The sequence below is a fragment of the Caulobacter sp. S45 genome (assembly GCF_009765965.1).
In the GTDB taxonomy this organism is placed as follows: Bacteria; Pseudomonadota; Alphaproteobacteria; order Caulobacterales; family Caulobacteraceae; genus CAHJWH01.
This window is the reverse complement of record NZ_LMUL01000014.1, coordinates 2205555-2261769: the sequence shown is the minus strand read 5'-3', so window position 1 is coordinate 2261769 and position 56215 is coordinate 2205555. Positions and strand designations below refer to the sequence as shown.

Here is a 56215-nt window from a genome sequence, read left to right as displayed (position 1 = left end):
CTGCCCAGCGTGGCGGACACCTCGCCGGTGGGCTGGTCCAGCGAACCCGCCTGATCGGCGGCGGTCTTGGGCGTGATGTTCAGGAAGCCGCCCACCTTGCCGGCGCCATAGATGGGGCTGGGCGGCCCGCGCACGATATCGATCTGAGCCGCATCGCCGATCGGCGTGGTGTAGGTGCCCCGGTCCTCGATCAGCTTGAAGCCGCGGAAATAGGTCTCCGCCAGCGTGCCGCGCAGGTTCAGCGCGCCCGCCACGCCGTAATAGCTGGCGGTGAAGGCGCCCGGCGACAGCGCCACCAGGTCGTTCACCGTCTGGGCGCCGTAGCGCTGCAGGGTGGTGTCGCTGATGGTGGTGGCGGAGCGGGGCGTTTCGCTCAGCGGCTTGTCGATCCCCAGCACCACATTGCCGGCCTTGCGGGAGAGCAGGCCCGCCTTGTCGGCGACGACCACCACCGCCTGCACGGTCGTGGCGCCCGGCGCATCCGTAGTCTGCGCCTCCGCCAATCCAGGCGCGACGAAGGCCAAGGCGACGTAGATCAGTTTAGGTGTCCCCATGGCGTCGGCTTTACAGTCACGGACGAACGGGCGACAACCTATTGCAAAGACATGCGGATGTAACATTTCACGCACCATGAACACGTCCGTCGCCCCGCAAGTCGCCAGCCGAATGAAAGGCCCCGACGCCAGCGTCTCCGCGGATGGCGATTGGTCGCCTGGACTTCAGAAGGCGCGCGTCTACGAACAGCTCCTGCTGGACATCATCCTGGGCGAGCTTCGCCCCCTCGGGGTCCTGGACGAGCGGGCCCTGGCCGCGAAATACGTTGCGGGCGTCTCCGGCGTGCGCGACGCCTTAGGCCGGCTGGCGCTGGAGGGCCTGGTGCTGCGCCGACCACGGGTGGGGACGGTCGTCGCCCCCCTGGACATCCGCGAGATCGAGAACGCCTTCCAGGTCCGCCACATGCTGGAGGCGCGCACCGCCGCCCTGGCGGCGCAAAACGCCACGGCAAGCGACCTGCTCGCCATCGAGTCCGCCTTCGTGGGGGCCGAAGCGGCGGTGGAGGCCGGCGACTTCCGCGCCCTGCTGGAAATGGATCGCCGCTTCCACAAGGCGGTGGCGGCGGCGACGCATAACCCCATGCTGGCTCGCTTCGTCGTGTCGCTGCAGAATATCGCCACCCGGTTCTGGATCTACGCCATGGAGAAACAGAGCCCGGCGGAGCAGCTCGCCGACATCGAGCTTCACCGCACCCTGGCCGCGGCGATTGGCGCGCGCGACGCCCGTACGGCGGAAATGTGCGGGGAGAAGCTGGTTGGCGACGCGCCGAGCGCCTATCCGCGCTAGATCAAGCAGTTCGCGTTCGATGCGACGCAACTCGTCGTAGAGTGGGGTGCCGGAGGATCGCGTGGAAGCCGTGTCTTGTTTCGTCGGGGTCGATCTGTTAGCTCCGCCGGGAACATCAGCGGCGGCAGGAGCGCTTCACCAGCGCTCGTCGCCAATCGGTTCGCAAGGATATTCCAAACTGAAACATTGAGGGCGTTTGCACAGCTGGGCCGCCCCAAAATCGCCTTTTGACACCTGGACAGACGGCCGGCCACGCAGCCCGGCTGGATCAGCACACTTGGATTGGAACTAGATGGACGCTGTCGAAGGCGCCGTTCGCGACATCATCGACGGGTTCCGGCTGACGCCGCTGTGGTCCCGCCTGGGCTGGGAACAGACCGTCGCCCGCTTCCGCCGCACCATCCTGGGCCCTTTCTGGCTGACCGCCAACCTGCTGGCGATCTCCTTCGCGCTCGCCTTCGTCTTCGGCGCTTTGTCGGGCGTCGACTACCGCACCAACTTCCCCACCATCATCGGCGGCATCCTCGCCTGGAACTTGATCGGCGGCGTGCTCGGCGAGGCTTCGGGCGTCTTCCTCGCCTCAGCCGGCCTTATGCAGACGATGAAGCTGCCGCTGACCTTCCACGTTCTGCTGATGATGCACCGGGCCTTCATCAACTTCCTGGCCCAGTTGATCGCCTTCTGGGTGGTCCTGGCGCTGCTGCGCCTGGGCGCCCTGCCCACCTGGCACATCCTGCTCAGCCTGCCCCTGGTGCTGGCCAACATGACCTTGATGAGCCTGATCGTCGCCATCCCCTCCACCCGCTTCCGCGACATCAACCAGACGGTGCTGTTCCTCACCCAGATATTGTTCTTCCTGACTCCGATCTTCTGGGCCCCGGCCACCGCAGCGAGGCCCCTGCGGTTGGTGGCGCAATACAGCCCCCTCGCCCACCTGCTCGAACTGGTCCGCCAGCCCCTGCTCGGCCACGCGCCTGCGCTGCTGAGCTGGGAGTGGGGCTTCGCCACCCTGTTCGCCCAGTTCGCGATCGTCATCGTCATGCTTGCGCTGTTCCGCAAGCGCGTCGTGTTCTGGCTGTAGGGAGCGATCATGAGCTGTTCGGTCCGCCTCGACGGCGTCACCCTGGACTATTACGTCTACAGCGTGCGCGCCCAGTCGCTGCGCAACGCCGTGTTCAACATGGCCGTCGGCGGCAAGCTCTATAAGGACCAGGGCGACATCACCGTCGTGCGCGCTCTGGAAAACGTCAGTTTCAACCTCGAGGAAGGCGATCGTCTGGCCCTGATCGGCCATAACGGCTCGGGCAAGACCACCCTGCTCAAGGTCATCGCCGGCATCTACCTGCCCGCCCGGGGCCGGGTGGACGTCCAAGGCGAGATGACCAGCATGATCGCGCTCGGCGCGGGTCTGGATATGGACGCCACCGGCCTGCAGAATATCCGCAAGATGGGGGCCATGCGCATGATCCCCGCCAAGGCCATCGACGCGCGCATGGGCGCGATCGTGGAGTTCTCCGGCCTGGGCGACTTCGTGCGCCTGCCGATGAAGACCTACTCCCAGGGCATGATGGCGCGGCTGATGTTCGCCTGCGCCACCGAGTTCGACGCCGACGTGCTGGTGCTCGACGAGTGGCTGGCGGCCGGCGACGCCGACTTCATAACCAAGGCGATGGAGCGGATGCAGGGCTTTGTCGACCGGGCCAAGATCGTGGTCATGGGCACCCACAACTTCGCCCTCGCCCAGCAGGTCTGCAACAAGGTGTGCGTGATGGACAGCGGGCGCATCACCTATTTCGGTCCCACCGAAGGCTGGGTCGCCGGCGGCGGCGGCCTGAAGATGGCGGAGGCCTGAGAGGCGATCATGGCCCCCAAGGACTATTCCAGGATCCACGACCCCGAGGCCGAGCGCACTCGCGCCGAGTTGTGGATCATCATCGCCATCGTCGTGGTCGTCATCCTCGGCGCCCTCGCCTGGCGCGTCGTCGCCCATAAGCCCGCCAAACCCGCCAACAGCGTCCCCGCCGCACCGAACGCCGCCCCAGCCAACGCCATGAGCGGCGTACCTGCCGCCCCAGCCGGTATACAGCCTCACCCCGCACCCCTACCCGCAACGCCGCAGTAAGGCCCGCAGATTCCGACGCCACGCCCAAACGCCATAGCCGCCCATCCAAGGTCGCCGCCATGACGGCGAGCCTCCTGCGGCGAACGTGGCAGGGGCTGCCCGAAAGATGGCGCCGATCCGCCCACCTATCCTGGGATCGTGCGCTCACGGCGATCACACCGACGCTGATGGCCGTTGTCTGGCGCCGAGGACGGCCGGCGGCCCCTCCCCTCCTGGTCGCCGGCTTATTTTCCTCGAGCACGGGACTTGGTCAGGGCGCGCGACTGTTCGCCCAGGCGCTCGCCGGCGCCTGCGAGGTCGCAACCCTGGACGTGGGGCCCACGCTCCATGCACCCGCGGACCTTGGCGATCCCCTACGCTCCGCCCACCCGCTCAGGGGCGGCGTGGTCGTGACCCACTTCAATCCGACCGAGCTCGTTCGCTTCTTGCCACGCACCCTTGGTCAGGCGCTGTGGGGACGCCGGCACATCGGCTACTGGGCATGGGAGTTGCCGACCATTCCGCAAAGCTGGCTGAAGGCGTTCGCCTATGTGGACGAGGTCTGGTGCCCCTCCAACTTCACAGCCGAGGCGGTGCGCAAGGCTGCGCCTCCCGGCATTCCGATCCATGTCGTGCCGCACCCGATCTTCATGATTCCACGCCTGGAGGCCGATCGCGCCCGGTTCGGACTACCCGTGGACGCCTGCATCACGCTCATGGGCCTGGACCTGAAGTCCACCGCCGCTCGCAAGAACCCCTGGGGCGGTCTCGAAGCGTTCCGGCGCGCCATGCCCGAACCGCGCGCGGGCGTGCGGCTGGTCTGCAAACTGTCCGGCGCGCGCCAGGAACCCGCCCTGTTCGACGCGCTCAAACAGGAGGCGGAAACGCGTAGCGATATCGTGTTGCTCTCGGAAGACCTCTCAACCGAAGACATGACGCGCCTGATCGCCAGCGCCGACATCCTATTATCCTTGCACCGTGCCGAAGGATTCGGCTTGTTGCCCGCCGAAGCCATGTGGCTCGGAAAATGCGTGGTCGCCACCGCCTGGTCCGGCAATATGGACTTCATGAATGAGGCGTCTTCGGTGCTCGTGGGCTGGCGCCCCATTCCGGTCGAAGATCCCCAGGCGCTTTATGCAGGCGGATGGTGGGCAGATCCGGACCTGGATGCGGCGGCGGCGGCGCTGCGCACCCTGATCGCCGATCCGAGCGCACGGTCGGCCCTCGGCGCCCGAGCTCGCGCCAGGGCGGAGGAAGTGTTCGACCGGCGCAAGTGGCTGTCGCACGTGTCGAGCATGCTGGGACAACCCCGTCCGCCTGACTCGGGGCGACGCAACGATGAAACAGGAGCTTGGATTTGATGGCGGCAGACGCGAGGACGCCGATGCGGATCGTTCCGGTCATCATGTCCGGCGGATCGGGGACCCGGCTCTGGCCGCTGTCCACCGACGCACGGCCCAAGCAGTTCCACCCCCTGGGCGGCGCCGCGACCATGATCCAGGCGACCGCACTCAGGTTCTCGCCGGAGTCGGGCCTGGAAATGGGCCTGAGCTTCCTGCCTCCGATCATCATCTGCAACCGCGCCCACGAAGCGCTGGCGCGAGATCATCTGAAGGCGATCGGGGTCGAGCCCCTCGCCGTGGTGCTCGAGCCGTTCGGGCGCAACACCGCCGCCGTGGCCGCCATGGCGGCGAAGCTGGTGCAGGAGCTCTGTCCTGGCGCCCTGGCGGTGCTGCTGCCCGCCGACCATGTGATCGCCGACGAACGGGCGTTTCGCGCGGCCGTGGCCTGCGGCGTGGCGGCGTCGACGCGGATCGTCACCTTCGGCATCACGCCGACCGCGCCTGAGACCGGCTACGGCTATATCCAGAGCGGAGCGCCGATCTGCGAAGGCGTGTTCGAAGTGGTCCGCTTCGCCGAAAAGCCCGCGCGGGCGATCGCCGAAGCCTACGTGGCGGAGGGCGGCTATTCATGGAATGGCGGCATCTTCCTGTTCGCGCCGGAAGTGATGCTGTCGGAACTCGAGGCCCACCGCCCGGACATCCTGACGGCGGTGACGGTCGCCCTGGACGCCGCCGAGCGCGAAGACACGACGATCCGCCTGACCGACGCGACCTTCGCCGCCGTACCCTCCGAATCGGTGGACGTGGCGGTGATGGAGCCGACCCGCCTGGCGGCGGTCGCCCCCTGCACGGCCGGCTGGGCGGACATCGGCTCCTGGAGCGAACTCTGGCGGCTGGGCGACAAGGATGCGCGCGGCAACGTCACCCCCGCCCATTCCGTGGTGCTGGACAGCGACGACTGCATGGTCTGGGCCGACATCGGGGTGCAGGTGGGCGTGGTGGGCCTTCGCGACGTGATCGTGGTGGCCGCTGGCGGCGCGGTGGTGGTGCTGCCCAAGGACCGGGCCCAGGACGTCAAGCGCGTGGTCGAGACTCTGCGGGCTCGCAAAGCCTAAACCCGCGACCCCCAAGGGCGACAACCCGCCCGCGACGCGGCGGGATCGCCACGCCTATATAGGCGCCATGAGCGAACTCCCCGCCGCGCCCCAGGCCACGTCCGCCGAGGCCGAGCGTCCCGAAGCTGCGCGTCTCGTCGGCATGGCCCTGATCCAGGACGAGGTTAAGCGCCTGCCCGACGCGCCGGGCGTCTACCGCATGATCGGCGAGGAGGCCGAGGTGCTGTACGTGGGCAAGGCGCGCTCGCTGAAGAAGCGCGTCGGCCACTACGCCCAGGGCCGGTTCCACAGCCAGCGCATCGCCCACATGGTCCACCTGACCCGGTCGATGGAGTTCATCACCACCGGCACCGAGACCCAGGCCCTGCTGCTGGAAGCCAACCTGATCAAGCGGCTGAAGCCCCGCTTCAACGTGGTGCTGCGCGACGACAAGAGCTTCGCCGAGATCCTGCTCCGCCGCGACCATGTCGCCCCCCAGGTGCGCAAGCACCGCGGCGCCCACACCATTCCCGGCGACTATTTCGGGCCCTTCGCCAGCACCTGGGCGGTGAACCGCACCGTCAACATCCTACAGAAGGCCTTCCTGCTGCGGTCCTGTTCGGACAGCGTCTACGACAGCCGCACACGCCCCTGCCTGCTGCACCAGATCAAGCGCTGCTCGGCGCCCTGCACCGGGCTGGTCTCGCAGGCCGACTACGCCGGCCTGGTGGACGAGGCGCACCAGTTCCTCACCGGCAAGAGCCGCGCGGTGATGGAGCGGCTGTCGACCGAGATGTCGGCCGCTGCGGAGGAGATGGAGTTCGAGCGCGCCGCCCGCCTGCGCGACCGCATCCGCGCCCTCTCGGCGATCTCGATGGAGCAGTCGATCAATCCCGAGACGGTGGACGAGGCCGACGTCTTCGCCCTTCACGTCGAGGGCGGCCAGGCCTGCGTCCAGGTGTTCTTCTTCCGCGCCGGCCAGAACTGGGGCAACCGCGCCTACTTCCCCCGAGTGAACACCATGATCGGGGACGAAATCCGGGAAGGCGAAGAGCCTACGGAAGCGGACGAGGCTGGGCTGATCCTCGACGCCTTCCTGGGCCAGTTCTACGAGGACAAGCCGGTCCCGCGCCTGGTCCTGCTGTCCACCGACGTGCCCAACCGCGAGCTGCTGGCCGAGGCCTTCTGCATCCAGACTGGCCACAAGGTGGAAATCGCCGTCCCCCAGCGTGGCGAGAAGCGCGAGCTGATCGCCCACGCCATGACCAACGCCAAGGAAGCCCTGGGCCGGCGGATGGCCGAAGGCTCGGCTCAGGCCAAACTACTGGCGGGCGTCTGCGAGGCGTTCGGCCTGGAAGCGCCGCCGGAACGGATCGAGGTCTACGACAACTCCCACATCATGGGGACCAATGCGGTCGGCGGCATGATCGTGGCCGGGCCGGAGGGGTTCCAGAAGAACGCCTATCGAAAGTTCAACATCCGCGGCGAGGACCTGGTCCCCGGCGACGACTTCGGCATGATGCGCGAGGTGATGCAGCGCCGTTTCGGCCGGCTGGTGAAGGAAGAGGAAGCCGGCGAGACCCCGCCGCGCCCGGACCTGGTGCTGGTCGACGGCGGCCAGGGCCAGCTCGACGCGGCCCTGACCATCCTGCAGGGCCTGGGCCTGCACGATGTTCCCGTGGTCGGCGTGGCCAAGGGACCGGACCGCGACGCGGGGCTGGAGCGCTTCTTCGTGCCGGGACGAGCGGCGCCGTTCATGTTCGAGCCCAAGAGCCCGATCCTCTACTACCTCCAGCGCCTGCGCGACGAGGCCCACCGCTTCGCCATCGGCACCCACCGGACCAAGCGCCGGATCGACATGGCCAAGAATCCGCTGGACGAGATCGAGGGCGTGGGTCCCGGCCGCAAGCGCGCCATGCTGCACGCGTTCGGTTCGGCGCGCGGCGTCTCGCGCGCGTCGGTCGCCGACCTGGAGAAGGTGGACGGGGTGAGCCGGGCGCTGGCGGAGCGCGTCTACGGCTTCTTCCACAAGAACGGCTGACGCGCCGGTCCTTCAGTGATCCAGCCTGGAGAGGCGCCGCTTCCATCCGGGCCCGACCTGCTCTAGGGCAGAAACATGCCCCTCGCTAAGACCGGCCCGACGTCCACGCGCACACCCCCGCCCAGAGCCTTGCTGATCCTAGGAGCCGTCGCCCTACTCACGGCGCTGTGGCTTGAGTTCTGGGTGCAGCGGAACGACGCTTTCTGGCTCGACGAGAGCTGGACCGGGGCCATCGTCGGGCAGCGCTCCTGGATCGACACCTTCCACCAGGTCTACTGGGACGTGAACGCACCGCTCTATTACCTGCTGATGCACCTGTGGCAGGGCGTGTTCGGGCTGTCCGACGCGGCGATGCGCGTGCCCAGCCTGATCTGCGCCGTGCTGACGCCCCTGGCCCTGACCTTCACGCCGGTCGAGAGCCTCCCGCGCGCCGAGCGGCTGACCTGGGGCGCCGTGACGGCGCTGTGGTTCCCCGCGCTGTGCTTCGCCCAGGAAGCGCGCTGCTACGCCCTGCTGCTGTTCGTCAGCGCACTCCAGACCCTCGCCTTCCTGCGCCTGATGCATCGACCGGACACGGGACGGGCCACGGTCTGGGCGGCGCTGGGCGCGACGGCGATCCTGACCCACTACGACGCCATCCTGCTGGCCGCCGCCCAGGGGATGATCTACCTCGCGGTCCACCGCCTGCGCGCCGTGAAGACTTGGCCGGCGGCCCTGGCCTTCCTGCCGGCGTTCGGCTGGCTGGTGTTCCACCTGCCCCGCATCCAGGCCTTCGCGCGGCCCGATATCGCCTGGTACTCGCCCCTGCAACCCTCCCAGCTGTGGGCGGTGGCGGGCTATATCGCCGGGCGCGAGCCGCAGCTGTGGGCGCTCGGCTTCATCGCGGCGGGATCGCTGACCCTGCGCTTCGCCTGGCCGGGGCGGGGGCGCATGGAGCGGGGGGAGACCAGCGCCTGGTTCGCGCTGCTGGCGGCGGCGATCGGAGCGTCGGTGCTGATCACGATGGGCTTTTTCCGGCCGAGCTTCGCCTTCCGCTACCTGACGCCGTTCGCGCCGGGCATCCTGCTGGGGTTCGTTCTGACGGCCCGGCTGCTGGCCGGCCAGCGCGCGGTCTACGCCTTCGCCGCCCTGATCGTCGCCTTTGGGGCGCTCAGCGGCTGGGCCCTCACCGCCCAGCATTTCCGCATGGCGCCGCGCCGCTACAACTTCGAGCGCGCCTCGGCGGCGCTCGCGCGAAGCCATCCCTCGCGCCTGGTGTTCCTGTGGGACCATCCGGTGGACCCGGTGCTGCATCCCGAACAGCTCGCGGCGTTGGGCGGCTTCTTCCTCCACCGCGCCGGCGCCCAAATCCCCGTGGATGCGGTGATCCTGAAGCCCGGTGAGGACCCCAACATCCGCTTGCTCAGCGAGGCCGCACCTCAGGGTTCGGCGATCCTGTGGCTCTATGACAGCGTGGTCCAGGGCACCGCCGCCAACCGCATCCGCCCCGCGATCACCCATCTGGACCCCAGCTGGGGGTGCCGTCAGTACGGGTCCGGGCGCTTCGGCGTGCTCGGCTGCACCCGGCTCACGCCAGGCCGGTGATCCGCGCCAGCACGCAATCGCGGTCGCGCAGCCGCACCGTCAGGCGATAGTCGTCGCGCAGCCGGTCCAGGGCGGACGGATCGCAGGTGACGATATCGGCGCCCACGCCCAGCCATACCTGCGCCGGTAGGATGGCCACCTGGAGCCCCCGGCCGGCTTCGCGCAGGGCGTAGAATTTCAGGATCGGGTTGTAGGCCTTGAAGCCCGCGGCGTTGGCGAAGCCGTCGTCCACCGCGATCACCGAACGCGCGGCGTGGGCGGCCTCGATCCGGGCGAACAGCCGCGCGTAGCCGAACTGGGGGCCGTCGAGGTCCCCGTGGCTGGTGGTCGTGGCCGTCTGCTGCAGGAAGACGGTGAAGGCCATCGCCGCCGCGAGCGCCATCCCCGTCCCGATACCCATCGCCGAGGCGAGCCTCGGTTTGAGCCGGGCGAGCAGGTCGGAGGTCCCCACCGCCGCCGCCGTGGCGAACAGCGGGATCATCGGCGTGGCGTACCAGTCGAGCTTGCTCTTGGCCGCCGACAGCACCGCCAGCAAAGCGACCGCCGACAGGATGGCGACCAGCGCCAGGGACCGCCGCCGGACATCGCGCCCCGCCAGGGGCAGGACGGCGGTCGATAGCAGGATCAGGCCGGGCTCGAAGCGTGTCGCCAGGACCTGGAGGTAGTAGTCCGACCCGCCCCGGTGCTCGTCGCTGACGGTCATGAACCGGCCGCCGACCTCGTTGGCCAGGACGGCGCGGATGTAGCCGGGATCGAATCGCTCGCGCAGCAGATAGTAGCCGAGGCATACACCGAGCGCCGCCGCCGCGATCAGCCAGGTCCGCCAGTCCCGCACCATGGCGAGCAGGGCCTTGGACCGGACCAGAGCGAAGACCACGAGGCCCGGCGCCGCCAGCAGGCCCGCCACCCCCTTGGTCATCACCGCCAGCATGGCGAACGCGCCGGTCGCCGCCAGCCACCTCACCCGGCGACGCCCATCCTCGAACGCCGCCCATCCCGACAGCACGTAGCCGGCGACGAACAGGCTCTCCAGGGCGTCGAAATCGCCGGTGCGCGCGGCGTGCGCCCCGACATAGGCGAGCGAAGACAGCATCAGGGCGCCGCCGACGAAGGCGGCGATCCGATCCTTGAGGCCGAAACGCAGTGCGGTCCAAACCAGGCCCAAGGTCCCGAAGGCCGCAATCCAGGACGGCAGGCGGATCGCCATCAGCGGCGGCAGGCCGAGCTTCAGCCCCGCGGCCATCAGCCAGATCAGCAGGGGCGGCTTGGTGTTCCAGTGGTCGGGGACGCCGCCGAAGGTGGGGGTCAGCCAGTGGCCGTTAAGCGCGATCTCCAGCGCGTTGTTGGCGTTGCGGCTTTCGTCCCAAAGCTGGAGCGGCGTGGCGTCGTAACGCCAGACCAGGGCCGCGAAGGCGAACAGCGCCAGGGTGAGAAGCGAAAGCGCGTCCCACAGGGTCGGACGTGTCGGCCAGCCGGTGCGAGGCGGGGAAGCAGGCGGGACGACGCTCATGGCGTGTCCCTGGGCATGTTTCTCGCCATGTCTCTGCGTACAGCTCCGAGAGGGCTCGCCGAGACATGCTGCGACGGCCAAGCTGTTCCCTGGCGAGCGATCCGCCCGCGGTCAAGGCGACCCGGCGTCTTCCATGCGTGCGGAGGGGGTTCAGCCCTCGTCGGGGACGCGGAAACTGACTTCCTTGCGGCCGAAATCCACCGACACCCGGTCGAAATGGCGCAGCACGTCCATGCCCAGCAGCATGGCCGGCTGGTCGTTCAGGTCGAACTCCTTGAAGGTGTGGAGGTCGGCGAAGGCGATGGGCAGGTTGTGCAGGGTCACGCCGCCGATCTTCACGTTCGACAGGCTGGCGAACTGGGCGGGGGTGGTGCGGCCGGACACGCTGACCACGTCGACCGGCAACTTGCTGTCGCCCCGCCGCTGCCCGCGCACAAAATCGCGCAGGGCGAAGTTGCCGATAGTGTTCTGGGCGCCGGAGTCCAGGATCACGAAGATCGGCACCCGGCCGATAGAGGAGTCCACCAGCACGAGCTGACCCAACCGCCTGTGGGCATGGACGACGATGACGTCGGAGGCGAAATGCTCGCGCTTGGACGCCTCGACCGTCATGCGCTTGGCGTGGAAGTCCATCACCATGCGCTGGTCCCTCAGACTGTCGATGCCCAGCATGCCCACGGCGCCGAGGTTCGCCGCCGTCAGCATCGGCGCATCCACGTCCAGGATCTCTCGCACGCCCACGGCGAGCCGGGGGATGATGGCGGTGGGCGTGAGGTCGACGCCGGCGGTGCCGTTGACCACCACCGGCTCGCCCGGCTTGAGGTCGAGGGTGGCGGCAAGCTCGGCCGAGATCACGGTGCGATCCGCGCCGGTGTCGATGACGAAGGGAAAGGGTCCCTGCCCGTTGACCATCACCGGCACCGTCATACGGTCGGCGGCGTCGCGCGCGGCGGCCAGGGAGTCGGTCTGCGATGTCGGGATGCGCGTTATCGGCCCGGTCAGCACCGGCGGAGTCGCGTGACTTGAACTGGTCGAGGTCACGCATAGCGCAGCGAGGGCCACACCTAACAAGCCAGAACGCGTCACCTTCGCCTCCCTTATATTTTTAAGGGAAGTATACATCCGATGACGAATTTTCCCTAACGCGGACGGCTGGAATGCTTCCCCAGAGGAGACATCGGAGCCATCACGCGCATTACGGGAAAACGACCGTGCGGCTGCCGTTCAGCAGGATGCGGCGCTCGGCGTGCCATTTGATCGCCCTGGCCAAAACCTGCGCCTCGATATCGCGTCCCACCGCCACGAAATCGGCGATGCTCAGGCTGTGCTGCACGCGCTCCACCGCCTGTTCGATGATCGGTCCCTCGTCCAGGTCGCTGGTGACATAATGGGCCGTGGCCCCGATCAGCTTCACGCCCAGGGCATGGGCGCGGTGATAGGGCTTGGCCCCCTTGAAGCTGGGCAGGAAGGAATGGTGGATGTTGATCGTCCGCTCGCTCCACCGCGCGCACAGCTCCGGCGAGAGCACCTGCATGTAGCGGGCGAGCACGATCAGCTCGGCGCCGGACGCCTCCACCGCCTCGATCAGCCGCGCCTCCTGCGCCGCCTTGCCGGCGTCCAGCGGCAGGTGGTGGAAGGGGACGCCCGACGCCTCGGCCAGGTCGCGGAAGTCCTCGTGGTTGGAGACCACCGCGCGGATATCTATGGGCAGGGCGCCGATGCGGGCGCGAAACAGCAGGTCGTTCAGGCAGTGCCCGAGCCGCGACACCATGATCACCGTCGGCGTGGGCGCGGCCTGGTCGTAGAAGCGGACGTCCATGCCATAGCGGGCCGCCACCGGCGCGAACGCCAGCCGTAGCGCGTCCAGGGTCAAGGCGTTGGGCGCCTCCACCACCGAGCGCATGAAGAACCGCCCCACCACACCGTCGCCGAACTGGCCGCTCTCCAGAATGTTGCAGTCCTGGGCCGCCAGGCAGCCGGCCACGTCGGCGACGATGCCGATCCGGTCGGCGCAGGTCAGGGTGACGATATAGGTCCGGCGCACGGAGCAACCTCGCGGAGGCTTGGGAAACCTCTAGCGATCGTAGCGGCTAATCACCAAGGAACCGTTGGTGCCGCCGAAGCCGAAGCTGTTGGACATGACGGTCTGGAGCTGGGCTCCGTCCTGTCTCGCGCGCAGGATCGGCAGGCCGGCGAAGGCCTCGTCCAGATTGTCGATGTGGGCGCTCTCGGCGATGAAGCCGTGCTGCATCATCAGCAGGCAGTAGATCGCCTCCTGCGCGCCCGCTGCGCCCAGGCTGTGGCCAGTCAGCGACTTGGTGGAGGAGATGGCGGGAAGCTTGTCGCCGAACACCTCCCGGATGGCCTGGGTTTCCTTGGCGTCGCCGATCGGGGTGCCGGTGCCGTGCGGGTTGAGGTAGTCGATGGGCGCCTTCACGTCCTGCAACGCCAGACGCATGCAGCGCACCGCGCCCTCGCCGGACGGGGCGACCATGTCGTGGGCGTCGGCGTTGGCCGCGTAGCCGACGATCTCGCCATAGATCTTGGCGCCGCGGGCCAGGGCGCGTTCGAGATCCTCCACCACCACGATCCCAGCCCCTCCGGCGATGACGAAGCCGTCGCGGTCGCGGTCATAGGCGCGCGAGGCCACTGCTGGGCGGTCGTTGAAGTCCGACGACATCGCGCCCATGGCGTCGAACATCACCGACAGGGTCCAGTCCAGCTCCTCGCAGCCGCCGGCGAACACTAGGTCCTGCTTGCCGAGCTGGATCTGTTCGTAGGCTGCGCCGATGCAGTGGGTGGAGGTCGCGCAGGCCGAGGAGATCGAATAGTTGATCCCCCGCGTCTTGAACCAGGTGGACAGCACCGCCGACGGGCCCGAGCACATGGCCTTGGGCACGGCGAAGGGGCCGACCCGCTTGGGGCCCTTGGCGCGGGTGGTCTCGGCGGCCTGGACGATGGCGCGGGTGGAGGGGCCGCCGGCACCGACGATCAGGCCGGTGCGCTCATGGGCGATCTCGGCCGGCTGCAGACCGGAGTCGGCGATGGCCTGTTCCATGGCCAGGTGGGCGTAGGCGAGGCCGGGGCTGAGGAACCGGGCGGCGCGGCGATCCACCAACGCCTCCCAGTCGATCGGCTTGCCGTCGATATGGGGTGGCGCGTGAACCTGACAGCGGAAGCCCAGCTCGGCGTATTCCGGCGCGGCGACGACGCCGGAACGCGCCTCGCGCAACGAGGTCGTCACCTCATCGGCCGTACCGCCGATAGAGGACACGATGCCGATGCCGGTTATCACGACGCGGCGCATAGTCTCTCCGCCCCCCTACCTCGGTGTGGACCTGGTCAGACCAGGTCCTTGGCGTCGAACAGGCCGACGCGCAAATCCTGGGCGCTGTAGATCGGCTTGCCGTCCGCTTCCATGACGCCGTCCGCCACGCCCATCACCAGCTTGCGGATGATCACCCGCTTGAAGTCGATCTTGTAGACCACTTTCTTGACAGCTGGCGTCACCTGGCCGGTGAATTTAACCTCGCCCACGCCGAGCGCCCGTCCGCGCCCCGGCGCGCCGGACCAGCCGAGGAAGAAGCCCACCAGTTGCCACATGGCGTCCAGGCCCAGACAGCCCGGCATCACCGGATCGCCATAGAAGTGGCAGAGGAAAAACCACTGCTCGGGGCTGATGTCGAGTTCGGCTCGGATGAAGCCCTTGCCGTGCGTACCGCCGTCCTTGCTGATCTCGGTGATGCGATCGACCATCAGCATGGGCGGGGCGGGAAGCTGCGCGTTTCCCGGACCGAACATCTCGCCACGGGCGCAGGACAGCAGGTCCTCGGTATCGAAACTGGTCTTGGCGGCGGCCGTCATTCGGGGGTCTTATATCCTTAAGCGAGAGCCGCCGGTGGCGGAACCGGCGGGTCGAGCCGCCCCGGTTACACGACCAAGGCCGCCGCCTCAACCGCGGCCGTGAGATTGGCCAGGCGAAGATCGATGCGACGCGGGAAACAACGAAGCGGCTTCAGTGGCACTGGGGCGGATCGGCGGCGCCCCAGACGGCTCCGGCCGGAGCCCAACCCTTGGCGTGGCCGACCGAGACCTCGCACCAGCCGTCCTTGCAGCCCTTCAGGTCGGCCAGCGCGTGGCCGACCAGGGTGGCGCTGACGGCGGCGGTGTCGCTGGGATGGGCGCGCAGTTGGAGGTCCTCGGCCCGGGTCCTCAGCACCGTGCGCTGGGCCTCGGTGGTACGTCGGTGGATCCAGGACATGGCGCCGCTATAGTCGCACACGCGGCGCCACTCCTGCGTCTCCGCCACCACCTGCAGCGGCAGGCCCTTCACCTGGTAGATCCAGAGCAGCTTGTATTCGTCGCCGGGACCGCCGCGCGCGTTCACCTTGCCGAACTTCAGCGAGATGTAGCGCGGCACCGGCAGGCCGGAGGGCGTCTGGCGCCCGGCCTGAGGCGCCGGCTGCCCGGAATGACGCGAACAGCCCCCCAAGCACAAGGCGGCGACGACCGCAAAGCTCAGCGCCCATTGGCCCCCACCGGCCGCTTTGCTACAGACCGTGGTCCCGAGCGTGCTCACGCGCTCTATTCATGCCCCCTCATGGCCAATCGCAAGCTCAAAGTCGTCGTCACACGCAAACTCCCCGAAGCGGTGGAGACGCGTATGCGCGAACTGTTCGATGTCGAGCTGAACCCTCATGACCTGCCGCTGGACGCCGATGCCCTGGCGGCGGCGCTGGCGCGGGCCGACGTACTGGCGCCCACCGTCACCGACCGCATCGACGCCCAAGCGCTCGCCCATGCCGGGCCGAACCTGAAGCTGATCGCCAATTTCGGGGCGGGCTTCGACCATATCGACGTCGCCGCGGCCAACCTGCGCGGGATCACGGTGACCAACACGCCGGGCGTGCTGACCGAAGACACCGCCGACATGGCCATGGCGCTGATCCTGGCCAACCTGCGCCGGATGGTGGAGGGCGTGCGGGCGCTGGAACGCGGCCAGTTCGTCGGCTGGACCCCCACCTGGATGCTGGGCCGCCGGGTGCGCGGCAAGTCGCTCGGCATCGTCGGCATGGGCCGGATCGGCCAGGCGCTGGCGCGGCGGGCGAAGGCGTTCGGCCTGTCGATCCACTACCACAACCGCAAACCCGTCCCGGCCCGCATCGCCCAGGAACTCGACGCCACCTACTGGGAAAGCCTGGATCAGATGCTCGCCCGCATGGACGTGATCTCGGTCAACTGCCCCCATACGCCCGGCACCTATCACCTGTTGTCGGCCCGGCGGCTCAAGCTGATGCCGGCCCACGCCATCCTGATCAACACCGCCCGCGGCGAGATCGTCGACGAGACGGCGCTGGCCAACATGTTGGCGGAGGGCGCGTTGGCGGGGGCTGGACTAGATGTGTTCGAGCACGAACCGGCGGTCAATCCGCGCCTGCTGAAACTGCCCAATGTCGTGTTGCTACCACATATGGGCTCGGCCACGGCGGAGGCCCGTGCGGAGACCGGCGACAAGGTGATCATCAACATCAAGGCGTTCGAGGATGGGCATAAGCCGCCCGACCGGGTGCTGCCCTCCATGCTTTGAGGGCGCGCCTGGGTTCGCCGACCGCTTAGGCCGAGGCGCCCAGAAGCCGCATGGATACGCGCACGACCTCCGTCCGCGCGCCGCCCCTGGCCGCCCCCACGGTCGCGGAGGCTTCATCCTCGGCGACGACCTGGAAGACATGCAGCGCGTCGGGGGCCTTGCACAGCCACACCCCCTGCTCAGCGTCGAGGCGGGCCCGGCTGGACGCCTGCGCCAGAATGGCGGCGCGCTGTTCGGCCGCTTCGTGCGAAACAGCCTTGGCCACCGTTTTGACGATGTCCGGTTCGCCGGTCGGATCAGCGCCAGCGAGCCATGTCCGTCGGACCACGAAATACATTACCGCACGTCGTCCCCACTCTACTTGGTCGAGTGTAAGCGGCTTCGACTGGAAAATGTTCAACGCGATTCAACTTGATAGATCGCGAACGCGACAAATGCGCCCAGGTGTGTCGAGGGCGACACACTGGGGACGGGGACCGCCGGCGGCCATACGCAAAAACCTGAGCGCCCGGGGCGCTCAGGTTCGAGCTTAGACAATCGTATTTGGGGACAGACCCTGTCGCCACCGCGCAAGAGCGGCGGCCGGCAGCGATCAGGCCTCCGAGGGGGCCTCGACCTTGGTCTGGGTCACCTTGCGTTCGGCGATACGAGCCGACTTCCCGCGGCGATCGCGCAGATAATAGAGCTTGGCGCGGCGCACGGCGCCCCGGCGCTTCACTTCGATGCTTTCGATGTTGGGCGACATGACGGGGAACACCCGCTCGACGCCTTCGCCGAAGCTGATCTTGCGGACGGTGAAGTTCTCTTGGACGCCCTGGCCGGCGCGGGCGATGCACACGCCTTCGAAAGCCTGGATCCGCTCCCGCTCGCCTTCCTTGATGCGCACGTTGACGCGCAGGGTGTCGCCGGCCTGGAAGTCCACCGACGCGCGGCGCTCGCCCAGACGAGCGGCTTCTTCGGCTTCGAGTTGTTGAATGACGTTCATCGGTCTCAATCCTTCGCTGACTATGACTGGGCTTCAGCCGCCCTTTGCCTGTTGATTGGCGAGATAGGCCGACCAGAGATCTGGCCGTCTTTCCCGCGTCGCCTGTTCCCGCTCCGCCTGCCGCCACTTGGCGATCGCCGCGTGGTTGCCGGAAAGCAGGATCTCGGGGATGTCGATCCCCTCGAACGTCCGCGGTCGGGTGAACTGCGGATGTTCGAGGAGACCGTCCTCGAAACTCTCTTCACTGAGCGATGCGGCCTGCCCAAGAACGCCGGGCACCAACCGTACGCACGCCTCGATCGCCACCATCGCCGCCGCCTCGCCACCGGCGAGGACCGCATCGCCGACGGCGACCTCTTCGAACCCCCGGGCGTCGAGCACCCGCTGATCCACCCCCTCGAACCGGCCGCAGAGCACCACCACGCCCGGCCCCGCCGCCCACTCGCGCACGCGCGCCTGGGTTAGGGGAAATCCGCGCGCGCTCATGTACAAAAACGGCCGTCCCGCGCCCTCGATGGAATCGAGGGCAGCTGCGATGACGTCCGCTTTCAGCACCTGGCCCGCGCCGCCACCCGCAGGGGTGTCGTCGAGGAACCCGCGCTTATCCTTGGAAAAGGCGCGAATGTCCACTGTCTCCAGCGCCCACAGGCCCGATTCCCGCCAGGCCGTGCCGATCAGGCTGACCCCCAGCGGGCCGGGAAAGGCGTCCGGGAACATGGTCAGCACGGTGGCTGCAAAGGGCGGGGCGGCCGGAAGCACGGCCATGGGATCGGCGGGAGGATCGGAAGGCATGTGTCAGCAATGGCTCATGTGCACGCGATCGCCAACAGGACCGCGCCTTTCCGCGTTGATCGCCGAAGCGCGCGGGTTCATACGGCGCCTATGACCGTACATGTCGCCGCCCCTGTGTCGCTGTCCTCAGACGCGCCCGAGTGGAGCCTGACAGACCTTTACAAAGACCCGAGCGACCCCGCGATCGAAACCGATCTGAAGGCCGCGCGCGTCGCCGTCGACGAGTTGGTGAAGCTGAAGGGCGCCTTCGTGGCCGCCCGCGCCAACGCCGAACGGCTGGGCCTGCTGATCAATCAGGCCATGACCCTGACCGAGCGGTTCACCAACCTGCTGTCCGCCTCCGCCGCCTACGCCAGCCTGTCCGCCTCGACCGCGCGCGACGATCCCGCCTGGGCCAAGTTCGAGGGCGACCTGCGCGCGCGCCAGGCCGCCATCGCCGCCGACACCGTGTTCCTGACCCTGGAGCTGAACCAGCTCGAGGACTGGGAGATCGAGGGCGCGCTGAAGGCCAACCCCGTCGCCGCCAAGTGGCGGCCCTGGATTCGCCGGGTGCGGCTGGTGCGCGAGCACGAGCTGACCCCCGACCTGGAGCGCCTGCTGGTGGACCGCGGCCCGGCGGTCGCCAACTGGAGTCGGCTATACGACGAGACCCTGGCCCGGCTGACGGTGACGGTCGCCGGCGAGGGCCTGACCCTGGCCGAGGCGCTGAACCGGCTGTCCGATCCCTCGCCGGCCCAGCGCAAGTTGGCGGCCGAGGGCTTGGCCACGGCGCTGGAGGCGACCGCGCCGGTGCAGGGGCTGTGCCTCAACACCCTGGCGTTCGAAAAGCAGGTCGAGGACCGCTGGCGCAAGTTCACCTTCCCCGCCCAACCCCGCCACATCGCCAACGAGGTCGACGCCGACGCCGTGGACGCCCTGGAGGCGGCGGTGGTGGATGCCTATCCGCGCGTCTCCCACCGCTACTACGCACTGAAGGCCAAGGCCCTGGGCAAGGACGTGCTGGACTACTGGGACCGCAATGCGCCGCTCGGCGAAGGTCCGCAGCGCCGCTACGCCTGGGTGGAGGCGCGCACCGTGGTGCTGGACGCCTTCCGCGCCCTCACCCCCGCCTTCGCCGAACGGGCGCAACGGTTCTTCGATAATCCCTGGATCGACGCCCGGCCGCGTCCCGGCAAGGCGTCGGGGGCCTATTCGCATCCCGTGTCGTCCGACAAGCACCCCTACGTGCTCATGAACTTCATGGGCGAGCGGCGCGACGTGCTGACCCTGGCCCACGAACTCGGCCATGCGGTGCATCAGACCCTGGCCGCGCCGCTGGGCACGCTGCTGTCCGACACCCCGCTGACCATGGCCGAGACCGCGTCGATCTTCGGCGAGGGCCTGGTGTTCGAGCGGCTGCTAGCCGAAGCGACCGGCGAGGAGCGGCGCGTCCTGCTGGCCGGGCGGATCGAGGATGGACTGAACACCGTGTTCCGCCAGATCGCCTTCCACCGCTTCGAGACCCGCTTCCACGCCGAACGCGTGCAGGGCGAGTTGTCGGTCGAGCAGATCGGCGCCCTATGGCTGGAGGTGATGGGCGAAAGCCTGGGACCGGCCGTCCGGCTGAACGCGGGCTACGAGCACTACTGGACCTATGTCAGCCACTTCGTGCACGCGCCGTTCTACGTCTACGCCTACGCCTTCGGGGACCTGCTGGTCTCGGCGCTGATGGAGCGGCGCCGCGCCGACCCGGAAGGCTTCGCACCGCTTTATGAGGGGCTGCTCGCCGCTGGTGGGACCAAGACCTATGTCGAGGCCCTGGCGCCGTTCAAGATGGACCCCCGCCAGAAGTCCTTCTGGGCCGAGGGTTGCGCACGGCTGGAGCGTCTGGTCGACGAGTTCGAAGCCCTGACCTGAACGAAGCTCGGGCCTGGGTTTAAACACCCGGATCGCGCCCCGGCGCATTCACCCGACATGATGAACGGAAACGGCCGGCCCCGTCGCCGGGGCCGGCCGTGATTCATCCTGAACCGGTTCAGCGGTACTGCTGAATCCGGGTAGTTCGCAGGCCGGCCAGACCATGACGGTCTATCGCCTCCTGCCAGGTGACGAACTCTTCGCTGGTCAGCGTGTAGCGTTCGCACGCCTGCTCCAACGATAGCAGTCCACCTCGGACGGCGGCCACCACCTCCGCCTTACGGCGGATGACCCAGCGTTGCGTATTGGCCGGCGGAAGATCCTCCAGCGTCAGACGCGTGCCAGTCGGGCCGATAACGTAACGCTCGCCCTGCTTGTCCAGCTTCTGCGCTTGCAGCATCACTTGCGCCCTCTTGCTCACTTACAACAAGGACCATAGCCCATGTGGCATAACGCGCGCTTAATGGCGGTAGTAAACAAGAGCATAATTTTGGTGTCTCTTTCTGGCACACATTAGTTAATGCAGGGTGTGTGCGAGCCTATTCGTTAACGCGGCCAATCACTGTTGTATGTTTATCAGAGCCTGTAGCATTTGATCTGCAGTAGTCAGGATCTTTGCTGACGCGGAGTAGGCCTGCTGGGTCGTGATCAGCCCCGCGAACTGTTGGCTAAGGTCGACGGTCGAGGCTTCCAGGGTGCTCGGATCGAGGCTGCCCGCGCCGCCGGTGCCCGGTTCCTTCAGGTTGAAGTTCCCGCTGGCGGTCGAGACTTGATAGGAATCGCCCGACACCGCCGTCAGCCCATCGGGGTTGGGGAAGGTGGCGACCGCCACCTGGGCGATGTTGCGGGTGACGCCGTTGTCGTAGGTGGCGGTGACGAAACCGGAGTCGTCGATGGTGACGCCGGTAAGGTTTCCGAACTGGGTGCCGTTGGTCTCCACCGACTGGGTGATCGAGGCGCTGGCGAACTGGCTGATACCGCCAGGGGCCGTATCCACGTCGAGATTTACTTTCTGCGCTCCGATGCCGAGGCTCGTGGCCCACGACACCTGTCCAGCCGCCGGCGGGGTGGCGGAAGCGCCGATGTTGATCGTGGGCGAGGTCGTGCCCCCGAACACCGACGAGTTGGCCATGTTGATGCTGCCGTCGGCGTTGAAGCTGATGGTGCCCGTCGAAATCTGACCGTTATTCAGGCCCGTCCCGTCCTGCACGTCGCTCGCCGGCACAGCCACCAGTTCGGCAGACCATGTGTTGGAGGAGGTCTTCAGCACGTCGAGCTGCAGCGTGTGCTGGCCGCCCTGGCTGTCGGAGATGGGGATCTGCATGGTGAAGTCCGGCTTCACCCCTGTTCCCGTCGTAGGGTCATAGGACGCCATGTTGTTGGTGGCGGCGTTGTAGGCCCCGGCGCCCGGCGGAGTCTGGGCGGCGGCGGCGGCGGCGGCGGAAATGGGCTGGGAGGCGTCCAGGTTGGCGTTCAGGTTCACCTGGGTCGTGGGCGCGGCGATGCCGCCCTCGTTGCCGACATTGATGGTCTGCAGCGAAGCCAGGTTGGACGGATCAACCGTGACGCTGCCGTCCGGGTTCACCGGCCAGCCCTGCAGGAACTGGCCCGCCGCGTTTTCCAGATCACCGTTGGCGTCCACGGTGAAGGAACCAGCGCGGGTGAAGTTGCGCGCGTCGCTGATGGTCGGGTCGGAAGTGGCGGTGGTGACGAAGAAGCCCTGGCCGACGATGCTGAGGTCGGTGTTGGAGGTGGTCTGTTCGGCCGTCCCCTGCTGGGTCACCAGCTGCTGGCTGGTCGCCAACACGCCGCCGGCGTCGGCGTCGCCGACAACGCCGGAATTGTTGACGATATCGGAGAAGTTGGTGTCCACCGTCTTGTAGCCGACGGTGTTGGCGTTCGCGATGTTGTTGGCGATCGAGGCCAGGGCGGAGGAGTTGGCGACGAGGCCGGACACACCGGCGAGCAAAGCGCTGTTGATGCTCATGGTTCGGTCCTTGCTGGAGACGCTCCGAGGAGCGGGGTTTGGGCGCGCCGGATCATGATCCGCTCGCGTTGGTCACGTTGGTGATGGAGGAGACCGGGACGGCGGTGGCGCCGATGGTGACCATGGTCGTGCCGGCGGCGCTCTGGATGGAGCTGGCGACGCCCGAGACCGAGATGGTCGGGGTGATGGTCCCGCCCGAGCCGTCGGCCGCCGCGATACTCAGCGTGTAGGCGCCGTCGGGCTGCTGGACGCCGCTGCTGTTCTGGCCGTTCCAGTTGAACGTGCTGTTCCCGGAAGCGAAACTCGGCGCAGTCCCGGTGAAGACGACATTGCCGGCGGAGTTGCTCACCGTGACCGTGGCTGTAGCCGCGGTGGAGGGCAGGTTGTAGCTCCAGCTCGCTTGGCCGTTGGTCAGGTTGGTGACCGAGCTGGTGGCGGTGACGTCCTTGCCGATCAGGTTCACCGCGCTGGACACCCCGCTGGACGGAGACGCCGTCACGAGCTGCTGCAAGAGCTGGTTGGACAGCAGTTGTTGCTGCACCCCGGTCATCTGCACCAGTTCGGTGGTGAAGGTGTTGGGGTCCATCGGTGCGGACGGGTCCTGGTTCTGAAGCTGGGTGGTCAGCAGGGTGAGGAACGTCTGGTACGACGTGTCGAGATTGCTGACGCCCGAGGCCAGGTCGGCGGCGTTGCCGGTGCCAGAGCCGCCGGTGCTTCCAACCTGGGTTTGCGGCGCGCTTTGGTTGCTGACAAAGTTTGAGACGCTGGACATCGAGGTCTCCTCAGATCCGAATATCGAGACGCGAATCGGCGCCGGTGCGGCCCCACGCGCCGGAAGGCGCGGAGGTCTGGAGATCATCGCTGGAGACGAAAGCGCCCTGCGCCAGGCGTAGGGGGACCGCGGCCTGACGGTTCGATGCGGAGGAATCGCCGAAGCTCTGGCCGCCGCCCCCCGCCGTGAAGCCGCCGCTGTTCGGCGTGGCCGAGGCGCCGCCCGAGGATGTCGCCGACGCCTGCGCCGTGGGCGTGTGGTGGACGGTGAAGCTGAAGCCGCCGGCCGCCACCGAGAAGCCCGCCTGCTCGAGGCTCTTCTGCAGTTCGTCGGAATGCGCGCTGAGCGCGCTCGCCGCATCCTGATGCTCGAAGGCCAGCGAAGCGGTGAGCTGGCGGTTGGCGCCGATCTGCACGGTCACCGTGACCTGACCGAGGCCTCCCGGATTGAGCTGGAGCTGGAATTGGCTGCCACCCGCCGAAACCTGGGTCGCGATCTGGCCGCCGAGATCGGCGGCGGTGGCGCTGGATGGGACGGACGACCCCGCAGACCCCGCATCCAGGACCGGCGCCGTTCCAAGCAGCGCGAACCCCAGACCTTGCAGGTCGTCGGCGCCGCTCGAAGCCGAAGCGGAGAACGCCTGTGGGCTGTCGTCGCCCGCGTCGGCGTCCGACCCGTCGTCCGAGGCGGCGTCATGGCCGGATCCGTTCGGATTATGCGCCGCCGCGACCACGGCTGGATCGGCCGGGTCCGCAGACGAGCCGGAACCAGCGGGGTCGCCCTTGGCGGCGCCGGAAGCCGACCATGAGGAGGCGGATGGCGCGGCCTTGGGGCTGGCGGCGGAGCGCGCGGCTGAGGCCTGGGCCGCCTGGGCCACAGTCCAACCGCTGGTCGCTGGCCCGACGGCGGCCCCGGCAGCGGCCGACGCGCCGGCGGTATCGGACCCGGACTGCGAACCGTCCTGCGCCCGAGCGGATAGGCTGGCTGGCGTGACGCCGCCGCCTGCGGCCTGCAGCAGAACCGCCGCGTTGGACGACGGCGAGGGCGTGGGCGCGGGATTCGGCGGCGTGGAGGCGGCTTGCGCGTTCGACGTGGTCGCAAGCGGTGTGGCTGGAGCCGGATTGGCGGAAGCGGTCGCGTCCGTGACGACCTGCGTCGCCGTCAGAGCCGCCGCCTCGTCCGACGCGTTTTGGGGCGGCGCGTTTTGAGGCGACACGTTTTGGGGCGACGCGGCGTTGGACGGCGTCGCATCGGCGGAGGCGGTTTCAGGCGACGTGGACGGCGACGCTGTCGCTGTCGCTGTCGCTGTCGCTGTCGCTGTCGCTGTCGCTGTCGCTGTCGCCGTTTTCGCTCCGGTTCCATCCTGCGCCAAGGTGAAACCCGAAGCCGCGACGACCGCGGAGGTGACGGATGCGGATGCAGCCGGGGCCGCCGCCGAAGACGCGAGGGGTGTCGGGGGAAGAACGGGCGTCGGCGTGGGCGTCGTCGCGGCGGCGGCCGTAACGGCAGTCGAGGCCTGATCCTTGCGCGAGCGATCGCCGCCCTGCACGTGAGTCGAGTCGGATCGTCCGACGCTGTCGGCGACCGCCTGCGCCTGGGTTTTGGGCGGAGCCGTCTCACCCCGTTCCTGGTCCTGGACCAGGGCGTGGAAATCGTCCGCCGCCGACCCGGACGACGACGACGACGACGCGGCGGCCGACCGGAACCCGGACGCGGAGGTGGCGGAATGGCGCTGGAGCGCGATGTCGGCGGCGAGGCTCATCGCAGATCACGGAGCAACCGCCGCGCCAGTCTGGGTTAACCTTAAATTCCAGTCCTGTAAGGGTTTGACGCGGTTCGCGTTAAGCTTCGCCCGGGCGGGGCGGCGGTTTCTGCCGCCCGAACCGGCGCAGGCGTCAAATCCTGCCGAGCGGTCGTCGGACTCAGGCGTCGCCGATCATGTCCCAGGCCAGGGGCTCGCCGCGCTTCAAAGGGCGCATGGCGGAGCGACCCAGCACCTCGGCCAGCCGCTCGGGCTCCAGCCCGAACCCGGGCCGGATCGAGCGCACGTCGGCGGCGGTCAGGCGCGTGCCCAGAGCCACGTCGCGCACGATATAAAGCGAACGCCGGAAGGTGCGGTTGACCCCCTCTTCCGGACCCCGCGCATAGGCCGCCTCGCCCAGGGCCTCCCAGGCGTGCCGGCAGTCCGAGGTCAGGCGCGTGAGCTCGTCGGGCTCCAGCGAGAAGCTGGAGTCGGGACCGCCGTCGGCGCGGGCCAGAGTCACGTGCTTTTCGATCACCGCCGCGCCCAGCGTCACCGCCGCCACCGAGGCCGCCGTCCCTGGGGTGTGATCTGACAGCCCCGCCACGCAGCCGTAGTCGGCGGCGAGGCGCGGGATCATGCGCAGGTTAGCGTCGGAGAACCGGGCCGGATAGGCGCTGACGCAGTGGAGCAGCGCCACATCGCCGGTCCCGTGGGCGCGGGCGGTGGCGATGGCGGCGGCGATCTCGGCGGGCGTGGTCATGCCGGTGGAGACGATCAGCGGCTTGCCGGCCCTGGCCGTGCGGGCGATCAGGGGCAGGTCGATCGCTTCGAACGAGGCGATCTTGTAGGCCGGCGCGTCCAGGCCTTCGAGCAGCTCGACCGCCGTCTCGTCGAACACCGAGGAGAAGACGATCAAGCCCCGCGCGCGGGCATGGGCGAACAGGGGCCCATGCCAGGCATAGGGCGTATGGGCCTCGGTATAGAGATCATAGAGCGTACGCCCTTCCCACAGGCCGGATTCCAGGCGAAAGCCAGGGCCGTCATGGTCCAGGGTGATGGTGTCGGGGGTATAGGTCTGCAGCTTCACCGCATCGGCGCCCGCCTGTGCGGCGGCGTCGATCAGGCGAAACGCCCGGTCTATATCGCCGTTATGATTGCCCGAGAGTTCCGCGATAATGAACGGCGGACAGCCGGGGCCCACGGGGCGGCCGGCGATGGCGAAGCCTGGCGGCGACTTGGGATCGGTTGTGGTCTGGGAAGGCGTCACGCGGGACCTGACGGAAAACGGCGTTAAGCATAGCTTGACGCGCCATCGTTAAGGCTTTGTCGCCATTTACGGCGAGAGGTGCGGTCATGATCGAACTCCGCGACTTTCGGGACGAAGACGTCCACGACCTGTTCCGCTGGCGGCGCGAGCCGGAGGTGGACCGCTGGATGTACGAACTGCCGCCCGGCCAGTTCGACGAACACCAGAAATGGTTCGATGAACACCGCGCCGACCCGAAGCGGCGCGGCTGGATGATCACCCTGAACGGCGCGCCCTGCGGTTTCCTGCACCTGTACGGCATCTCGCGCACCCAGCGGCGAGCGCAGTGGGGCTGGTTCATCGGCGAGGCGGAGGCGCGCGGTCGCGGCGCCGGACGGGCGGCCCAGGCGCTCGGCCTGGACCGCGCCTTCTCGGAATTCGACCTGCACAAGGTCTGGTCGGAGGTGCCCGCCGGCCACGAGACCGCGCTGAAGGCCCAAGCGACGGCGGGTTTCCGCCGCGAGGGTTATCTGCGCCGCCACGCGTTCAAGAACGGCGAGTTCCGCGACGTGGTGCTGCTGGCCATTCTCTCGGAGGAATGGGCCGCCAAGCGTGACAGCGTGCGGCGCGATCTCGTCGCCTCGCGCCTGATCGCCGCCTAAGGCTTCATTCCGTCGGCTGTCCGAAGGATACGCGGGTTTCCACGACCTCAGCAGTCGGCCAGCGACACTGGGCGAAACCTCGCCCAGCCGAGACCGCACCCTGTGATTCGAACTGTCTTACCGTCCGACCAACTGTTGCCCATAGACCGCAGTCCGACCACCGTGGTCGCCTAGATCGATCCACGATCTTGCCGCTATTTGTTTTGAGTGCATAACGCTCGAAACGCCTCCGTATACGGAAGGTCGACGCCGCCTGGCGAGATCGGGTCCGTGTGGCTGGCGACCGGAACGATCGGGGCGAATTCCATGAAACTCATACTGCTCGGCGCGACCGCGCTGGTGTCCCTCATGGGCGCGCCGGCTTTCGCGCAGACGGACTCCTCGCCCGCCAGCGCACCGCCGACCCAGCTGCGGGGCGTCACGGTGACCGCCCACGGAACCGACCAAGCCTATGGCACGCCGCCGCAGTACGACAAGCCGGTCGCCACCCTCGGCCCGCTGGGCGAGCAGAATCTGTTGGACACGCCCCAGGCGGTGACGGTTGTTCCCGAGGACCTGATCGTCAATCTGCAGACCCGCACGGTCAACGACACCCTGCGCTTCCTGCCGTCGGTGGAGATCCGCGATCAGCAGGGCCTTGAGGTGTCACGTCCGCAGTCGCGCGGCTTCATGGGCAGCATCGTGCAGAACACCCGCCTGGACGGGCTCAACATCATCGGCACCACCGCCATCCCGGCCGAGAACCTCGCCGGCATCGAGGTGCTGAACGGGCCGGGCGGGGCCCTGTACGGCCCGGAATCCCCAGCCGGGGTGTTCGACTATATCCTCAAGCGGCCGACCGACACGCCGCTGCTGCGCTACTCCGAAGGCTTCCAGTCCAACGGCATCTTCACCGAGCAGGCCGACGTCGGCGGCCGCTTCGGGCCGGACGACAGGCTCGGCGTGCGCCTGAACGTCGTCCACGGCGAGGGCGAAAGCTATGTCGAGGGCAGCAGCACCAATCGCACCCTGGTCAGCCTCGACATGGACTACCACATCGACTCCAAGACCGTGCTCGAGCTGGACTATAGCCACTACACCACCGAGGCGAACGGCCTGCCCGGCAGCTTCGTCTACGACGGCGCCAGCACCGCGGCCGGCGGCAAGGGCAACAGCATCCTGCCCGCAGCCCCCGACCCCACCCGCGTGGGCTACGGCCAGCCCGACGCGGGCACCAACCTGCGCACCGAAACCGCGCTCGGCAAGATCAAGCACAGCTTCAACGACAACTGGAGCCTGGAGGTCGGCGGCCTGTACCAGAACGCCCTGCGCGGCCTGACCGGCATCACCAACACCCTGACCGACAACACCGGCGACTACACCGTCACCAAGAACTTCACCGCCGTGCCGCAGTTCACCATCGGCAGCTTCAGCGGCTATCTGAACGGCCATGTCCAGGTGCTAGGCATGATGAACGACATCTCGATCGGCACCAACGGCTTCGTCAACGGCCAGTATTCGCACAAGACCTCGATCGCGGTGAACCTCACGCCCGCCCAGAACCTGGCCGACCCGCAGGTGCTGACGCCCAAGCCGACGCCGGCCAACGGCGGCCTGTACGAATCCAGCCATGTGTTCGAGCAGTCGATCATCCTGGGCGACACCCTGCACCTCACCGACCAGTTGGCGTTGCAGGCGGTGGTCAACACCTCCTTCATCCACTCGATCAGCTTCGCCGCCACCGGCGCGGTCACCAGCGACGACAAGCGCGACGGCGTGGCCAGCCCGACCATCAGCCTGATCTACAAGCCGATCCCCAAACTCAGCCTGCACGCCACCTGGGCCCAAAGCATCGAGCAGGGCGACCAGGCCCCGGCCGGTTCGCCCAACGCCAACGAATTCCTCACCCCCTACCAGGACGAAATCTACGAGGTCGGCGCCAAGTACGCCCTGTCCAGCAAGGTGCTGCTGACGCTGGACGCCTTCCACATGACCCGGCCCTTCGCCACCAATGTCGCCCCCTCCAACATCTTCGAAGTGGTGGGCGAGCAGCGCAACAATGGCGTGGAGGCCTTCGTCCAGGGCGAGCTCACACCCGATCTCAGCCTGTTCGGCGGCGCGACCTATATCGACGCGCGGCTGCTGAACTCCAACAACGCCACCACCGCCGGCAAGCTGATCGTCGGCGTGCCCGAGGTGAAGACCGACCTGGTGTTCGACTACCACCCCGCCTTCGCCGGCGGCGCGGCCTTCACCTTCACGGTCAACTACGAGGGCCGGCGCGCGGCGACCGACACCAACAACTCCTTCGCCCCATCCTACGTCACCATCGACCCGGGCGTGCGCTACCCGTTCAACTACGACGGCCACCACATCACCGCGCGGTTCGAGGTGATCAACGCGACCGACACCCACTATTATTCGTCGATCGCGGACGGCAACATCGTCGGCAGCCCCGGCGCCAACACCGCCTATCTCGGCGCCCCGCGCACCTTCATGGCCAACCTCGACTTCGACTTCTGATCGAGGACGGATCGACAAAAGGCGCGGGTTGACGCCACAAGGCTTGGCCAAGGCCCGCGCTCGCGCATAAGCTGTTCGGCTCATACCGAGGAGTTGTGTCTGTGACCCTATCGCCCGCGTTCGACCGTCGCCGGATTCTGCAGGCGGGGGCGGCGCTGGCGGCGGTCGCCGCCGCGCCGATGGCGCGGGCGGCCCCGAGCGGCCAAGATAACGCTTTCCGCACCACCCTGGACGCCTTCGCCGACGAGATCGTGCGCATGTCGCCCGAGCAGGCCACCTCGCTCGGCATCGACAAGGGTCGTTACGCCGCGCTGAAATCGCAGCTGTCGGACCTGTCGCCGACCGGCGATGCGGAGTGGGCGGCGCAGGTGCGCAGCATGCGTCGCCGCCTGTCGGCCGTGGACCGGGCGTCGCTGTCGGAGGCCGACCGCATCCGCTACGACACCGTGCTCTACGCCGCCGACCGTGGAATCGAGGGCGCTGGCTTCAGCTATGGCGGCGGGGCCGGAGCCGGGTTTAGCGGCGGCGCGGCGCCCTATGTGATCAGCCAGCAGAACGGGGCTGTGACCAGCGTGCCCGAGTTCCTGGATTCCCAGCACCAGGTCCGTGACGCCGCCGACGCCGAGGCCTATCTGGCGCGGGTGTCGGCGTTCGCGCGCCAGCTCAACGAAGAGACCGCCCACATCCGCGCCGACGCCGGACGGGGCGTGGTGCCGCCGGACTTCATCGCCGCGACCACGCTGGGCCAGCTCCAAGGCTTCCGCGCCACGCCTGCCGGCCAGCAGCGTCTGGTGACCTCGCTGGCCTCACGCGCCCAGAAGGCCGGGATCGCCGGCGACTGGACCGCGCGCTGCACCAAGCTGGTGGAGTCCGAGGTCTATCCGGCGCTGGATCGCCAGATCGCCGCCTTCTCCGCCGCCACCGCCCACGCGTCCCACACCGCCGGCCTTCAGCGCCTGCCCCATGGCGACGCCTTCTACGCCTGGGCGCTACGGCTCGGCACCACCACCACCCAGTCTCCGGCCGAGGTCCACAAGATCGGCCTGGAACAGAACCGCGCCATCCAGGATCGTATCGACGGCCTGCTGAAGAAGCAGGGCCTGACCCAGGGCACGGTGGGCGAGCGGGTGCAGGCGCTGAACAAAGACCCGCGCTTCCTGTATCCGAACACCGACGCCGGCCGCGCCCAGCTGATCGCCTATCTGAACGACTGCATCGCCCGCATCCGCCCGATCCTGCCCCAGGTCTCGCACCTGGGACTGAAGGCCGACGTCATGGTCAAGCGCGTGCCGCCCGACATCCAGGACGGGGCGGCGCTGGGCTATATGAACTTCGCGGCGCTGGATGGGTCGCGGCCGGCGATCTATTACGTCAACCTGAAGTCCACCTCGCTCTGGCCCAAGTACCAGCTGCCGACCCTGACCGCCCACGAGGGCATTCCCGGCCACACCTGGCAGGGCGCCTACCTGGCCGAGCACCATGCCGAGATCCCGCTGATCACCTCGCTGATGGGCTTCAACGCCTTCGTCGAGGGCTGGGCGCTCTATTCCGAGCAACTGGTGGACGAGCACGGCCTGTATGCCGAGGACCCGTTCGGCCAGATCGGCTATCTCCAGGCCCAGCAGTTCCGCGCCTGCCGGCTGGTCGCCGACACCGGGCTGCATTCCATGGGCTGGTCGCGCGAGCAGACGGTGGCCTTCCTCAGCGAACAGACCGGCAAGGGCGCCGACGCCATGACCAGCGAGACCGACCGCTACTGCGTCGCGCCGGGCCAGGCCTGCGGCTACAAGACCGGCCACAACGAGATCCTGCGCCTGCGCGAGAAGGCCAGGACCGCGCTAGGACCGCGCTTCGACCTGGGCGGCTTCGACGACGCGGTGGTCAAGACCGGCGGCGTGCCGCTCACCGTCCTCGCCACAGCCATCGACGCCTACATTGCCGACGTGAAGCGGGGTTAGCCCGTTCCCAACTACCGCTCATCCCGGCGAATGCCGGGACCCAGATCATAGGGCTTAGTACTGGGAGATAAGGGCGCTCAAGCGATCCCAAGGCCGCGACCTTCGATCTGGGTCCCGGCATTCGCCGGGATGAGCGGAAACGGAATTGACCGCTCGCTCGAGCCGTCAGGGCGCAGCGTCTTCCCGCAGCTCGCCGAGCAGCACCAGCAGCTGCTCGGCGAGCGGGTTGCTGCGGTAGCCGGGCAGCGCGATGGCGTCGATGCGGCGGGCGAAAGCCGGGCTGTGGATCGGGCGGACGACGATGTCGGGTCGCTGGGCGCGCATCGACAAGCGCGGAGCCACAGCCACCCCCACCTTGGCCGCCACCATGCCCTGGACCGACTGGTAGTCCTCGGTACGGAAGACGATGCGCGGCTCGAAGCCGGCGATCCGGCACATCACCTCGAAGGCGTCCTCGTAGCGGGTCGAGCGGTGGGTGCGCACGATCCAGGGCTCTTCGGAGAGTTCGGTCAGCCGCAACGACCCTTGTTCGTCCGCCAACGGATGATCGGCCGGCAGCAGTAGGACCATGGGATCGGCCAGCAGGTGCTGACGATGCAGGTCGCCCACCGGCCGCATCAGGAAGTCGTAGTCCCAGGTGATCCCGACGTCGATCTCTCCGGCCAGCAGCTTGGCCGGCAGGTCCTCGGGCTGGGAGGCGTGCAGCACCAGCTGGGTCTCGGGATAGCGCTGGCGGTATCGCGAGACCAGCATCGGCACCAGATGGGCGCCGGCGGTGGCGAACACGCCCAGCGTCACCGCCTTGGGCGGGTCGGCCAGGCGGTGCAGCTCCTGCTCCAGGCCCGACATCTCGCGCAGCAGACCCTGCGCCCGCTTGGCCAGGAACTGTCCCGCCGGGGTCAGCTTCACCCCGCGCGGCACCCGCTCCATCAACGCCAAGCCGACGTCGCGCTCCAGGATGGCGATCTGCTGGGAGACGGCGGACTGGGTCAGGTTCAGCCGGGCGGCCGCCGCGGTGAAGGAGCCCTCCTCCGCGACGGCGCAATAGATTTCCAGCCGTCTGGAGTCGAGCATGGCGACTTATAGGCTCAACTTGGCGGTTCTGTCAGATCAGGCGAAGTGCTTGACCCGCGCCTTGGCGAAAGTGGTGACTTCCGACCCCAGCATGGCCAGCTGTTCGCCGACCTTGGCGTCCAGCACTTCCCCGGCCGCGCCAAAGGGCTTGGTGGTGGAATTGATCACCACGCCAAGCGGGGTCGGCCAGCCGCGCAGCGAATGCACGGTCGCCCGCAGCGAGGCCAGGGTGGTGACGCCCGCCTGCCAACCGGCGGCGGAGACGATGCAGCCGACCGCCTTGTGGTGCAGATAGGGCTGCGGATCGGCGGCCAGGCCCTGGAGGTAGTCGATGGCGTTCTTCAGCATGCCGGACATGCCGCCATGGTAGCCGGGCGTGGCGATGATCACGCAGTCGGCGCGGCGTGCGGCCTCGATCAGGCGCTGGGCGGCCTCCACCGAGTCCGCAGTCTCCGGGTCGTAGGCCGGGAAGTTCAGCTCGGTGGCGGTGATGATCTCGGTGACCGCGCCCTGGGCGGCGGCGGCCTTAAGCGCGTGGCGCAGCGCCACTTCTGAGGACGAGCCCGGCCGCAGGGTGCCGCCGATGCCCAGGACCACCGGCACGCTGGTAGGGTCTTCGAGGGTGGCGTTCTGGTCGATGGAAAAAGGCTTGTTCATTGCCCTTGGACCTTCTCGTTCGAGACGGGTGGGGCGGGCGTCCGAGCCGTTGCGCTCCGGACGCGACGCCGACGATAGGCGTTGGCGCGACGGGAGCCGCCTCCGGGGGAGGTCGGAGGGGTCCCGTCGCTAACCGGCGTTGGCCTCAGGCGGCCTCGGCCGTGACCTTGGCGTCGCGCGGGGCGAGGCCGAGGTTGTCCTTCAACATCTCGTGCTCGTAGTCGGTGTGGAACAGGCCCCGGCGCTGCAGTTCCGGCACCAGCATGTCCACGGCCGCTTCCAGGCCGGACGGCAGCATGTCGATCATCATGGTGAAGCCGTCGGCGGCGCCGGCCTTCATCCAGGTCTCCATCATGTCGGCGACCTGTTCGGCGCTGCCGATCATCTCCTGGTGGCCGCCGCCATAGCGCAGGCTCAGCTCGCGCACCGTCAGGTTTTCCTTGGCGGCGAGGTTGAGCATGGAGCGGCGGAAGCCGATCGAGCCCTTGTACTCCGACTCGGGGATGATCTTGCTGAGGTCGAGCGGCTTATCCAGCTCCATGGCCTCGACCGGCATGCCCAGGCGGCGGGCCAGCTTGGCGACGTTCGGGCCGACGCCCAGCACGCCTTCGAGCTGCTTCTTGCGGTCCCAGGCCTTCTCTTCGGTCTCGCCCAGGATCAGCGACACGCCGGGCAGGATCTTGATGCTGTCGGGGTGACGGCCCTCAGCCTGGGCGCGAGTGCGCATGTCGTTGCGGAAGTCGATGGCGTCTTCCATCAGGTGGGCGGCGGTGAACACACAGTCGGCGTACTTGGCGGCTTGTTCGCGACCGCGCGGCGAGGCGCCGGCCTGGAACACCACCGGGCGGCCCTGGGGCGTGCGGGCGAAGGGCAACGGACCCTTGACCTGGAAGTTCTTGCCGATGTGGTTGATCTCATGGACCTTGTCGGCCAGGCCGAAGACGGCGTTGGCCTTGTCGCCGACCAGCGAGCCCTCTTCCCAGCTCTCCCACAGCTTCAACACCACGTCGATGAACTCGTCGGCGCGCTCGTAGCGGCCTTCGTGGTCGGGGTGCTCGCCGCCGCCGAACTGCTCGATGGTGTGGGGGTTCTGGGTGGCGATCGAGTTCCAGCCGGCGCGGCCGGCGCTCAGGTGGTCCAGGGTGGCGAACTTGCGGGCCAGCTCGTAGGGCACGTTGTAGGTGGTCGACGCCGTGCCGATCAGCCCGATCTTCGAGGTCTGCGCGGCCATGAACGACAGCACGGTCACTGCGTCCAGGGTGCCGCAGGGGCGCTCGACGCCATTCTCCTGGTTGGTGATCTGCTCGGCCAGGAACAGCGCATGAAGTTTGCCGGCTTCGGCCTTCTTGGCCAGGGCGCTGTAGAAAGCGGGCGAAACATAGTCGGAGGCTTCGCCATCGCGCGCCATCCAGGCGCCGAGGTGGATACCCAAACCATGCATCAGTGCTGCGGTAAGGATCATGAATTCATCTCCCGGTAAGCAAATTGGTCATGGCGTCAGCATTTGAACGTCGATCGATTGCGATGTCTTGTGATCGACGGCGCGCCATCTGACCCTAGTGTTGGGCGACGCTCGACATTACCACAAGCGGGAAATTCTTTTGTTTGACATCAGCCGACCTAATGCCACGCAGCCGAATCCAGACTGGCTTGGCTGCGGCGCTATGGGCAGCGGCCACTCAACGTCCGCCTATATGCAAAATTTCTGCATGTAATATCTATGCAGTCGAACTGCATGGTGATACCAACCCCGCCGATCGACGCCCCGAGCGCCTGATCCCCGCCCTTCAAGCCGGCAGAAGACCGGACGAGCGCGCGGGCTGCTTTCCGCGTCGACAGATCCAGGGAGGGTCGTTGAGTGAGCCGTTTGCGTGTTGGTGACTTGTTGGCGCACAACGCCGCGTCGCGTCCTGACGAACTGGCCGTGATCGAGCCCGGCGGGGCCTCACTGACCTGGGCCGAGCTGGACGACGCCGCCCATCGCCTGGCCGCCGGGCTTTCGGGGCTGGGCCTGAAGCGCGGCGACCGGGTGGCCACGGTGGTGCGCAACGGGGCCGGCGCGGTCGAAGCCCTGTTCGCCAGCGCCAAGGCCGGCTTCCTCGGCGTTCCCGTCAATTACGGCCTGACGGTCTCCGAAGTCCGCGCCATCCTGGAAGACAGCCGTCCCCACGCCATCCTGGTGGACCGGGCCTTCGTCGACAGCCTGGGCGACGTGATGGCCTCGGCCGGCGTCCCGGTCGTCGTGCGCGGCGGTATCGAGGGCCTGGCCCGCGACTGGCACGACGCCGATGCGCTGAAACTGACGGGCGGGACCTATGACGCCGGCGCGGTCAGCCCCGACGACCTGCGCACCATCCGCTACACCAGCGGCACCACCGCCGCGCCCAAGGGCTGCCTCAGCACCCACAGCCAGATCCTGGCCAGCATCGCCAACTTCTATCGCGAGCTGGACGTGCCGGCTGCGCCCTTCCTACAGCTGCTGCCGCTGTTCTCCGGGGCCGGCATCTGGATGGCGTTCGCCGCCGCCTATCACGGCGTGGCCAACGTGATCCCCGAGTCCTTCCGCCCGGCCGACGCGCTGGAGGCCATCGGCCGCTATCGGGTCGGCCATGCCTGCGGCGTGCCGACCATGCTCGGCCGGATGTGCGAGGCGTTCGAGGCCGGCGACTACGACGTCTCTTCGCTGAAGCTGTTCGGCTACACCGGCTCGCCCATGCCCCCGGCGGTGATCCGGCGCGCACTCGGCCTGCTGCCCTGGTCGTTCTACCAGGGCTTCGGCGGCGGCGAGATGGGCGGACTGGTCTCCTACCTCAAGCCCGAGGACCATCCCCGCACCCTGGACGACGAAGCGGGGTTGGCGCGGCTTTCCACCGTCGGCCGCCCGGCCCTCTACGCCGAGGTGGTGATCCGCAGTCTGCAAGACGGCTCGCCCGCGATCCGGGGCGAGGCCGGCGAGATCACCGTGCGCTCGCCCAGCAACTTCTCCGGCTACCTGAACCGTCCCGACGAGACCGCCACGACCCTGCGCGGCGAATGGGTCCATTCCGGCGACGTCGGCTATTTCGACGCCGAGGGCCTGCTGCACGTGGTCGACCGGGTGAAGGACATGGTGCTCAGTGGCGGCATGAACATCTCCTCCGCCGAGGTCGAGGGTGTGCTGATGGACCATCCGGCGGTGAAGGCCGCCGCCGTGTTCGGCGTGCCGAACGACGACTGGGGCGAACTGGTCACCGCGGCGGTGATCGCCAAGCCGGGCGAGAGCGTCTCCGAGACCGACCTGATCGCCTTCGCCCGCCTGAAACTGGCCGGATACAAGGCGCCGAAAGCGGTGAAGTTCGTCGACGACTTCCCGATGAACGCCGCCGGCAAGATCCTCAAGCGTGAGCTGCGCCAGCGTTTCGCCACCGCCACCGCCTGACCACTCCGTCAAAACCTCCGCCCTCAAGAAAACGACAGGAATCGAACATGAAGTGGACCCCCGACACCAAAGCCGGCCCGCGCGGCTATCTGGTCGAGCCCGAAGAGTTCCAGACGCTCGAGATCACCATGCCCGCCGACGGCGTGGCCCTGATCACCCTGAACCGCCCGCATAAGCTGAACGCCTTCAACACCGAGATGATCGGCGAGATCCGCGCGGCGATGTGGCGGATGAACTACGACGAGCGGGTGCGGGTGATCGTGATCACCGGCAAGGGTCGCGGCTTCTGCGCCGGGCGCGACGTGGAGGAGCTGCGCGGCGAGCGCGGCATGCCCCTGCCCCACTACCGCGCCTATGTCCGCGCCAACCACGAGATGCTCGACGACTTCGAGGCGATCGAGAAGCCGGTGATCGCGGCCATCAACGGCATCTGCGCCGGCGGCGGCATCGAGCTGGCGGCGAGCTGCGACTTCCGCTTCGCTTCCGACGCCGCGACCTTCCTGCTGCCGGAGATCTTCATCGGGGTGATCCCGGCGTCGGGCGCCTGCTCGCGCATGATCCCGATGGTCGGCATCGAGAACGTCAAGGACATGGTCATGACCGGCCGCACCGTCGACGCCCACGAAATCCGCGAGATGCGTTTCGTCCGCCGCGTGGCCGCCGCCGACAAGCTGATGGAAGAGGTGTTGGCCTACGCCAAGCTGCTGATGAAGGGCGCGCCGCTGGCCATCGGCATCGGCAAGCACATCACCAACACCTGCCAGAACATCGACACCGATTCCGGCCGCATGCTGGAACGGTTGGCCCAGTCCTCGCTGGTCGGCTCCACCGACTCCACCGAGGGGGTGAAGGCCTTCATCGAGAAGCGCGCCCCAAACTTCACCGGACGCTGAGTTCGACATGAAGCTGTCCGGGGTCACGGTCGTGGACTTCTCCCAGTTCATGGCCGGGCCGATGACCACGGCCATGCTGGCCGACCATGGCGCACGGGTGATCAAGATCGAGCCTCCGGGCGGCGATCCCACCCGCCATGGTCCGCGCAGCCGGCCGGGCCAGGCGACGGGCGACAGCTTCCAGGTGCTGAACCGGGGCAAGTTGAGCGTGGTGCTCGACCTGAAGGCCCCGGCCGATCAGGAAGCCGCGCTAGACCTGATCGCCGAGGCCGACGTGGTGGTCGAGTCCTTCCGTCCCGGCGTCGCCGAGCGGCTGGGCGTCGGCTACGCGGCGGCGCGGGCGCGCAACCCGGACCTGGTCTACTGCTCGCTGTCCGCCTTCGGACAGACCGGCGCGCTGAAGGACCTCGCCGCCCATGACACGGTGGTGCAGGGGCTGGCCGGCGCCTTCGCCTACGACGCCGAGGGACGGCCGACGCCCCCCTCGGTGTCGCTGGCCGGGGTCGCGGCGGCGCTATTCGCCATGTCGGCCATCCTGATGGGGCTGTTGTCGGCGCGGGCGGGGAACGGCGGCGAGCACATCGACATCTCCATGCACGACGCGGCGCTTGCCGTACGCGGCGGGATGACCGCCGCCGCCCTGGCCGCCCGCGAGGATCCGCGCGCCTTCCGGCCGGAGATCGGGCTGGCGCTGACCGAGACCTACCGCACCCTGGATGGCGGTTGGCTATGCCTGGGCGCGCGGGAGCCACGCACGATCGTGGCTCTACTGAAGCTGCTGGGCATGGCCGAGCTGGTCGAGATCGCCGACAAGCCGCCTGGGCGGGACCAGGCGGCGCTGCGCGCGGCCCTGACGGCGACTATCGCCAGCGACACCCTGGACAACTGGATGGAGCACCTCGCGCCCCTGGCCGGCGCGGTCGGCCCGGTGCTGACCTACGCCGAAGCATTGGCTCATCCGCATACGGAAAGTCGCGGAATAATCCTGACCGATGAGGACGGCGCGCCGCACCTGAACACGCCCATCCGCTTCGCCCGTGAGCCCTCGACGCCGAACTTGCGGGTCGCGACGCTGGGCCAGGATGGCGATGCGGTCCCGGGGCGCTCGCCGAGCGGAGCGCCGTCCGAAGGCTAGGCGTGTACCATGATGGTCCAGGCTGGGTCCGCTTCGGGCCGGGTGGTTATGGCGGGTTTCGACCCAAAGCGGACGTGGCCAGTCACTTCAGCGATGGCCTATCAAAATTCTGAAATGGCCGATCCGTCCGCAGGCGCCCCTACTGTCCGCTTGAGAGCGTGATCTTGGCCGTTCGAGCCTTCATGTTGACATCGAAAGCGGCATGAAACGCGTAGGGGCGACCTACGGTCTGCACTCCATCCTTTGTTTCCGACTTCATCTGAATAGAGGTCGACAGTTTCAAGGCCGCGTAGCCAAAGCCCATCTCCGACGGGTTTTCATTAGCTATCCAACAGCCGAGGAGGTCCCCCTTTGGACCGACAGTGCATCGCGCTGTTGCGCTTCCCGAGATAGCAGTCCGAGCAGGCCGGTCGGGGAAATAGCCGTCGATGTCATCCTGTCTTGGCATCACCGCCCAAACCGGATCGACGATAGGCGCTGAAGCGATCGACGCAGATACGACAGCACGGCCAGGATTGGCGTCGTCGAGTGGCGACGCCAGGGACCTACGGATCATGACCAAGACATGTTCACCGGGCGTCGCGCCCACCAGATAGTCGGGAGCGTTGCTCTCGGCTTGTATAAACGCGTCCGTACGTTTGGTTGGGGCGGAAGCTGGCAGGCCGGGCGACGGGCTACAATTATTGGCCATGAGCGTGTCGCTAACACTGCAAAAGAGGATTTCGTCCTGCTCCTTCAGCAGCGTGCTAGCTGGGGCCCGAGCGGCAGCCGGCCACACGCTCCCGAAGACTAGCAAAGTGCACAGACTAAAGAACCTTAGTTTCAACCGATCCCCCGACCACGGATACACAGCGCCCCCCAAAACGGTTGTTGAATTTCCACTGCTCGTCAATCGCAACGTCCGCCTGACACGCTCAGGTCGCGAACAGGGTGACTTCGGTGGCCTTGACCAGGGCGCAGGCCCGCTCGCCCTCCTTGAAGTCCAGTTCGGCGGCGCTGATCGCGCCCATGGTGGCGAACAGGGTCTTGCCGCCGCCGAGATCGAGGGTGATCTCGCTGCCGGCGACGGTGTCCTCGCGCCGGATCACCACCCCGGTCAGTTGGTTGCGGGCCGAGGTGCGGCCGATGTCGGACTTGGCCAGGACGATCCCGTTCGGATTGACCAGGGCCAGCACCGAGGACCCCGGCGCAAGGGCGAGGTCGGCCAGGCTGCGCACCGGCACGGTGGCGATCAAATCCACGCCCGGGGCCAGGGCCAGCCCCACCTCGGCGATGATCGGCCCCTCGATCAGGGTGGAGATCACAGCCCGCCAGACGTTGCGCGCAGTCGAACGCACCGAGACCAGCGGCAGGGTCGAGACCTTGTTGGCGCGCGGACCCAGGCGGGCGCGCAGCCGCTCCACCACCTCGGCCATCTCCTGCTGCAGCTCGCGATAGTCCGACAGCAGTCGGCGGCCGGCGTCGGTCAGCACCGCGCCGCGCGTGGCCTGGCCGCCGGGGCTGGTCGCCACCAGTTGCTCGCCGAACAGGTTGTTCAGCGCCTGAACCGCATCCCAGCAGCCGCGATAGCTCAACCCCAGCAGCTTCCCCGCGCCGGTGATGGACCCGGTCTGGTCGATGGCGTCCAGCACGCCGATCCGTTCCGGCCCGACGCGCCCGATCCCCGAATCGAAAACAATATTGGCGGTGAGGGTGTCGACCATGCCGCCAGTCTATGCGGGCCTGACGGATGTGTCAGGCGCCTCCGACTGGTAGGGGTCGCCAGACCACCTCATGAACGCCCTCCGACCGCTTCGAGAACGATCTAGATACAGACGAGCTTCCAGAGCGAGGCGATAGGTTTAGATTTGTCAGAATTGACATAAATGAGAGAATAAATTGGAATTTTTGACCACTCAATACGGATTTATGCAGCAATATATCTTGATTCATGGCATAGTGCGGTGGTTATTCGCCGTTTGGTTGCAACAATGACTCGACTGAGCGTTGACTTATGTATGCATCGCCATCAACAATACGCTGCCGCAAGCGGCTCGAACGGCGTTTTGCGCCACGCGGGCGATATGAGCGACTCGGACGCCGCCCCGACGGATTGTGGCGTGCGCACCTGACCACCCAGTTGGAAGACTTCAAGACGAAGAGGATGTCGGCTGTATGAAGTTCAGCTTCGTCGCCCTGGCGGGCGCCCTCTACGCGTCGGCCGCGTCAGCCCAGGCGCCGGCGACCATCGACCCCACCACCCTCGGCCCTCAGACGTTTCAGGACACCTTCAAAACACTGGACGCCGGGCCGGATGCAACCGCCGCCGTCCAGCCGCTGCACACATGGCGCACGATCCTGCAAGCCCCGCAGACGCCGCCCACGGCCGACTGCTGTTCCGATTCGACGAATACATGGTTCGGAAGCTCGGGCGACGGGCTTGGCTCTCCACCCGCCTATGTGGAGACCGCCGGGCTGGTGATCGCGGCGACCCGACAGGCTCAGCCGTTCGGCCGGACGTGGCGGTCCCAACTCCTCAACACCAAGTTCAGCTTCAGCCAGCTATACGGCTATTTCGAGATCAACGCCCAGATGCCGACGTGCGTCCCCGGCACGTGGCCGGCCTTCTGGCTGCTGCCGGAAACCGGTGTGTGGCCTCTCCACGGGGAAATCGATGCGCCCGAAATCGTCGGCGCCGGGATCGCCTACTGGACGGTCCATAGCGACGCCCTTGGGGTGGCGACATCGAACACGGTGTCGTCGCCGGTGTCTTGCACGCTCGGGTTCCACACCTACGGCGTGCTTTGGACGGCAAATACGATCGCCTACTATGTGGACCGCAAGCTTGTCGGCCAGACGCCGACGCCTGGGGACTACACGGTTCCCATGTACCTGTTGCTCGACCTGAACATTGGCGGCGCGTGGCCAGGTCAGCCCTCGGCCAGCTTGACGGAACAGAAGATGGTCGTGCGCGAGGTGGATGCCTGGTCCTGGCCCTGACTGGCCACGCCCCGCTGGGCGTCACCTCAGCGTTTCACACCCGACCCTGACCCCGCTCACACCCAGCGAAGGCTGTCGCTGCTGATCGGACGGGAACGATTTCGGCGGCTTCACGCGTTCAACCAGCTTGAACGAGGTCCCCGTGATGACGTCCACCGCCGTCTCCGCACCCCGGAGCGACACCGATCCCGCCGCGCCGAAGCGCCCTCCCGGCCCGCACAGGCGCCCCGTATTGCGCTGGGTGGCGGGCGGGATCGTCCTGTTGCTGGTGGCGATCGCCATCTTCCTGGCCCTGTTCAACTGGGACTGGTTCCGGCCGCCGCTGGCGCGGATGCTGTCGGGCAAGCTGCATCGGCCGGTGCGCATCGACGGTCACCTACGGGTGAATCTGTTCAGCTGGACGCCGTCGGCCACCCTCGGTGGGCTGAAGATCGGCGAACCGGACTGGGCGCCCAAGACCGACCTGGCCGACATCGACAGCATCACGGTGGTGGCGTCGCTCATGCCGCTGTTCACCGGCCATGTCGTGCTGCCCCGCGTGCAGGTGGACCGGCCCCGCGTGGCGATGTTCCAGGACCAGACGGGTCGCGCCAACTGGGACTTCAGCGACGGCGCGGCCCCCGGCAAGCCGGCCAAGCTGCCGGCGATCCAGAACTTCATCATCAACGACGGCAAGCTGTCGATCATCAGCCTGCAGCGGCGGCTCAAGCTGACCGGCACGGTCAATGCGCACGAGAAGGCCAGCGCCGCGGGCGGAGAAGGCTTCAGCCTCACCGGCCAGGGGACGCTCAACAACAAGCCCTTCCACCTCAACGCCTCGGGCGGCCCGCTGCTGAACGTGCGGCCCAATACGCCCTACCCGTTCGACGCCCGGGTGAGCGCCGGCGACATCCGAGTGACAGCCAAGGGCCGGGTGACCCATCCGTTCAACCTCGGCCAAGTCGAGGGCGCGGTATCGATCAGCGGGCGCAACCTGGCCGATCTCTACTACCTTACCGGCCTGACTCTGCCGAACACCCCGGCCTATTCCATCGCCGCCCGGGTCAGCAGGGACAACCTGATCTACAACGTCGACAGGATCGCCGGCCGGGTCGGCGACAGCGACCTCGAAGGCGCCCTCAAGGTCGACACCTCCGATCACGGCCGACCCGACATGACCGCCGACCTGCATTCGCGGATGCTGGACTTCAAGGACCTGGGCGCCCTGTTCGGGGCCTCCGGCGCCAACGCGCCGACGGCGCCGAAGCTGAGCGCTGCGCCCCAGGCCCAGGTCGCGGCCCGCCGGCTGCTTCCCGATGCGCCGCTGGACGTGCAGCGGATTCGCGGCATGGACGCCGACGTGCGTTACCGCGCGCTGACGGTGCGCGCCTCGCCGAATCTGCCCCTGCGGCAGGTGTCGGTGGGCGCCAAGCTCGATCATGGCCTGCTGGAGCTCGATCCCATCGACGTGAGCTTCCCCCAGGGTCGCCTGAGCGGGACCGCCAGGATCGACGCGCGGGGCGCGGTGCAGAAGGACGCCATCGACCTGCGCCTCAACGGCGTGTCGCTGGAGAACTTCATCACCAAGAAAAACGGCTCGGCCCCTCTGGAGGGCGTTCTGGATGCGCGGGTGCGGGCGACCGCGACCGGCGATTCGATCCACAAGGCGGCATCGACCTCCAACGGTGAGATGACCCTGGTGATGCCCAAGGGCGTGGTGCGTCAGGCCCTGGCCGAACTGATGGGGATCGACGCCACCAAAGGGCTGTTCATGCTGCTGGCCAAGGATCAGCACCAGACCGACGTGCGCTGCGCCATCGCCGACTTCCGGGTCAGCAACGGGGTGATGCAGGCCCAAAAGGTGGTGCTCGACACCGGCGTGGTCCAGGTCAACGGAACGGGCTCGATCAACCTGAACGACGAGAGCGTCGATCTCACCTTCAAGGGCCAGCCCAAGAAGTTCCGGCTGATCAAGATCAACGCCCCGATCCTGATCGGCGGCCACCTCTCCAGCCCCAAGTTCGGCATCTCGCCTGGTGGGGCGCTGGCCCAGGGCGGCGTGGCGGCCGCGCTGGCGGCGGCGGTCAATCCGCTACTGGTGATCCTGCCGTTCGTGAACCTCAACCTCGCGCACGACGCGGACTGCGCCAGCCTGGTCGCCACAGCCAACACCAAGGGCGCGCCGGTGCACGTGGCGCAGACCACCAGGGCCGGCGCGGCGCCCAGGACGGGCAAGGCGCACTGAAGACCTGGCGGCCCTATGCGGCGGAAGGCTTGCGCACGACGAACAGGTCCTGGCCGCCCGGATAATCGGCGGGACCGAGCCAACCCGCGAGCTTGACCTCGTCGGCCATCGTCAGGCCGGCGGCGTGAACGGCGTCGAGGAAATCGGGAAGCGGGTGGGCGATCGCCCGCTCGGGCGAGCGGGGATCGATCACCATCGAACCCTCCTGCCACGGTCGAAAGGCGAAACGGCCCTCCCCGCGCGCCAGGGCCTCGCTCCGAGAGGGCGTCAGCGCATAGCCGGTGAACAGGAATCGGCCGCCCGGTCTCAAGGTCCGCGCCGTCTCGCTCAGGTAACGCCGGATCGAGGCCAGCGTCATGTGGCTGAACACCGAGGTGGCGAAGGCGACGTCGATACAGGCGTCGTCGACCGGAAACCGGTAGCGGTCTTCCGGCTCCTGGCCGCCGGCCCGGTACTCGCGGTTGGCGACGTCGGCCTCGATGAAGCGGAAGTCCGGCCGCACGGGGGAAAACCGCTGGCGGCAAAGCGAGACAGCCTTGGGCGAAACGTCGAAGCCAACGTAGGCGGCGCCGGGATGCAGATAGGTCGCCAACGGCCAGGCCATGCGCCCGGCGCCGCAGCCAATATCCAGCACGTCGCTATCGGGCGTCAGGCCGGCGTAGGCGCGCAGAAGCTCCAGGTTCTCCAGACCGGCCCTGGCGAAGTCGCCGCCGCCCACATTGTGCAGGGTTTGCCAGGGCTCGCCCCGGCGGACCGGGTCCCTGACACGCGCAGGCAGGCTCTTGGCGTCCAGCCACGCGCCCGCAGCCGCCCGGCGCAGCGAGGGCGGAAGCAGTCCGGCGATTCTGGAAACCGTACGCGACACAGGAACTCCCGAGGGCCCTGCGGATCGAGGGCGTGCGCCCTTAATGGCGAGATATCGCGCCATGCAAAAGGGCCTTGGTTCGGCCTCTAGGCGGCAGGCTGTTCCGCTTCGACGCCGACGAAGGCTTGCCGGCGCATCTCCGCCGCCTGGCTGTGCAGGAAGGTGAGCAGCACATAGCGCTGGCCCCGGACCACAGGCGCCGCTTCGTGCAGCAGCGAAGCCGAGAACACCATGCCCGCACCGGTCGGCGGGTCGTAGCGGTTGTCGTCGTATTCGGGGAACAGCAGCCGCCCGCCCTCGAACGCGCCGGCGTTCAGGTTCACCGACAGGGCGAACTCGCGATAGGCCAGATGGGCGGAGGAGTTGTCCCGGTGACGGCGGAAGTAGCCGCCGGTGTCGTCGTAGCGGGCGATCAGGATGCGATCCACATGCGCCACTTGCACCTGGAAGGCCTTGGCGATCTCGGACACCAGGCGCGTGGAGAGCGCGGTCATCACCTCGATATGCAGCGGCTCCTCGGCGTCCAGCATCAGGTCGCGGCGGTGCTTCTTGCCCGCATCCACCCGGTTGATCGCCGCGCCCTCCGCGTCCATCGAGGCCATGGCCCCCTGGACATGCTCGCCGGCTTCGAAGCGGGCGATCAGGCGGCGGCACAGGTCGGCGTCCAGCAGGGCGGGCCGGATCAGCACGGGCGCAGGGCAGCGGACCTCGTGGGCCGGGTCGCCAGGCAGGGCGTCCAGAATAGCGAGGGCTATGGCCGGGGCGGCCCCGGCGTCGCGGCTGTCCACGACCGCCGCGAGCCTCAGCGCCCGATCCGCGATCACCACCGCCGGCGAGGCACCCACAGCCGCGAACAGGGCCGCATCCATGCAGTGCAACAGCCTCACCCCCGGCGGCGTCTTGGCTGTCGCCCAGCCCGGCGCCCCGGCCATCGCCAGCACCCAGATGTCGGCGGCGCGGGCGGCGAAGTCGTTGGTCAACAAGGCGAAGGCCTCGATCAACCCCGCAACCGCGGAGGGGGGCTGCTCGCCCGCCAGGATCAGCACCGCCGGGCGACCCGCCTGATCCTCGAAGGAGAAGTACCGCTGCTCGCCGGTCATGCCGTAGCAGAAGGGAAGGACATCCCCAGGCTGGAGAAGCGGTGGCGGGGAAGCGTCTGAAGGATGCGACATCGGCCTGTTTTCACGCGCAAACGGACAGGATCGAAGGTGTAAGAGCCAAGCCGTTAACCAAGAGGCAATGCGGGGCGCGGAGGCTGCGGCGAGATGTGAGGAGGCCGTGCGCCAATGCTGATCCGCCGGTCGACCTACGTCCACCTGACCCCGCTCGACGCCGACCGCATCCTGGTGATCCACGCGATCAGCCATCTGCGCCTGGTGGTCGATGCGGAGGTCGCCGACATCCTGGCCTGGTTCGAGACGCCGCGCGAGATGCCCGACGGCATGGCATGGCTCAACGGCCGCTACAGCTTCGATGAGGATACGCTGGCGGGGTGCCTCGCGGCGTTGATGGAGCGGGGTGTGCTGACCGATCGCGATCCCGTGGGCGAGGCCGCCGAGGTCGCCGCCCGGCTGGCGGAGTTGCACGGCCGCGATCCCGGCGAGGCGCTCGACCAGCTGCGCCGCCAGGCCAAGGAGGGCGCCGATCCCTACTGGTCGGTGTCCCAGGCCCAGGGCGTGGGCGAGCTGGGCCGACCGCTCAAGCACCGGCTGGACGTGCTGCTGTTCGGGGATTGCGAGCTGCAGATGGAGGCGGACTTCCTGCGGCGCGAGGGGGTCGCGCGCGGCGTCGAGGTGCGCGTGGCCACCGGCTTTCCCGGCGACGCCCGGCTGGCCGGGGAACGGCCGCACCAGGCGATCCTGATCGGGGCGCTCAGGTCGCGCCGCGCGGTGGCCAGCGGCTCGCCGGCCGAGCATGGCGGCGATCCGGCGGCGATCTATCTGGCCGAGGCGCGTCAGGTGATCCAGGGCCTGCGCGCGCACAGCGACGCGCCGATCCTGATCGACAACCTGCCCGAACCCACCGTCCAGCCGCTCGGGTTCGCCGACCGGGGCGTGCACGGCCATCGCAACCGCTTCCGTCGGTTGAACCTGGAACTGGAGACGCTGGCGGCGGCCTATGGCGATGTGCACGTGGTGGACGTGGCGGCGGCGATCAATGCGGAGGGCTCGGCGCACTTGCTCGACGATGGGCTGGTGGGCTTCACCCATTTCGGCTCGCCAGGCTGGATGCTGCAGCGGCCGCAAAGCGAGCTGGCGGCGGTGCACGGCCTGTTCCCGGACGTCGAGCCTTTGGCCACCGCGCTGGGTGGAAGCCCCTATGGGCGCGAGACCACGGTCGCCAAGGCCCACATGGATGCGCTCGGCGCCCTGCTTGGGCTCGACCGCAAGAAGTGCGTGATCGTCGATCTGGACGGGACCCTATGGCCCGGCGTGCTGGCCGAGACCGGCGCGCCCTTCGCCTGGACCCCGGAGATCAGCGGAGCCTATTCCTATGTCGGGCTGTATTTCGGCCTGCACGAGGCGCTGAAGGCGTTGAAACGACGCGGGATCGTGCTGGCCTGCGTCAGCAAGAACGACGAGGCGCTGGTGCGCGAGCTATGGCGCTATCCGGAGCATTATCCGCACGAGCGGCTGCTGACCCCGGACGACTTCGTCACCTGGCGGGTCAACTGGGCCGACAAGCCCACCAACATCGCCTCGATCGCCGAGGAGCTGGGCTTCGCGCTCGACGCCTTCGTGTTCATCGACGACCACCCGCTGGAGCGGGAGCGGGTCCGGCAGGCCCTGCCGGAGGTGGAGGTGCTGGGAGAGGACCCGTTCGCACTGCGCCGCATCCTGCTGTCCGATGCACGATTGCAGGTTTCGAAAGTCACCGAGGAGTCCGCCGCCCGCACGGAGCTGACCAAGGCCCAGCTCGGCCGCGAGCGGGAGCGCGCCGGCGGCCAGGAGCAGGACTTCGTGGCCTCGCTCCGGGTGGTCTGCAGCTTCGATCAACCGCGCGAAGGCCCGGCGCTGGAGCGGGTGGGCGAGCTGTTCCTACGCACCACCCAGTTCACCACCACCGGCCGCCGCTTCTCCGCCGGCGAGCTGGCGCGGCATGCGGCTGCGGGCGAGGTGTTCATCGCCCACGCCCGAGACCGCTTCGGCGACTATGGCCTGGTGGCGGCGGCTGTAGTGGAAGGCGGCGAGATCATCGCCCTGGCCATGAGCTGCCGGGTGATCGGGCTGCGGGTGGAGCACCGCTTCCTGGAGCACATGCTGTCGGTCATGGCGCGGACGGACGCGGCGGCGGTCGGGCGCATCGTCGAGACCTCGCGCAACGGGCCGGTGCGGCGGCTCTATGCCGACAACGATTTCAGCTACGACGGCGAGGTTTGGCGTCGCGCCTTGGCGCAGCCGCGCAAGGTCGGCTGACCCTAGCGGGCCGCCTGGGCCGCCATGGCGTTGATACCCGGCATCAGGCCGGCCGCTTCACCGCCGGCGCAGGCCGGACCGCCCTGGTCGGACGGCAGGGGCTCGCCCCAGCGCGGCTGTCCGCAAGGCGCGCGGCCGTTCTTGGAAGTGTCGATGTACAGGCTGACGCCCACGGACTTGTACTCGCCGCCGCCGCGACCGTGATAGCTGGGCAGCTTGGTGTCGGAGAGTGAAACGCCGAGATCGCTGCGGTCGCCGATGGGGATGTCGGCGGCGACATAGGCCTCGCGAGCGCCGTTGGACCCTATGCCCACGCTGGCCTCGCCGTGGATGGCGCGGGGCGGCGGGGGGCCCAGGTCAGGCCCCGGTCCCTGCGGCGGCCGAGCGCCGGACCCGTCGTTGGCGAGCCAGGCGTCGATCTGCTTGGCGGTCTGGTCTTCGGTGGTGGTCGCCACCGGCAGGTCCGAACTCATCGAAGCGGAGATCGGGGCTTGGGACTGAGCCGAAGGGGCGGTGGAATCCGAGGGCGCAGCCGCGAAGGCGGCGCTGCACAGGGCGAACCAGGCGGCCACGATCGTCACGAGCTTGGAACTGATACGCGCCATGCGATCCCCCTTTACACCATTCTCGAAAGCGACCGCGGCTTTAATTGGTCCGCCGCATGACGAAGTCGAAACGCCGAAGGTGAAGATAGGGCTCCCGTCTCACATGAAGCGGGCGCTCACCTTACGGCATTGCATGTGGGAGCTGGGACGGGGCGGCGCCACCCAGTCTGCGGCTCGCCGTCAAGCGGTCGTGCAAGGTTTCGATCGCGCGGCTGCCGGTGCGCTTGCACAGCCCCGGAACCACCGCATGGACCGCGCAAGCCGCTCCGGCCGAGAACAGGCTGAAGGCGAAGCCGAGCGCGAAACGCTGATGCTCCCAATAGGTCTCGCCCATTTCCTGGGGATGTTGGGTGAAGAGGCGCGAAAGCATGCGAATCCCTCCAAAGGCGCAGCGTCGATAGAAACTCTAACATACGTGTTGAGAAAGTCTAACGACGAAGGCGCGTAGAGACGGGCGCAGCCCTTATGTCGCTGGGCGGCGGTGCTCTGAAGACACAGGTTCAGGGCGGTATGCGCCTTTTAGGCGACGGCGAGCGCCCGCCTGTCCCGCCGTCGGTCGAGCGCGGCCAGCCATATGCAGAGCAGCAGCGCCACAGCCCCCACCGCCGCCGCCTCGATAAAGTAGAGGGCGTAGGCGTGGGTCAGGTCCCGCGCACCACGGACCTGGAGCTTGATCAGCTCCCCGGAGAAGCCCTTCAGCGTCTTGCCGGTGAGGTTCACCGCCGAGACCAGCAGGGCGTACTGGGTGGCGGTGTAGCCCAGCGAGGTGAGGGTGGAGATGTAGGCGATCAGCACCACGCCCGCGAAGCTCATGGAGAAGTCGTCGAAAGCCATCAGGCCGATGAAGACATGCGTGTCCGGCCCCGTCGTCGCCAGGATGGCGAAGCTGGCCACCGCCAGGGGCTGCAGCACCGCCCCCACGATCAGCGCCTTCAGGTGGCCGAAGCGGGCCGCGAACAGGCCGCCCGCCGCTATGCCGATCATGGAGGCCGGCAGCCCCACCACCAGTCGCACCGTGCCCACTAGCGCCTTGGACAGGTGGACCTGGACGTAGAAGGGGTTGATCACTGGCCCACGCAGATAGTCGCACAGGTGGTAGGTGGTCACGGTCAGGAGGATCAGCAGCGCCGCCCAGCCCAGGCTGCGGAAGAAGGCGATGAAGGGTCCCGCCACAGCGTCATAGGCCCGCCGCAGGCTCAGCCCCGTGCGCTTGGCCAGGGCGCGCGCAGCCGCCTGGGGCTCGCGGGCGGTGAGCATGGCGCCCACGCCCACCAGCATCAAAGCAGCGAAGATGGCATAGCAGGTTGGCCAGCCCAGCTTCTCGGCCATGATCAGGATCACCGAGCCAGTCAGGATATTGGCCGTGCGATAGCCCAGCGAATAGGCGCTGGTCAGCAGGTCCAGTTCCATGCCGTCGGCCGCCGACTCGATGCGCCAGGCGTTGATCGACACGTCCTGGGTGGCCGAGCCGAGGGCCGCAAAGATGGCGAACATCACCGCCTGCGCCAGGTGGGTGCGCGGGTCGCTGGCCGCCATGCCGAAGAGGCCGGCCATGACCAGGACCTGGGTCAGGCCGATCCAGCTGCGCCGCCGCCCCAGCCGACCGATCCAAGGCAGGGACAGGCTGTCGACCAGTGGCGCCAGAAAGAACTGATAGGTGTAGGACAGCCCCACCCACGAGGCGAACCCGATCACCGCCAGGTCAATATGTACGTCGCCCAACCAGTAGTTGAAGGTGTTGCCGACCAGCATGAACGGCAGGCCCGAAGAGAAGCCGAGCGCCAACATCACCAGCACCTTGGGCCGCCCCAGCGCCTTCAGCACGTCGCCGGCCTTGGCCCGCCGGCGCGGCGTGGCGGCGGCGGGCGGTTCCGGGGCGCCGATATCGGCCACATCCGGGGTAGGGGCGTCAGGCGCGTGCGTCAGGGCCAAGTCTCCTTCGCGCCCATCATGGCCGTGCGTCGCGTCCCCCGGTCAAGGCGTGGAAGGGGCGGCTATTCCGCGCCGCCCTCCTCGTCGGGCAGGCCGACGATGTGGAAGCCCGCATCCACGTGGACCACCTCGCCGGTGGTGGAGCGGCCGAGGTCCGACAGCAGCCACAAGGCGCAGCCCGCCACGCTCTCCACGGCGGTGTCCTCCTGCAGCGGCGCCCAGGCGCGGCCGTGGGCCAGCATGCCCCGCCCGCCCGAGATGCCGGCCAGCGACAGGGTGCGCACCGCGCCGGCCGAGATGGCGTTGCAGCGGATCTTCTTCGGCCCCAGGTCGCGGGCGATGTAGCGGGTCGACGCCTCCAGCGCCGCCTTGGCCACGCCCATGACGTTGTAGTTGGGGATGGTCCGCTCGGACCCCAGATAGGTCAGGGTCACCAGCGACCCGCCCCTGGGCATCAGCCGGGCCGCGCGCCGCGAGGCGTCCACGAACGAATAGGCCGAGATGTCCATCGAGCGGGCGAAGTTGCCGCGCGTAGTGTTCTCCACGAACGAGCCCTTCAGCTCGTTCTTGTCGGAGAAGGCGATCGAGTGGACCAGGAAGTCGATGGTCCCGAAGGTGTCCTCGATGGTCTTGAACGCGGCCTCCATGGAAGCGTCGTCGGTAACCTCGCAGGGGATCAGCGTCTTGACGCCGATGCTGTCGGCCAGCGGGCGCACGCGCTTTTCCATCATCTCCATGATGGTGAAGGCCATCTCCGCGCCCTGGGCGGCGAGTTGGGCTGCGATGCCCCAGGCGATGGAGTTGGCGTTGGCCACGCCCATCACCACGCCGCGCTTGCCGGCCATCAGATCGCCCTTGGGCAGGTCGTACGCGTCGGCCATTGATCCTCCCGATCGTTTCAACCCGGGCTTTCCACCCGGAAGACACGCGGTCTAGCGCATCGACGGGGGCGTCGTCACCCGCAAGGGACGCAAACCGTGCTAGTCTGGCCGCGCTTTCAGAAGGAGGGATATATGACCGAACAGACCTCTTATTCTCCAGTAAGCGCCTATCTCACCGTGGACGACGGCTTCGCGGCGATCGAGTTCTACAAGACCGCCTTCGCCGCCGAGGTGCGCGAAACCTATCCCTGGGAAGGCCGGCTGGGCCACGCGACGCTGAGCATCAACGGTGGCGACGTCATGCTGGCCGACGGCTTCGACGAGACCATCACCGGCATGCGCAGCCCCAAGGCGCTGGGCGGCACCACCTGCACCATCTCGCTCTCCGTCGCCGATGTGGATCACTGGTTCGACCGGGCGATCGCCGCCGGCTGCACGGTGATCCGCCCTGCGAACGACGAGTTCTACGGCCGCATGGGCAAGGTCCGCGACCCCTTTGGCCACGCCTGGGGCTTCACCGGCCCGGCCAAGGGCGGCTGAACCCTCCGTGACCTGGGACGAGGCGGTCGCCATCGGGTCGGCCTTGCCGGAGGTGGAGCTGTCCACCTCCTACGGCACGCCGGCGCTGAAGGTGCGCGGCAAGCTGCTGATCCGGCTGCGTCCCGAGGACGACAGCCTGGTGCTGCTGGACACGCCCATGGACGAGCGCGACCTGCTGATCGAGGCTGACCCGCAGACCTTCCACACCACGCCGCACTATGACGGCTATCCGGCGGTGCTGGCGCGCCTGGCGTCCCTGGACGCCCCCACCCTGCGCCGGATGATCGAGCGCCGCTGGCGCAACGTGGCGCCCGCGCGGCTGCTGAAGGCCTACGACGCGGCGGAGACGCTGGGCGGGTAAGGCGTCTTGGCGCCAGCGTGGCCCTTTAACGAAGCCTTGCGCGCCTCTCCCCAGCCGCTCGTTCCCGCGAAGGCGGGAATCCAGATCAAGCCAGCCAACGCCTCAGAATGAATCTGGGTCCCCGCCTTCGCGGGGATGAGCGGAGGACCGAGGGCGTCTATCCAGAGGACAGCGCAAAGGCTCCATCTCGCAATCTGCACGGCTTCGTTCGTGCAGCGAGAAAGTGCGCAAGCTCAAAAATCAACTAAAACTCGAACATTACGAGCAATTTAGAATTACAGAACCTTCATTTACTTTCATGACTCCTGCGTAAGTTTGTTAAAAGGACGTCATGACGCAGGCTTAATTGGTTTTCCGAAGCATGGGCGACTATTCGTTGGCCCACCGCTGAGGCGGGCGACATTCAAACCCCGGAGAGACCACAATGAGCAAGTTCATCAACATCCTGACCTCTGTGACCTACATCGCGATGGCCGCGATCCCGCTGTCCGCCATCGGTTCGGTCGCCCACGCCGCCGAGATTCCCGCCCGGGCCCATGTCCAGGTGGCCGACCTCGACCTGTCCAATCCCAGCGACGCGGCCCGCTTCCAGACCCGCGTGGACGCCGCCGCGGTCCATGTCTGCCGCGACGCCGGCAAGTCCCTCAACGCCCAGGCGGTCTGCCGGACGGCGGTTCGCGAGGAAGCCGTGCAAAAGCTTGGCGAGACCCAACGCCAGACCCTGCAGTACGCCACCCAGGGCAAGACCATCCAAACGGCTTGGCGGGTCGCCGGCTTCTGATCGACTTTATACGAATGACCCCACTGTCGCGGGAGCGGCGCGTAAAAGCCGCTCCCGCCCGACCTTCGGTCTTCAGTCCAATGCAATGATTTGAGGCAGGCCGCGAAAGCGCCCTGCCGCATCCATGCCGTAACCCGCCAGGAAACGTCCCGGCGCTTCCCAGGCCACGAAATCCGGCTCGATCCCACGCGGTTCGGGCCAGGGCTTGCGAGCGAACACCGCCGTCAGCACCTCCGTCGCCCCCGCCGCCAGGGCGATCCCCCGAGCCTGCGAAAGCGAAAGCCCGGAATCCAGCACATCGTCCACCACCAGCACGCGTCGGCCCGTCGCCGGCCGCTGCAGTCCTGCGCGCACCTCCACCTCGCCCCGGCTCGCCCGCGTATCGCCGTAGGAGGCCAGCCAGATGGCGTCGAACAGGGGGTGGCGATCGCAGGCGGCAAGCGCGCGGGTCAGGTCGGCGGCGAACCAGAGGCCGCCGGTCAGCAGGCAGACCACCACCGTCTCATCGTCGATCACCGGCGCGATCCGCTGCGCCAGCCGCTCCACCGCAGCGCTCACCTCTCCGGCGGAGAGGAGGACCTGGGGTTCAGCCATTCGGGATCGGGAGGGTCTGGCCCCGCGCGGCGGCGGGCAGGGCGTAGGGCGAGCCCTGGGGCACCGACCGGGCCGGCTTCGCCGCCGTCGTCGGCAAGGTCGGCAGGGCGAGGCCCCGCGCGCGGAGTTGCGGACCAGCGCTGGCGATCCTCTTTGCGGCGTCAGGAGACGGCCGGGCGACGGCTCGGGCGCGGGGCTCGAACACGAAGTCCACGCCCACCTGGGCGCCGGCCAGCGGCGGGTTCAGGAAGCTGACGCGGAAGGGGCGACTCTCGCCGGCCTGGATCGGGCCGGGGGCGATCCGGACGATCTTCTGCGCCAGCCGGTGGCCCGCCTTGTCGTAGAGGCTCACCCGCAGCGGCGCCGGCGCCCGCGCGCCGGGATCGACATTGCGTTCGGCGCCGGTGACGGTCAGGGCCGCCTGGCCATTCTGCAGGTCGGTCGCGGCCTGCACCCCGTCGGGCGCCAGCCCCAGGGGATTCACCGGCATGCGGAGCGCGGCGTAGGCCCCGGCGGTGCGCGGCCAGAGCTGCACCATCTGGACCCGGAAGATCGCCGCAGACAGCATCAGGGTCGCCAGACCGGCCGCCAGCGCCGCCCAAACGGCTCCCGCAGCGACCGCGCGGCGCGTGCGGCGCTTCGCCTCCACGCGCGCGCGGAAGGTCTTGGGCAGGTCGTCGGGAAACTTCTCGGCGGCTTCGAGATCGGGATCGGCCTCGGGCGTCAGTTCGAGCGGCTCGGGTTCCGGGGCCTCGGCGCGCCAGGATTGCTGACATCCGGCGCAGCGCACCGTGCGGCCCTGCGGACCGAGACGGGCCTCATCGACGAAATATCGCGTGGCGCAGTGAGGACAGGTCAGTATCATGGCGCCTGAACCTGAACCTCAGCGCTTGTCCATCGGAGATCGCCGCTTCCGGCTCCCATGCCCAGGCCCGACCCTTTTCCAGACGATCCCACAAACGCGCCCACGACCTCGCGCCGATCCGCTGCGCGCAGGACGGGCGAGGGGGCTGGCGCGTCCGCCGCATCCGGCGCGCCTGTCGTGCGCTTCGAGGGGGTCGGCATGCGCTACGGTCGCGCTCCGGAGGTGCTGAAGGACATTAACCTCAGTCTGGCGCCGGGGTCCTTCCATTTCCTTACCGGCGCGTCCGGCGCAGGCAAGAGTTCGCTGCTGAAGCTGATCTATCTGGCCCATCGGCCCTCGCGGGGGCTGATCCACCTGTTCAACCAGGACGTTTCGACCCTGGAGCGGGCCGCATTGCCCAAGCTGCGGCGCCGGATCGGGGTGGTGTTCCAGGAATTCAGCCTGCTCGACCACCTGTCGGCCTTCGATAATGTCGCCCTGCCGCTGCGGATCGCGGGGATGCGCCCCGACGACTACCGCAAGGACGTGGCGGAGCTGCTGGAGTGGGTGGGGCTCGGCCGGCGGATGCTGGCCATGCCGCCGACCCTGTCCGGTGGCGAAAAGCAGCGCCTGGCCATCGCGCGGGCGGTGGTGGTGCGTCCGGAAATCCTGATCGCCGACGAGCCCACCGGCAATGTCGACCCGGACATGAGCCTTCGCCTGCTGCGCCTGTTCGTGGAGATGAACCGCCTGGGCGCCACCGTATTGATCGCCAGCCACGACCAGACTCTCGTGCGCCAATCGGGCATGCCGGTGCTGCATCTGACCGATGGTCGCCTTGTGCGCGCGCAGCCCGAGCGCGTAAGCCCTCAGGAATGAGCGCGACGATGGCGGCGAACGAGGCGCGCACCCGGGGCGACCCCCAGGATGATGCTTGGATGGACTGGCGGCCCGCGCCCCTGCTGCCGACCCAGGACGGGCGGGACCGGGCGCTGACCTTCGTGGTGGCGGCGCTGTGCTTCCTGGCCTGCATGAGCGTGTTCGCCATGCTGGCGTCCGGCCGCGCGGCCTCGGGCTGGCGCCGCGAGCTGGGCGCGTCGGCCACGGTGCAGGTGCGGCCCAAGGCCGGCGAGACCGGGTCGGAGGCCGCCGCCCGCGCCGCCGAGGCCCTGGCCGGCGTGCCCGGTGTGCAGGAGGCCCAGGCCCTGGACCGCGCGGCGGCGGAAAAGCTGCTGGAACCCTGGCTCGGCAAGGGCAACATCCCCGACGACCTGCCCATCCCCCATCTGGTGACCGTCGAGCTCGACCCCGCCCATCCGGCCAATGCGGCCGCCCTGACCGCCGCGCTGGACGCCGAGGGGCTGGACGCCACCGTGGACGATCACAGCCGCTGGATGAAGGACGTGGAGGCGTCGGGCGCCGCTGTGCGGGGCATAGGATCGATCGGGGCGCTCCTGGTCGCCGCCGCCGCTGGGGCGGTGATCGCCTTCGCCACCCGCGCGGGATTGGCGGCGCGGCGCGACGTGGTCGAGGTGCTGCACCTGTCCGGAGCCAGGGATCGCTTCATCGCCGGACTGTTCCAGCGCCGCTTCGCCTTCCTCGCCGCACGCGCAGGCGGGTACGGCGCACTGGCGGCGGTGGTGCTGGCGGCCCTGGCGCGAAGCCTGGGCGGAAGCAATGGCTTCACCCCCGCCCTGCCGCTGGCGTGGACCGACCTGGTGGCAGCCGTCCCTTGTCCCCTGGCCGCGGCCCTAGTGGCGGCGGTGGCGGCGCGGCGCACGGCGATGTCGATCCTGGGCCAGACCACATGAGGGGCCAAGCCACATGAAGGGGATGGCGTGAAGACCCTCACCCTGGTGCTGCTCCTGGTG

The 56215-nt window shown here is 68.1% G+C and carries 54 protein-coding genes (2 of these 54 only partly in view); 26 read left to right on the top strand and 28 right to left on the bottom strand.

Annotated features, from left to right (window positions below; all coding sequences use genetic code 11):
* Nucleotides 1-554 carry the beginning of a TonB-dependent siderophore receptor gene (locus GSQ87_RS17570; protein WP_254063068.1) on the bottom strand. 1855 nt of this gene lie to the left of the window's left edge, so the window shows 554 of its 2409 coding nt (coding positions 1-554); its start codon is at nt 552-554; its stop codon lies off the left edge, out of view.
* A 112-nt stretch (nt 555-666) separates the two neighbouring features.
* Here GSQ87_RS17570 and GSQ87_RS17565 point away from each other — a divergent pair, with 112 nt between their 5' ends.
* The 8 genes from GSQ87_RS17565 to GSQ87_RS17530 all read left to right on the top strand — a co-directional run bounded on the left by GSQ87_RS17565 (nt 667) and on the right by GSQ87_RS17530 (nt 9504).
* On the top strand, nt 667-1341 hold the full coding sequence (locus tag GSQ87_RS17565) for a GntR family transcriptional regulator (RefSeq protein ID WP_158917854.1): 675 nt from the start codon (nt 667-669) through the stop codon (nt 1339-1341).
* A gap of 292 nt (nt 1342-1633) precedes the next feature.
* The gene (locus GSQ87_RS17560; protein WP_158916635.1) at nt 1634-2422 is read left to right on the top strand and encodes an ABC transporter permease; all 789 of its coding nucleotides are present in this window, start codon (nt 1634-1636) and stop codon (nt 2420-2422) included.
* Nucleotides 2423-2431: 9 nt separating this feature from the next.
* Nucleotides 2432-3193, top strand: a complete 762-nt coding sequence (locus tag GSQ87_RS17555) for an ABC transporter ATP-binding protein (RefSeq protein ID WP_158916633.1) — start codon at nt 2432-2434, stop codon at nt 3191-3193.
* A 9-nt stretch (nt 3194-3202) separates the two neighbouring features.
* Nucleotides 3203-3463: a hypothetical protein gene (locus GSQ87_RS17550; protein WP_158916631.1), complete on the top strand. Its 261-nt coding sequence runs from the start codon at nt 3203-3205 to the stop codon at nt 3461-3463.
* Between the two features lie 167 nt (nt 3464-3630).
* A complete protein-coding gene (locus GSQ87_RS17545) occupies nt 3631-4803 on the top strand; it encodes a glycosyltransferase family 4 protein (RefSeq protein WP_158916629.1) in 1173 nt (390 codons plus the stop codon).
* Nucleotides 4803-5900, top strand: coding sequence for a mannose-1-phosphate guanylyltransferase (locus tag GSQ87_RS17540; protein ID WP_254063066.1), 1098 nt, complete (start codon nt 4803-4805; stop codon nt 5898-5900). The genes GSQ87_RS17545 and GSQ87_RS17540 overlap by 1 nt, the downstream gene beginning before the upstream one ends.
* A 67-nt stretch (nt 5901-5967) precedes the next feature.
* Nucleotides 5968-7920, top strand: coding sequence for an excinuclease ABC subunit UvrC (gene uvrC / locus GSQ87_RS17535; protein WP_158916627.1), 1953 nt, complete (start codon nt 5968-5970; stop codon nt 7918-7920).
* 75 nt (nt 7921-7995) lie between these two features.
* Nucleotides 7996-9504 carry a glycosyltransferase family 39 protein gene (locus GSQ87_RS17530; RefSeq protein WP_158916625.1) on the top strand — a complete coding sequence of 503 codons (1509 nt, stop codon included), beginning with the start codon at nt 7996-7998 and terminating at the stop codon, nt 9502-9504.
* On the opposite strand, the gene GSQ87_RS17525 is transcribed toward GSQ87_RS17530, so the two are convergent.
* The 6 genes from GSQ87_RS17525 to GSQ87_RS17500 all read right to left on the bottom strand — a co-directional run bounded on the left by GSQ87_RS17525 (nt 9488) and on the right by GSQ87_RS17500 (nt 15593).
* Nucleotides 9488-11014 (bottom strand): glycosyltransferase family 39 protein, encoded by a 1527-nt coding sequence (locus tag GSQ87_RS17525; RefSeq protein WP_158916623.1) that lies wholly within the window; start codon nt 11012-11014, stop codon nt 9488-9490. The two genes, GSQ87_RS17530 and GSQ87_RS17525, sit on opposite strands and share 17 nt — an antisense overlap.
* Nucleotides 11015-11164: 150 nt before the next feature.
* The gene (locus GSQ87_RS17520) at nt 11165-12100 is read right to left on the bottom strand and encodes a retroviral-like aspartic protease family protein (RefSeq protein WP_158916621.1); all 936 of its coding nucleotides are present in this window, start codon (nt 12098-12100) and stop codon (nt 11165-11167) included.
* 109 nt (nt 12101-12209) lie between these two features.
* Entirely contained in the window at nt 12210-13058 is an 849-nt protein-coding gene (purU, locus tag GSQ87_RS17515; RefSeq protein ID WP_158916619.1) for a formyltetrahydrofolate deformylase, read from the bottom strand.
* A gap of 30 nt (nt 13059-13088) precedes the next feature.
* Nucleotides 13089-14321 carry a beta-ketoacyl-ACP synthase I gene (fabB, locus tag GSQ87_RS17510; protein ID WP_158916617.1) on the bottom strand — a complete coding sequence of 411 codons (1233 nt, stop codon included), beginning with the start codon at nt 14319-14321 and terminating at the stop codon, nt 13089-13091.
* 35 nt (nt 14322-14356) lie between these two features.
* Nucleotides 14357-14878 carry a 3-hydroxyacyl-[acyl-carrier-protein] dehydratase FabA gene (fabA, locus tag GSQ87_RS17505; RefSeq protein WP_158916615.1) on the bottom strand — a complete coding sequence of 174 codons (522 nt, stop codon included), beginning with the start codon at nt 14876-14878 and terminating at the stop codon, nt 14357-14359.
* Between the two features lie 151 nt (nt 14879-15029).
* A complete protein-coding gene (locus GSQ87_RS17500; protein ID WP_254063065.1) occupies nt 15030-15593 on the bottom strand; it encodes an SH3 domain-containing protein in 564 nt (187 codons plus the stop codon).
* Between the two features lie 21 nt (nt 15594-15614).
* Here GSQ87_RS17500 and GSQ87_RS17495 point away from each other — a divergent pair, with 21 nt between their 5' ends.
* Nucleotides 15615-16601, top strand: coding sequence for a D-glycerate dehydrogenase (locus tag GSQ87_RS17495; RefSeq protein WP_158916613.1), 987 nt, complete (start codon nt 15615-15617; stop codon nt 16599-16601).
* Between the two features lie 25 nt (nt 16602-16626).
* Here GSQ87_RS17495 and GSQ87_RS17490 read toward each other — a convergent pair whose 3' ends face one another.
* The 3 genes from GSQ87_RS17490 to trmD form a co-directional block, all read right to left on the bottom strand.
* The gene (locus tag GSQ87_RS17490) at nt 16627-16938 is read right to left on the bottom strand and encodes a hypothetical protein (protein ID WP_158916611.1); all 312 of its coding nucleotides are present in this window, start codon (nt 16936-16938) and stop codon (nt 16627-16629) included.
* Nucleotides 16939-17193: 255 nt separating this feature from the next.
* The gene (gene rplS, locus GSQ87_RS17485; protein WP_158916609.1) at nt 17194-17586 is read right to left on the bottom strand and encodes a 50S ribosomal protein L19; all 393 of its coding nucleotides are present in this window, start codon (nt 17584-17586) and stop codon (nt 17194-17196) included.
* A gap of 33 nt (nt 17587-17619) precedes the next feature.
* A complete protein-coding gene (gene trmD / locus GSQ87_RS17480) occupies nt 17620-18351 on the bottom strand; it encodes a tRNA (guanosine(37)-N1)-methyltransferase TrmD (protein ID WP_158917848.1) in 732 nt (243 codons plus the stop codon).
* Nucleotides 18352-18468: 117 nt separating this feature from the next.
* Between trmD and GSQ87_RS17475 the strand changes: the two genes are divergently transcribed.
* Nucleotides 18469-20274, top strand: a complete 1806-nt coding sequence (locus GSQ87_RS17475) for a M3 family oligoendopeptidase (RefSeq protein ID WP_158916607.1) — start codon at nt 18469-18471, stop codon at nt 20272-20274.
* Between the two features lie 118 nt (nt 20275-20392).
* Here the strand turns inward: GSQ87_RS17475 and GSQ87_RS17470 are convergent, their stop codons facing one another.
* The 4 genes from GSQ87_RS17470 to GSQ87_RS17455 all read right to left on the bottom strand — a co-directional run bounded on the left by GSQ87_RS17470 (nt 20393) and on the right by GSQ87_RS17455 (nt 24249).
* The gene (locus GSQ87_RS17470; protein ID WP_158916605.1) at nt 20393-20674 is read right to left on the bottom strand and encodes a DUF1153 domain-containing protein; all 282 of its coding nucleotides are present in this window, start codon (nt 20672-20674) and stop codon (nt 20393-20395) included.
* A 159-nt stretch (nt 20675-20833) separates the two neighbouring features.
* Nucleotides 20834-22261: a flagellar hook protein FlgE gene (locus GSQ87_RS17465; RefSeq protein ID WP_158916604.1), complete on the bottom strand. Its 1428-nt coding sequence runs from the start codon at nt 22259-22261 to the stop codon at nt 20834-20836.
* 52 nt (nt 22262-22313) lie between these two features.
* On the bottom strand, nt 22314-23033 hold the full coding sequence (locus GSQ87_RS17460; protein ID WP_158916602.1) for a flagellar hook assembly protein FlgD: 720 nt from the start codon (nt 23031-23033) through the stop codon (nt 22314-22316).
* A 10-nt stretch (nt 23034-23043) separates the two neighbouring features.
* Nucleotides 23044-24249 (bottom strand): flagellar hook-length control protein FliK, encoded by a 1206-nt coding sequence (locus GSQ87_RS17455; RefSeq protein ID WP_158916600.1) that lies wholly within the window; start codon nt 24247-24249, stop codon nt 23044-23046.
* A gap of 19 nt (nt 24250-24268) precedes the next feature.
* Between GSQ87_RS17455 and GSQ87_RS17450 the strand changes: the two genes are divergently transcribed.
* Nucleotides 24269-24553 (top strand): hypothetical protein, encoded by a 285-nt coding sequence (locus GSQ87_RS17450; protein WP_158916598.1) that lies wholly within the window; start codon nt 24269-24271, stop codon nt 24551-24553.
* A 402-nt stretch (nt 24554-24955) separates the two neighbouring features.
* Here GSQ87_RS17450 and pseI read toward each other — a convergent pair whose 3' ends face one another.
* Complete coding sequence (gene pseI, locus GSQ87_RS17445; protein ID WP_158916596.1) at nt 24956-26044, bottom strand: pseudaminic acid synthase; 1089 nt, start codon at nt 26042-26044, stop codon at nt 24956-24958.
* An 86-nt stretch (nt 26045-26130) separates the two neighbouring features.
* Between pseI and pseH the strand changes: the two genes are divergently transcribed.
* The 3 genes from pseH (at nt 26131) to GSQ87_RS17430 (ending at nt 31145) form a co-directional block, all read left to right on the top strand.
* Entirely contained in the window at nt 26131-26685 is a 555-nt protein-coding gene (gene pseH / locus GSQ87_RS17440) for a UDP-4-amino-4,6-dideoxy-N-acetyl-beta-L-altrosamine N-acetyltransferase (RefSeq protein ID WP_158916594.1), read from the top strand.
* Nucleotides 26686-26991: 306 nt separating this feature from the next.
* The gene (locus GSQ87_RS17435) at nt 26992-29187 is read left to right on the top strand and encodes a TonB-dependent siderophore receptor (protein ID WP_158916592.1); all 2196 of its coding nucleotides are present in this window, start codon (nt 26992-26994) and stop codon (nt 29185-29187) included.
* A 101-nt stretch (nt 29188-29288) separates the two neighbouring features.
* Nucleotides 29289-31145 (top strand): DUF885 family protein, encoded by a 1857-nt coding sequence (locus tag GSQ87_RS17430; protein WP_254063063.1) that lies wholly within the window; start codon nt 29289-29291, stop codon nt 31143-31145.
* Nucleotides 31146-31310: 165 nt separating this feature from the next.
* Here GSQ87_RS17430 and GSQ87_RS17425 read toward each other — a convergent pair whose 3' ends face one another.
* The 3 genes from GSQ87_RS17425 to GSQ87_RS17415 all read right to left on the bottom strand — a co-directional run bounded on the left by GSQ87_RS17425 (nt 31311) and on the right by GSQ87_RS17415 (nt 34338).
* Complete coding sequence (locus tag GSQ87_RS17425) at nt 31311-32219, bottom strand: LysR family transcriptional regulator (RefSeq protein WP_158916590.1); 909 nt, start codon at nt 32217-32219, stop codon at nt 31311-31313.
* A 36-nt stretch (nt 32220-32255) separates the two neighbouring features.
* Nucleotides 32256-32876: an NADPH-dependent FMN reductase gene (locus GSQ87_RS17420; protein ID WP_158916588.1), complete on the bottom strand. Its 621-nt coding sequence runs from the start codon at nt 32874-32876 to the stop codon at nt 32256-32258.
* Between the two features lie 145 nt (nt 32877-33021).
* The gene (locus GSQ87_RS17415; protein WP_158916586.1) at nt 33022-34338 is read right to left on the bottom strand and encodes an NtaA/DmoA family FMN-dependent monooxygenase; all 1317 of its coding nucleotides are present in this window, start codon (nt 34336-34338) and stop codon (nt 33022-33024) included.
* A 396-nt stretch (nt 34339-34734) separates the two neighbouring features.
* Here GSQ87_RS17415 and GSQ87_RS17410 point away from each other — a divergent pair, with 396 nt between their 5' ends.
* Genes GSQ87_RS17410 through GSQ87_RS17400 form a run of 3 tightly spaced genes read left to right on the top strand, consistent with a single transcriptional unit; the run spans nt 34735 to nt 38322 of the window.
* Nucleotides 34735-36294 (top strand): class I adenylate-forming enzyme family protein, encoded by a 1560-nt coding sequence (locus GSQ87_RS17410; protein WP_158916584.1) that lies wholly within the window; start codon nt 34735-34737, stop codon nt 36292-36294.
* 47 nt (nt 36295-36341) lie between these two features.
* Complete coding sequence (locus tag GSQ87_RS17405) at nt 36342-37187, top strand: enoyl-CoA hydratase/isomerase family protein (protein WP_158916582.1); 846 nt, start codon at nt 36342-36344, stop codon at nt 37185-37187.
* A 7-nt stretch (nt 37188-37194) separates the two neighbouring features.
* On the top strand, nt 37195-38322 hold the full coding sequence (locus GSQ87_RS17400; RefSeq protein ID WP_158916580.1) for a CaiB/BaiF CoA-transferase family protein: 1128 nt from the start codon (nt 37195-37197) through the stop codon (nt 38320-38322).
* Between the two features lie 139 nt (nt 38323-38461).
* Here GSQ87_RS17400 and GSQ87_RS17395 read toward each other — a convergent pair whose 3' ends face one another.
* Nucleotides 38462-39013: a hypothetical protein gene (locus GSQ87_RS17395; RefSeq protein ID WP_158916578.1), complete on the bottom strand. Its 552-nt coding sequence runs from the start codon at nt 39011-39013 to the stop codon at nt 38462-38464.
* A gap of 223 nt (nt 39014-39236) precedes the next feature.
* Entirely contained in the window at nt 39237-40025 is a 789-nt protein-coding gene (locus tag GSQ87_RS17390) for a TOBE domain-containing protein (RefSeq protein WP_158916576.1), read from the bottom strand.
* 451 nt (nt 40026-40476) lie between these two features.
* On the opposite strand from GSQ87_RS17390, the gene GSQ87_RS17385 reads away from it, so the two are divergent.
* Nucleotides 40477-41301, top strand: coding sequence for a family 16 glycosylhydrolase (locus GSQ87_RS17385; protein WP_158916574.1), 825 nt, complete (start codon nt 40477-40479; stop codon nt 41299-41301).
* 145 nt (nt 41302-41446) lie between these two features.
* Nucleotides 41447-43525 carry an AsmA family protein gene (locus GSQ87_RS17380; protein ID WP_158916573.1) on the top strand — a complete coding sequence of 693 codons (2079 nt, stop codon included), beginning with the start codon at nt 41447-41449 and terminating at the stop codon, nt 43523-43525.
* Between the two features lie 13 nt (nt 43526-43538).
* On the opposite strand, the gene GSQ87_RS17375 is transcribed toward GSQ87_RS17380, so the two are convergent.
* Together GSQ87_RS17375 and GSQ87_RS17370 are read right to left on the bottom strand one after the other, a co-directional pair.
* Nucleotides 43539-44390: a class I SAM-dependent methyltransferase gene (locus tag GSQ87_RS17375; RefSeq protein WP_158916572.1), complete on the bottom strand. Its 852-nt coding sequence runs from the start codon at nt 44388-44390 to the stop codon at nt 43539-43541.
* Nucleotides 44391-44476: 86 nt separating this feature from the next.
* Nucleotides 44477-45562 (bottom strand): 2OG-Fe(II) oxygenase, encoded by a 1086-nt coding sequence (locus GSQ87_RS17370; RefSeq protein WP_158916571.1) that lies wholly within the window; start codon nt 45560-45562, stop codon nt 44477-44479.
* A gap of 114 nt (nt 45563-45676) precedes the next feature.
* On the opposite strand from GSQ87_RS17370, the gene GSQ87_RS17365 reads away from it, so the two are divergent.
* Nucleotides 45677-47806, top strand: a complete 2130-nt coding sequence (locus GSQ87_RS17365) for an HAD-IIIC family phosphatase (RefSeq protein WP_158916570.1) — start codon at nt 45677-45679, stop codon at nt 47804-47806.
* A 2-nt stretch (nt 47807-47808) separates the two neighbouring features.
* On the opposite strand, the gene GSQ87_RS17360 is transcribed toward GSQ87_RS17365, so the two are convergent.
* The 4 genes from GSQ87_RS17360 to GSQ87_RS17345 all read right to left on the bottom strand — a co-directional run bounded on the left by GSQ87_RS17360 (nt 47809) and on the right by GSQ87_RS17345 (nt 51224).
* Nucleotides 47809-48411: a hypothetical protein gene (locus GSQ87_RS17360; RefSeq protein WP_158916569.1), complete on the bottom strand. Its 603-nt coding sequence runs from the start codon at nt 48409-48411 to the stop codon at nt 47809-47811.
* Nucleotides 48412-48532: 121 nt separating this feature from the next.
* Entirely contained in the window at nt 48533-48781 is a 249-nt protein-coding gene (locus GSQ87_RS17355; RefSeq protein WP_158916568.1) for a DUF6356 family protein, read from the bottom strand.
* Nucleotides 48782-48930: 149 nt separating this feature from the next.
* A complete protein-coding gene (locus GSQ87_RS17350; protein WP_254063061.1) occupies nt 48931-50343 on the bottom strand; it encodes an MFS transporter in 1413 nt (470 codons plus the stop codon).
* Nucleotides 50344-50405: 62 nt separating this feature from the next.
* Entirely contained in the window at nt 50406-51224 is an 819-nt protein-coding gene (locus tag GSQ87_RS17345) for an enoyl-ACP reductase (protein ID WP_158916567.1), read from the bottom strand.
* A gap of 132 nt (nt 51225-51356) precedes the next feature.
* On the opposite strand from GSQ87_RS17345, the gene GSQ87_RS17340 reads away from it, so the two are divergent.
* From GSQ87_RS17340 to GSQ87_RS17330, 3 genes are all read left to right on the top strand, one after another.
* Nucleotides 51357-51764 (top strand): VOC family protein, encoded by a 408-nt coding sequence (locus GSQ87_RS17340; protein ID WP_158916566.1) that lies wholly within the window; start codon nt 51357-51359, stop codon nt 51762-51764.
* Nucleotides 51765-51771: 7 nt separating this feature from the next.
* Nucleotides 51772-52125 carry an MmcQ/YjbR family DNA-binding protein gene (locus GSQ87_RS17335; protein ID WP_158916565.1) on the top strand — a complete coding sequence of 118 codons (354 nt, stop codon included), beginning with the start codon at nt 51772-51774 and terminating at the stop codon, nt 52123-52125.
* 424 nt (nt 52126-52549) lie between these two features.
* Nucleotides 52550-52906 (top strand): UrcA family protein, encoded by a 357-nt coding sequence (locus GSQ87_RS17330; protein ID WP_158916564.1) that lies wholly within the window; start codon nt 52550-52552, stop codon nt 52904-52906.
* A gap of 72 nt (nt 52907-52978) precedes the next feature.
* Here the strand turns inward: GSQ87_RS17330 and GSQ87_RS17325 are convergent, their stop codons facing one another.
* Together GSQ87_RS17325 and GSQ87_RS17320 are read right to left on the bottom strand one after the other, a co-directional pair.
* Nucleotides 52979-53500 (bottom strand): phosphoribosyltransferase, encoded by a 522-nt coding sequence (locus GSQ87_RS17325; RefSeq protein ID WP_158916563.1) that lies wholly within the window; start codon nt 53498-53500, stop codon nt 52979-52981.
* Nucleotides 53493-54365 (bottom strand): MJ0042-type zinc finger domain-containing protein, encoded by an 873-nt coding sequence (locus GSQ87_RS17320; RefSeq protein WP_158916562.1) that lies wholly within the window; start codon nt 54363-54365, stop codon nt 53493-53495. Before GSQ87_RS17320 ends, GSQ87_RS17325 begins: the two co-directional genes overlap by 8 nt.
* A 57-nt stretch (nt 54366-54422) precedes the next feature.
* Here GSQ87_RS17320 and ftsE point away from each other — a divergent pair, with 57 nt between their 5' ends.
* The 3 genes in view from ftsE to GSQ87_RS17305 are tightly spaced (at most 27 nt apart) and all read left to right on the top strand, a layout consistent with a single transcriptional unit that may run on beyond the window.
* Nucleotides 54423-55223 (top strand): cell division ATP-binding protein FtsE, encoded by an 801-nt coding sequence (gene ftsE, locus GSQ87_RS17315; RefSeq protein WP_158916561.1) that lies wholly within the window; start codon nt 54423-54425, stop codon nt 55221-55223.
* 8 nt (nt 55224-55231) lie between these two features.
* Nucleotides 55232-56155 (top strand): ABC transporter permease, encoded by a 924-nt coding sequence (locus GSQ87_RS17310; RefSeq protein WP_254063058.1) that lies wholly within the window; start codon nt 55232-55234, stop codon nt 56153-56155.
* Between the two features lie 27 nt (nt 56156-56182).
* On the top strand, nt 56183-56215 hold the start of the coding sequence (locus GSQ87_RS17305) for a YdcF family protein (protein WP_158916560.1). It continues 627 nt past the right edge of the window; only the first 33 of its 660 coding nucleotides appear in the window; the start codon lies at nt 56183-56185; its stop codon lies beyond the right edge, outside the window.

Coding starts and splice junctions, on each gene's coding strand:
- GSQ87_RS17425 (WP_158916590.1), bottom strand. CDS start 32,219: ATGCTCGACTCCAGACGGCTGGAAATCTATTGCGCCGTCGCGGAGGAG.
- GSQ87_RS17415 (WP_158916586.1), bottom strand. CDS start 34,338: ATGATCCTTACCGCAGCACTGATGCATGGTTTGGGTATCCACCTCGGC.
- GSQ87_RS17390 (WP_158916576.1), bottom strand. CDS start 40,025: ATGGTCGACACCCTCACCGCCAATATTGTTTTCGATTCGGGGATCGGG.
- GSQ87_RS17310 (WP_254063058.1), top strand. CDS start 55,232: ATGGCGGCGAACGAGGCGCGCACCCGGGGCGACCCCCAGGATGATGCT.
- GSQ87_RS17470 (WP_158916605.1), bottom strand. CDS start 20,674: ATGCTGCAAGCGCAGAAGCTGGACAAGCAGGGCGAGCGTTACGTTATC.
- GSQ87_RS17530 (WP_158916625.1), top strand. CDS start 7,996: ATGCCCCTCGCTAAGACCGGCCCGACGTCCACGCGCACACCCCCGCCC.
- GSQ87_RS17320 (WP_158916562.1), bottom strand. CDS start 54,365: ATGATACTGACCTGTCCTCACTGCGCCACGCGATATTTCGTCGATGAG.
- GSQ87_RS17565 (WP_158917854.1), top strand. CDS start 667: ATGAAAGGCCCCGACGCCAGCGTCTCCGCGGATGGCGATTGGTCGCCT.
- GSQ87_RS17545 (WP_158916629.1), top strand. CDS start 3,631: ATGGCCGTTGTCTGGCGCCGAGGACGGCCGGCGGCCCCTCCCCTCCTG.
- fabB (WP_158916617.1), bottom strand. CDS start 14,321: ATGCGCCGCGTCGTGATAACCGGCATCGGCATCGTGTCCTCTATCGGC.
- GSQ87_RS17490 (WP_158916611.1), bottom strand. CDS start 16,938: ATGTATTTCGTGGTCCGACGGACATGGCTCGCTGGCGCTGATCCGACC.
- GSQ87_RS17370 (WP_158916571.1), bottom strand. CDS start 45,562: ATGTCGCATCCTTCAGACGCTTCCCCGCCACCGCTTCTCCAGCCTGGG.
- GSQ87_RS17550 (WP_158916631.1), top strand. CDS start 3,203: ATGGCCCCCAAGGACTATTCCAGGATCCACGACCCCGAGGCCGAGCGC.
- rplS (WP_158916609.1), bottom strand. CDS start 17,586: ATGAACGTCATTCAACAACTCGAAGCCGAAGAAGCCGCTCGTCTGGGC.
- GSQ87_RS17360 (WP_158916569.1), bottom strand. CDS start 48,411: ATGGCGCGTATCAGTTCCAAGCTCGTGACGATCGTGGCCGCCTGGTTC.
- GSQ87_RS17405 (WP_158916582.1), top strand. CDS start 36,342: ATGAAGTGGACCCCCGACACCAAAGCCGGCCCGCGCGGCTATCTGGTC.
- trmD (WP_158917848.1), bottom strand. CDS start 18,351: ATGGCCGTGCTTCCGGCCGCCCCGCCCTTTGCAGCCACCGTGCTGACC.
- GSQ87_RS17330 (WP_158916564.1), top strand. CDS start 52,550: ATGAGCAAGTTCATCAACATCCTGACCTCTGTGACCTACATCGCGATG.
- GSQ87_RS17380 (WP_158916573.1), top strand. CDS start 41,447: ATGACGTCCACCGCCGTCTCCGCACCCCGGAGCGACACCGATCCCGCC.
- pseH (WP_158916594.1), top strand. CDS start 26,131: ATGATCGAACTCCGCGACTTTCGGGACGAAGACGTCCACGACCTGTTC.
- GSQ87_RS17420 (WP_158916588.1), bottom strand. CDS start 32,876: ATGAACAAGCCTTTTTCCATCGACCAGAACGCCACCCTCGAAGACCCT.
- fabA (WP_158916615.1), bottom strand. CDS start 14,878: ATGACGGCCGCCGCCAAGACCAGTTTCGATACCGAGGACCTGCTGTCC.
- GSQ87_RS17465 (WP_158916604.1), bottom strand. CDS start 22,261: ATGAGCATCAACAGCGCTTTGCTCGCCGGTGTGTCCGGCCTCGTCGCC.
- GSQ87_RS17400 (WP_158916580.1), top strand. CDS start 37,195: ATGAAGCTGTCCGGGGTCACGGTCGTGGACTTCTCCCAGTTCATGGCC.
- GSQ87_RS17475 (WP_158916607.1), top strand. CDS start 18,469: ATGACCGTACATGTCGCCGCCCCTGTGTCGCTGTCCTCAGACGCGCCC.
- GSQ87_RS17365 (WP_158916570.1), top strand. CDS start 45,677: ATGCTGATCCGCCGGTCGACCTACGTCCACCTGACCCCGCTCGACGCC.
- GSQ87_RS17345 (WP_158916567.1), bottom strand. CDS start 51,224: ATGGCCGACGCGTACGACCTGCCCAAGGGCGATCTGATGGCCGGCAAG.
- GSQ87_RS17495 (WP_158916613.1), top strand. CDS start 15,615: ATGGCCAATCGCAAGCTCAAAGTCGTCGTCACACGCAAACTCCCCGAA.
- GSQ87_RS17525 (WP_158916623.1), bottom strand. CDS start 11,014: ATGAGCGTCGTCCCGCCTGCTTCCCCGCCTCGCACCGGCTGGCCGACA.
- GSQ87_RS17460 (WP_158916602.1), bottom strand. CDS start 23,033: ATGTCCAGCGTCTCAAACTTTGTCAGCAACCAAAGCGCGCCGCAAACC.
- GSQ87_RS17555 (WP_158916633.1), top strand. CDS start 2,432: ATGAGCTGTTCGGTCCGCCTCGACGGCGTCACCCTGGACTATTACGTC.
- GSQ87_RS17435 (WP_158916592.1), top strand. CDS start 26,992: ATGAAACTCATACTGCTCGGCGCGACCGCGCTGGTGTCCCTCATGGGC.
- GSQ87_RS17395 (WP_158916578.1), bottom strand. CDS start 39,013: ATGGCCAATAATTGTAGCCCGTCGCCCGGCCTGCCAGCTTCCGCCCCA.
- GSQ87_RS17340 (WP_158916566.1), top strand. CDS start 51,357: ATGACCGAACAGACCTCTTATTCTCCAGTAAGCGCCTATCTCACCGTG.
- GSQ87_RS17385 (WP_158916574.1), top strand. CDS start 40,477: ATGAAGTTCAGCTTCGTCGCCCTGGCGGGCGCCCTCTACGCGTCGGCC.
- GSQ87_RS17540 (WP_254063066.1), top strand. CDS start 4,803: ATGGCGGCAGACGCGAGGACGCCGATGCGGATCGTTCCGGTCATCATG.
- GSQ87_RS17325 (WP_158916563.1), bottom strand. CDS start 53,500: ATGGCTGAACCCCAGGTCCTCCTCTCCGCCGGAGAGGTGAGCGCTGCG.
- ftsE (WP_158916561.1), top strand. CDS start 54,423: ATGCCCAGGCCCGACCCTTTTCCAGACGATCCCACAAACGCGCCCACG.
- GSQ87_RS17355 (WP_158916568.1), bottom strand. CDS start 48,781: ATGCTTTCGCGCCTCTTCACCCAACATCCCCAGGAAATGGGCGAGACC.
- uvrC (WP_158916627.1), top strand. CDS start 5,968: ATGAGCGAACTCCCCGCCGCGCCCCAGGCCACGTCCGCCGAGGCCGAG.
- GSQ87_RS17560 (WP_158916635.1), top strand. CDS start 1,634: ATGGACGCTGTCGAAGGCGCCGTTCGCGACATCATCGACGGGTTCCGG.